This is a genomic window from Microcoleus sp. S13_C5, assembly GCF_036700845.1.
GTDB lineage: Bacteria > Cyanobacteriota > Cyanobacteriia > Cyanobacteriales > Microcoleaceae > Microcoleus.
This window is the reverse complement of sequence record NZ_JAUBPR010000019.1, coordinates 1-57671: the sequence shown is the minus strand read 5'-3', so window position 1 is coordinate 57671 and position 57671 is coordinate 1. Positions and strand designations below refer to the sequence as shown.

Here is a 57671-nt window from a genome sequence, read left to right as displayed (position 1 = left end):
ATTCAGAAGCATTTATCAAAGCTTTAAGTGTTGAAGTGTGAGGAAACAAAAAGTAAATAGTTCAAGCATTGAAATGAATCCCGCCATCTAAGTAAAGAATCAAATCTCATAAATAGCCGATAAACTGACAACTTTACAGGAGATAAAAACATGACAGAAGTGAAAGACTCTCTAGCCAAAAACTCAGCACTAAATACTCACAATTATTTAGACACTCAAAACTCAAACTTCACAACTCAAAACTTTCTTCAACCACCCGAACTAGAGGTGGTTAACATGACTAAGCGGTTTGGCACGATGACTGCCCTTGATAACTTCTCGATGACACTAAAACCAGGGACGTTTCATGCTTTGCTGGGCGAGAACGGAGCAGGCAAAAGTACCATTGTTAAATGTGTGATGGGTTTCTATACTCCTACTTCAGGCAAAGTGTTGATTGATGGGCAGGAAAGTGCGATCGCAAGTCCTCGCGATGCTCATAAGTACGGCATTGGCATGGTTTACCAGCACTTCACCTCTGTGCCTGCCATGACTGTAGCCGAAAATCTGGTTTTGTCCCGCTTCGATAGCCCCAATTTGATTAACTGGAAAGCCGAGTATGAGCGGTTAAAGGCTTTTATGAAAACTGCTCCTTTCCGAGTTCCTCTAGATACCCCAATCTTTCAGTTAGCTGCCGGGGAAAAACAAAAGCTAGAAATTCTTAAACAGATATATCTTCAAAGTCGGATCTTGATTCTGGACGAACCTACTTCGGTGCTTACTCCGCAGGAAGCCGATGAGGTTTTAGGTTTACTGCGCGCAGAAGTTACTGCCGGAAGATTAAGCGTGTTAATTATCAGCCACAAATTCCGGGAAGTGATGGCGTTTTGCGATAGCATCACGGTGCTGCGTAAAGGAAAGTTTGCAGGTCAGGGTTTGGTAAAGGATCTGACTGTCTCGGATATGTCTGAAATGATGATGGGTGAAAGGCGTGAGCCAACACGAGTTGAAAAGACAGCCCCCCCAACGACTATTCCTATTCTCGGAGTTAAAGACCTTCACGCCAATAAAGACAACGGTATGGAGGTATTGACAGGAGTAAACCTCACAGTTCACAGCGGCGAAATTGTTGGGATTGCAGGTATCTCTGGCAATGGTCAGCGGGAACTGGTGGAGGTGTTGGCAGGTCAGCGTTCTGCTACAGGTGGAGATGTGCTGGTCAATGGCGAAGTTTATACAGCAACACGAGCCGAAATGTTTAAACATCAGGTCTTCGCGCTACCAGAAGAACCCCTTCATAATGCTTGCGTACCACACATGAGTGTGGCAGAAAATTTAGCCCTGCGGACGTTTGACCGCCCCCCTCAAGCTAAAGCAAGTATTTTACTCATCCTGAAAGAAATTAGGCAGGCGGCTAAGAGCTTAATTAATACTTTTAAAATAAAAACGCCTTCGCCAGATACCCCTATAGGTAATCTGTCGGGGGGAAATGTACAGCGCACAGTGTTAGCGCGGGAACTCTCTTCCGAACATATTAGGTTACTAATTGCAGCGAATCCTTGCTTTGGTCTTGATTTTGCTGCTGTGGAGTACATTCACGGTCAGATTATTGAGGCTCGCAACCGAGGTGTAGCTGTGTTATTGGTGAGCGAAGATTTAGATGAACTGCTGAAATTGTCCGATCGGGTTTTGGTAATTAGTGGCGGGAATTTTACTTATGAAAGTGCGATCGCAGATGCAGATTTTGTTCAGATCGGTAAGAGTATGGCAGGACACTAATCAATTTTGGATTTTGGATTGGTTGACGAAGAGGACGCGGCGACCATCCATAGTTTCTTGCCATTCTCCGCGCCCTCCGGTCTCCGTGTATCTTTCCTTCGAGCCATACCTATGAATGAATTACTGAAGCAAACTTTGCTCCTTAAGGATTTACCTAATATCGCGACGTGGCAGAATAAGTTGCCTTGGCAACCATTTCGTGATGGGGTTGAAATCCACCGACTTTATGGTGACAACGAAAGTGGATCGGCTGCTGCTCTATTGCGGTATCAGCCGGGAGCAAGTGTCCCAAAGCACACCCATACTGGTTTTGAACATATTTATGTACTAACTGGATCGCAAACTGACCAGAATGGCGAACACCAAGCCGGAACCTTTGTCATTAACCCCCCTAACAGTAACCACAGTGTTGTCAGCCAAGTTGGCTGCATAGTCCTAGTAATTTGGGAAAAACCTATATCGCTATGGTCTTAATATCTGCCCAACCTTATGATTATGAACTGCCAGTCTCTGGCGGTGTGGCTTTGGTTATCATCGATATGCAGCGAGATTTTTTGGAGGTTGGGGGATTTGGTGAAGCTTTAGGCAATGATGTCAGCCAACTACAGGCAATTGTGCCAACGGTAAAGCAGTTGTTAGAGGCATTTCGCGATCGTCATCTCCCTATTGTTCACACTATTGAAGGTCATCAACCTGACCTTTCTGATTGTCCTCCATCTAAGCAAAAGCGGGGTCAAAGTAAACTTAAAATTGGCGATCGAGGCCCAATGGGACGAATTTTAATTTTGGGTGAACCTGGCAATTCAATTATCTCAGAATTGACACCTATGCCTGATGAAATAGTAATTAATAAACCAGGCAAGGGCGCTTTTTATCACACTGATTTGGAATTAATACTTCGTGAAAAAGCGATTACTCACCTAATTTTTACTGGAGTCACGACTGAGGTTTGCGTTCAAACAACTATACGTGAGGCTAACGATCGGGGGTTTGAATGTTTACTCGTTGAGGATGCTACAGCCAGCTACTTTCCACAGTTTAAACAGAGTGCGATCGATATGATTCGTGCCCAAGGCGGTATTATTGGTTGGACTGCGAGGGCTGAAGTGGTAATACAAGCTTTGGAAAAATCGCAGCCTTAAATTTGAAAACTGTCGGCTATCCCGGATGTTTGGGGTAAAAAGCAGTGGCTGATACATTTTTTCGTAACAGGCTTTCCGGCCTGTTCCACAAAGAAGAGACCTCTGGGTTTGGGGCGGCTTGTCACCCCTCCAGATGTGGAACATCTGATGAAAAACGCGCAAAAATAATGAAAAACCCGGTTTCTTTAAGAAGCCGAGTTTTTACGTATTCTATTGTTTATTTAAACTACTTAACTTCAGCCGAGCGCCGACTGTTAGGTGATTCGTAGTAAACTCCAGAACCTGTATCGGAGACAAAATGACAATCCCAGTAAGAGCGAATAAAGCTCTTCCAAATTGGCTCAGTTGACTTGCGATAATAATCGCCCAACACTGGCTTGATGGCTTCCGTTGCTTCCTTCAAGTGATAGTGCGGCATTGTCGAGAAAATGTGGTGGGCTACGTGGGTGCCGATATCGTGATGGATGGAATTGATGATTCCGTAGTCGCGATCGATCGTAGACAATGCACCTTTCAAGAAATACCAATCTTTACCGCGATACCAAGGAATGTCGGCTTCTGTGTGGTGCAGGAATGTTACCAAATCCAGCCACATCACGAACACTACATAGGGAACCAAGTAGAACTTGAGTAAAAACAGCCAACCAAACTGATAGGTTAGCGCGCCTAAAAAGCCTACCATCAGTACCAAGGATGCGGAACTCGTCAACACATCCCATTTTTCGGAGGGACGGAAAATCGGGCTACCGGGCATGAAGTGAGAACCAGTTCGATCGGGCGATCGCCGAAATAGATAAATTGGGTAGGCAAATAACATCAAATAAAAGCGTCCCAGCTTTTCGTACCAAGGCATTTGATTGTATTTGCTTTCCGATACCGGATACCAGCTTTCATCGTTATCTAAGCTGCCTGTATTTGCGTGGTGGGTTCTGTGACTAATCCGCCAACCGTGGAAGGGCACCAGAATTGGAGCGTGGGAGAGGTGTCCGATCAGGTTGTTGAGCCATTTGCTCTTAGAAAATGAACCGTGTCCGCAGTCGTGGCCCACTACAAACAATGCCCAAAACATGGTTCCCTGCATCAACCAAAAGATTGGGTAAAAGAGCCAGGAATCCACGGTGTAGGCGATCGCATACAAACCTGCGATGATGCCAATATCTAAAAAGAAATAAGCCAGAGATTTCCATGCCGAGGGTTCAAAACAGTGGGCTGGAATGGCTGCCTTGATATCTTGAAGAGTAAAAGGTAACTCTGTTGTACGAGAGGATGAGTCTTGATTGCTCGGGGGATTGAGAACAGTATTTGATTGCACGAAGTTTCCGATTTAAGCTGACTTGAGAAACCGCATTCCGCCTTGTAACAGTCAATCGATTTTAGATTTTAGATTTTAGATTTTAGATTCACTCCACAGATGAATCTGGGGGCTTAAACTAATATCTAATTTTTTTGGCTCTCCCCGACATGAGTCGGGGGGTTCTATCCCTATACAGGTGAGGTAACATTCAACCTGCAAGGAGCCATATTTTTACTCTGCAAGGGTTTCTAAAGTTCTTTAGTTCGCATGAACAGCCCGTCCGCGATTCTCAAGCAAGTTGGCTTGTGGAATACTTGTGTGGGAAAAATTAGTGCGATCGACCCTGTTATCTGAAAAAATCTCATGTGCCCGTTGTAGGTGCGAAATGCGACTTCAATCTGAGAGTGGACATCTGGAGGAAATACCTCCAGTCTCGAAGTAGCATACAGCGCTTCGAGCAGGAATTGTGAACGAGGGTGTAGGGAAGAGCCCATCGATGTGAGATTGAAGGACAAATCTCCAATCTAAAATCTCCAATCGGAGTGTTGGGTTTCACGCAAGTTCTACCCAACTGACTGTTCACTACACTTCACAAATTCTGCAATTATTGCTACAGCTAAGCTAATGTAACATTTCTACACACATTCTGGCAATGACTTACCAGAAAATTTTGAAAGTTCATAAATTGCCGAAAGTGACGGACGATCGCTTTTTCGCTTTGGGATTTTCTAGGTTCCAGCCTTTTCTAATATGAGCTTAGACCGTTTTACCACTTCTGGAACGTCGATCGGATAATCACCGGTGAAACACGCCGAACAAAAACTCATCGGGTCTTCGTTAGTCGCCCTCAGCATTCCATCCCAACTCAAGAAAGCCAAAGAATCAACCCCTATTTGGGCGCCGATTTCTGCGACTGACTTAGTAGCAGCAATCAACTGATCTTGATTGTCGGTGTCGATCCCGTAGAAACACGGATGAGTCACCGGCGGCGAGGAAATTCTCATGTGAACTGCGGTTGCGCCAGCATCCCGCAAGGCTTTGACGATTTTGCGACTGGTAGTGCCACGCACGATCGAATCATCGATAATAATTACTCGCTTCCCTTCCAACACATCTTTGAGAGGGTTGAGTTTCATGCGGATTCCTGACTCCCGCATTGTCTGAGTCGGTTGAATAAAAGTGCGCCCGACGTAGCGGTTTTTAATCAATCCTTCGGCGTAAGGAATGCCGGAAGCTTGAGAAAAGCCGATCGCGGCCGGGATTCCAGAATCGGGAACGCCGATGACTATATCCGCATCAGCCGGAGATTCTGCTGCTAACAAACGCCCGATCCGCAGGCGGTAGCTGTACAAACTTTCACCTTCCATTTGGCTATCGGGGCGAGCAAAATAGATCATTTCAAAGATGCAAAGTTTGCGCTTTTGTTGCTGACTCCAGTGGAAGGAAGCCATACCTTCATCTGTAATCCAAACTAATTCCCCCGGTTCTACGTCCCGCAAAAATTCAGCACCGATAATATCCAAGCCACAAGTTTCCGATGCTAAAACGTATCGTACCGGAGTTGTGGGGAGGATGCCAATTACCAGGGGGCGGACGCCGTGCGGGTCCCGGACTCCCATCACGCCTTTGGGGGTGGCGATCGTCAAACTAAAGGCTCCTTGGCACATAGCAAACGCACTGATCGCTGCTTCCAACCAGTCTTTGCCCTTGTCTACCTCGGAACCGATCGCCACTGCGATCGCCTCTGAATCCGTCGTGCTGACAAACTCGCACTTCCGAGACAGCAATTCTTCCCGCAATTCTTTGGTATTGACAAGATTCCCGTTATGTGCCAATGCCAGACTTCCCAAACGAGTTTCGACAACCACAGGCTGAGCGTTGACCACGCGGGACGAGCCGGTAGTAGAGTAGCGAGTGTGGCCTACAGCTAAGTTACCGGGCAAGTGACCTAAACTCGATTCGTTGAAGACTTGGGAAACCAGTCCCATATCTTTGTGCAGGTGTACTTTGTCACCGTCAAAGGTGGCAATTCCTGCGGATTCCTGACCCCGGTGCTGCAAGGCATACAAACCGAAGTACGTCAATTTGGCGACATCTTCACCCGGTGCGTAGATACCGAAAACGCCGCAAGCTTCCTCGGGCTTGTCGGGTTTGCTAGAATGCTCGTCAGCCTCGAAGGAATGGTTGGGAATCATAGATGGGTGGGTTCCTAATGGGGAAGGTGGGTTAGGGGGACAGTTTCAGCGGGAAATCTTGTTTGCGAAAGCGTCGCATAACTTAACATTCCCTTAATCTTGCCACGGATCTGTCATTATTTCCAAATCGTGTAGCATTTCAGACAGAAGCGATGCGGCGTTTAATGGCATTGTAGTATCGATCGCCCCCTGATCCTATATTAACCTTGATTAATTGTGGGCGAGGGATTCGGTGAGCGATTCGGCGATTGAAAGAGACTGTTGAATAATTCGCCGAGGGTGTTACCCCTCACATCTGGAATGCAGCGTTTGGGTTCGCTATTGGTAGTTAATAGCTATATGGTTAATTAAATACTTAGTCCCGAGACACTATTTTTAGGGGTGAGGGGTGAAACCATTTTTAAATTCGCCCACAGTCTCTTGAAATCGCTTCTTGTCAAACTCTCGTCCCAGCAGAGGGGAACTAAGAAATAGGCGATCGTGCAATGAAAAATAAATTAGAAACTTGCTTGATGGGCTTTTTCAAATATTAGGATTTAAAGCCCATATATCTTGACTTTTCCATAAAATTGATCTAGTATATCATCAGGGGAATCTGTGCGACCATGTAATGTCCTTTTGGGCGCAATCGAGTATTAAGTAATGTCCACACGAGTGAACCGTGGGAGGGAGATTTTGCCGCCTGAAAACTTTCCCTAATCTACAAAGTCAATCAGCTTCATCTCCTGACAAAACTTCCTCTAAATCTCTCGCTGCGTGCAGAATTCTCACTACCTCAATATAGTTATCAAAAGACAAATAGAAAATCAGATAATTTTCAAAACCCCTAACTGACAATCTTCGCAAACCCTCCAACCGTGGATTTTGAACCGGATACAGGCGGCCCATTCCCGACATTTGAGCCAATCTCGCAAATGTCTGACGTGCTGCATCAAAAAAACGCAATGCAGCATCAAGATTATTTTGAGCAATATAAGCAAAATTTTCGTCTAAATCTTGACTTGCTCTTGGTGTAATGACAATCCGTTTAGTCATTGCTGCTGTCGGTCAAGTTTCTGCACCAACTGAGCGCGTTTTTGCTCCCACCAATCATCGGTAATCTCTATAGAATTCCCACTATCCAAACCAGCCAACAATAACGACTCAATCCGCGCAGCTCTTGCTTGTTCTTGGCGAATTAGGTGCAAGATGTATTCCGCTGCATTACTGTAGCCTCCGATTGCCACTTGTTCGTTAATAAAATTTTGAATTGAATCGGGAAGAGGAAGATTGAGGGTCATATTTTTTATCCTTCCTGATGTGCGACCTTGGCATATTTTAATTATTATAAATCAGGTTCGATCAATTTCCGTTTTTGTAGGGTGCGTCGCTGTGAGATTTTTGAGGAAATTTGCAGATTTGAGATGGCGACGCACCTGACTGACTCTCGCGGTGTGTCGCTGCGAGATTGTCGATTTGATTTGCAGATTGTTCAATGCGACGCACCCTACCGCTACTACGCGGAAACTAGGACGAGGAAGAAACCGAAGCTACCGCCACGCGAAAACCGAGGTGCCTGCTGCGATGGACCGCCCAATTCCTGCCACGATAGGCACTACGGCAATAGACCGTATTGCAGTTCCAGGCAGCACCACGCAGCACTCGGTTATTATCTGTTCCAGTTTCCCAAGAACTTCCATCAGTCGGTGCGCCGTTATAATTACCATGCCATTTATCGCTGCACCATTCCCAAACATTCCCGTGCATATCATACAAACCAAACGGATTCGGCGGAAAACTCCCCACATCAGTTGTTTGTTTGCGGTAAAGTCCTTTCGGCGCAGCACCGTAGGGATAATTGCCATCATAATTAACTAAATCCGGGGTAATTGTGTCGCCAAAATAGAAAGGCGTTGTAGTTCCGGCGCGAGAAGCATATTCCCATTCGGCTTCCGAAGGTAAGCGATAAATCTTGCCGGTTTTTTGAGAAATTTTCTGGCAGAATTCCAGAGCATTATTCCAGCTTACTTGTTCTACAGGACGTTTCAAACCTTTGATCTCAGAAGGGTTATTCCCCATCACTACTTCCCACTGTTCTTGAGTAATGGGATATTTACCCATAAAAAAAGGAGAGATATTAACAGTACGCTGCGGCCCTTCATTGTTACTTCGCCCTGCTTCCGTATTGGGGGAACCCATCACGAAACGGCCGCCAGGAATTGCTACCATGTCTAAGATTGCACCGCTACCTAAATTTTCACTAAAAAATTGTGTTTCACGGCGTTGACGGCTACTTATATTACCCCGCACATCAACTGTCACCGTGTCAAAGTCAAACCTTTTTAAAGTCTGTATAAAATTTGGTGTTGACTGACGTTGAAAATCTCTTAAAACTTGCTCTGCTGATTGATAGCGCTGCTGGATATCTTTGGCTAACAACTTAGATAAAACCAATGCTAGTCCCTTGTCTATGGGACTTTTCAAATGTTGCTGCCAATTTCCAGTCCAGCTATAACCGTGTTCCGTCCACAAACCATCAGGATGTACTCCTGTCAGTAGATGAAAAGCCGTTGCCCCCAAGCTAAACAAATCGCTGGCTGGATAAGCTTCACCTCCTTGCATTTGTTCAAGCGGTACATAACCAGGCGTACCAATTTGTGTTCCCAGTCTCGACATCACTGTTCCCGACAACTGTTTGGAAACTCCGAAGTCAATGAGGACTAACAAACCGTCGCTGCGACGGCGCATAATATTCTCTGGCTTGATATCTCGGTGAATAATTTTTTGTTCGTGAATAAACTTGAGAACAGGTAAAAGTTCGAGTAATAGTTGCTTAACTTGGCTTTCTTGCCAAATTCCCTGATTTTGCAAAAGCTTTAACAAATTATCTCCATCGACAAACTGCTGTACGAGATACAAATAGTTTTCTTCTTCAAAACAGGCATCTAGTGATGGAATTTGGGGATGTTGTCCTAGCTGTTGCAGTTGTCTGGCTTCTTGCTGAAATAATTCTACCGCTTTGTTAATTGCCCAAGTTCCCTGAACATTTGTTGGTGCTAATTGTTTAACGACACAGCGTTGATTTAATTTATCAATATCTTCTGCTAAATAAGTTCTGCCGAAGCCACCTTGACCGAGGAATTTGATCATGCGGAAACGATTTCGCAGGATGGGTACGAGTTCAAAGCCACAACTGATGCAATATGTTTGTCCGTCCTGGTTTTCAGGTTTTTGACAGTCGGGATTGATACAGCAAATCATTTATTTTATGAATGATATTGTTCATATTATATAAAGGAATTGGGTGAGTGACACGGCGATTGATTGGGGGATTGACACGGAAATTGAAACGGCGTTTGAAATCGCTTCTGCACAAACAAAGTCCGCCTTCGCGGACTCAAGAAATGCAAGCCGCGCCGGCGGGTTTCGTCTGTGTAGAGGCGGTTTCAACCGCCCTTTGTATGGAAGGCGATTAGACAGATGCAATCCGACGCTCGATCGCATTATAGAACCGATCGCCCATATCACCCATCCCAACCTCAATTAACACTTGATTATCAGCACTCACAACCCGCAAAGGTGATTCAGCACAGCAAACTAAACCAATTTTTTGCCACATTTTGGTCAAATGTTCTTGCAGGTAAGACTCCCAAATCCCTTGATTTTTCGGCGCGACTGAAACTACAATGCAGTTGCCCATTTCACCAAACAAAATTTTATCCCAGCGGTCGACATTTTTTGAATTGAAACTGAGATGGATTTCTGCACCCATTTTAGCAGAAATACAGGATTCCGCGAGGGCGATCGCAATTCCACCTTCCGCACAATCATGGGCAGAACCTACCCAACCTTGCCGAATTCCATCGCGACAAACCGATTGCACTTTTCTTTCTAACTCAAAATCTATCCTTGGCGGTTTTCCAGCGACAATCCCGTGAATTGCCGCTAAATATTCCGAACCTCCGAGAGTAGGAGAAGTTTCGATTTTTGAGCTTTCAGATGGAAGTTCTGAGTTTTGGGATGATTCACCAATTCCCAGCACATAAATTAAATCACCTTTCTTTAGCCAAGCTTGGCCGCCAATCTTCTTCAAATCGGGAATTAACCCCACCATTCCGATTACCGGAGTCGGATAAATTGGTTGAGGATTTCCCTCAGCATCAACAGTTTCATTGTAAAGAGAAACATTGCCGCCAGTAACAGGCGTTCCCAACTCCCGACAAGCATCAGCAATCCCGCGACAAGCTGAGGCTAACTGCCAATATCCGATCGGCTTTTCGGGACTGCCAAAATTCAAATTATCCGTAACTGCCAGAGGTTCAGCACCCACACAGCTTAAGTTTCTCGCTGCTTCTGCTACGACTGCTTTTGCACCTTCATAAGGATCGAGATAAACATAACGAGAATTGCAATCAACCGTTGCAGCAACTCCGGGAATAACCCCTTGCTGCGGCACTTCCTTCTTGCTAAGGGGGGGAGAAACTTTTGGAGTTTCCCTACCTTGTGCCTTTTTAAATAGAGGAATTACCTCTTCTTCCTGTTTGCTTTCGGAAGCTAGAGAAACACCATTTTCTCTCTGTAAATCTCCCGTAGTAAGGGGGTGTTCTTCTAGCCCTTTAGCAAGGGAAGAGTGGCAGGGTTCTAGCGGACGCAATCTGACAACCGCAGCATCAGCACCTCCCGGTAAAACAACAGTATTGTTTTGCACTTGATGGTCGTATTGGCGATAAACCCAGCGTTTAGAAGCGATGGTGGGAGTATCTAAAAGCGTCAGCAAAATCTGATTCCAAGTTTGGAAATTCCCGTTAATTTCGATACCTTTAACTGTGGATTGTGGCAGCGAATCCGCCGTCCATTCCCATGCTTTTTTAGCATATTCGGGCGGCTCTGTCAACAGTTCTCGGTGATAAATTGGCGTGTTATCTGCCAAAGCAGTTGCGGTAATTTCGGCAGCGATTTCGCCTTTAAATAGAATTCGGACGATCGGCTCTTCGATGACTGTCCCCGCGACTACGGCGTGCAATCCCCAGCGGTGGAAAATATCGATTAATTCCTGTTCCCGTCCTTTTTGGGCAACAAATAACATCCGTTCTTGGGATTCCGAAAGCAGGTATTCGTAGGGAACCATACCGCTTTCTCGAACGGGAACTTTGTCTAAATCGAATTCAATGCCGACGCCGCCTTTAGCTGCCATTTCTGATGTCGAACAGGTGATTCCGGCCGCGCCCATGTCTTGGGCGGCGACAACGGCACCAGTTTTGAACGCTTCTAAACAAGCTTCAATTAAGGATTTTTCTAAAAATGGATCACCTACTTGGACTGCGGGGCGATCGTCCATTGATTTGTCTGTCAATTCTGCACTCGCAAAACTTGCTCCTCCCATGCCATCTCGCCCGGTAGTTGAACCGACGTAAAGCACGGGATTTCCGATGCCGGATGCGCCGGATTTGACGATTTCTTGAGTTTCCATTAAACCCAAGGCCATGACGTTAACTAATGGGTTGCCGGAATAAGCAGGATCGAAGTAAACTTCGCCACCAACTGTGGGTACTCCGATGCAATTTCCATAGTGACTTATTCCTGATACTACGCCTTTGAACAATCTCTGAGTTTTAGCATCGTCTAAGTTGCCAAAACGCAGGGAATTCAAAAGTGCGATCGGGCGAGCACCCATTGTGAAGATATCGCGGAGAATTCCGCCGACACCGGTTGCTGCACCTTGGAAAGGTTCGACTGCTGACGGGTGGTTGTGGGATTCAATTTTGAAGGCGAGTTGCAAGCCGTCTCCCAAGTCTACGACGCCGGCATTTTCTCCGGGCCCGACTAGAATTCGATCGCCCTCTGTGGGAAACTGTTTTAATAGTGGCCGCGAATTTTTGTAACAGCAGTGTTCGCTCCACATAACGCCAAACATTCCCAATTCAGCTTTATTGGGATGGCGACCTAGGCGCTGAACGATTTCTTCATATTCTTCTGGTTTGAGTCTTTCAGCGGCAATTTGTTCGGGGGAAAATGGGGATTCGGAGATGGGAGACATGGAAACTCGTTATAAACCACAGGCTTTATTCTAAATGCCCTGTGGTTGGTTAATCTAAAATCTATAATCTAAAATCTATAATCCTAGGTCTTTGGGTTGTGAATCTAAAATCTAAAATCTAAAATCTAAAATCGCATGACTCAACCTCAAAATCTCAATTTTGCTAACCAAAACTTGCGGAACCGTTCTTTTAAAGGGCTTGACTTGTCAGGGGCGAATTTCAGCGGTTGCGACATTCGAGGCTGCAATTTCACCGGGGCGATTTTGAGGGGGGCAAATTTTCAGGGTGTCAGAACCGGACAAAGCCGAAGGCGGGTAAGAAATTTGATTGCTAGGGCTGGCGTAACGGCGGTGACAGTCACGACGGCTGGGGCTTTGACTGGACTGATTGCCGGGGCGGATGCGGGGGCTGTGGCTGTGGCCGGAACGGCTGCTACGGCGATTGCTGCGACTCGCGGTGAGGCTGGGATTGTGGCAGGGGCTGTTGCTGGGGCTGCTGCTGCGATCGGCGCTAGCGGTATTGTGACATTTTTTGGCGGAGATACTATCAGGGGAATTGTCTTATTTTTGGTTTCTGGGGTAATTCTTGGGTTAACTGCGATCGGCTTTTTTATCGCTGTTGAAGAAATAGAAAAATTGTCGGTAACGTCGTTTAGAAAAGCTGATTTGACTGATGCTGTATTCGATCCGGGGGCGGTTCTAGATGCAGATTTTTCCGATGCGCGAGGCTTGCCGTGGTAGACTACACAATTACTGATTTTTTACCCATTCCCGGAATTCTCGCACTGCTGCGGTTGCGCCTGTAGTTTGAGTGCGATCGATAAATTCGTCAACTTTTACAGTCGGTAGCATCGGGAAAGCCCGGGAAAAATTGCATTCGGCATATTCGCCATTTTGCAATTGATAAAACTTGATGCTTCGTCCGTCGTACCGCCAAATTTCTGGTACGCCTAAATCGGCATATAAATCGAATTGATTTAAGGAACTGCTGGTAATATCAATTTCTAGTGCTAAATCGGGCGGCGGATCTTGAGCAAAGTCTAATTCGGTTCTCCCTCTAACCAGTGCTTCATTCTGGATATAATAGCATGAATCTGGTTCTTTCCCCGCTGCTTTTTTGCGTTTTTTAATAGTCATCGATCCAAAGGGGTTGTACTCCAGATTGAGTTCTTCTATGAGAGTTACAATTAAGCGATCGATCAGCCTGTTGCGATTTTCATGTTCCGGTAGTGGCACCATAATTTCTAATTGACCTTGATGATAAGCAATTCTGGTGGAACGTTTGTTGCCCAGTTCCCCTAGCAGGCTTTCATATAACTGCCAACTGATATTGGGGAGTAAAACTCGCTGTTCGGGGGGCGTTGATATTGTTAGCATTTTACTTGGTTTTAGAGCTTGATAATATTTTAGTTTATCCTTTTTTTTGCGAACCGCACAAAAAGTATCTGCCGACAGCTACGGTCATGCGCTACTCTAGTTAATAATAGACTGTGGTCATTAGTCCTTGTGGTATGAAGCTGCGATCGTTCTTTTCTTTCCTCATTGCTGGCGTCTTGGCACTCTTAGGCTTGAGTGCCGGTGGTTTTTACTGGCTGACAACTCAAACTCCCCTCAATTTACTCAACGGCGGGCCGACAACTACCCCGGCTGCGGCTGTGTTTGTCTCGAAACAAGCACCTTTGTTAGCTTCAATGCTGGTAAATCCCGATCGCCTCGAAGCATTGCGACAAGTTTTTGCCACTCCCGAAGAAAGAAGTCGATCGCACGCAGAATTTGAGCAAATCAAAAAAAGTTTCCTCGCCAATACAGGCTTGGATTACAGTCGAGATATCCAACCTTGGATAGGTGACGAAATTACCCTCGCCGTCACAACGCCCGATTTGGATGGCGACAGCAGCAACGGCAAAGAAACCGGGTTTTTGCTGGCAGTTTCCTCCCAAAATGTCGATCGCAGCCAACAATTTCTCGACTCCTACTGGCGAAAACAATCTCGAACTGAGAAAACAGTGCAGTCGGAACTCTATAAAGGCGTCCAACTAAATTACCAAAAATCACTTACAGCTAACAAAAAATCCGCTGCAACTTCGCCTTTCAACTCCTTTTCCCTGCCGAAGTCAACTTTGCCGCGTAGTTTCGCCACAGCGGCAATCGGCGGCAGTTCAAATTCGGGAAATAACCCCAGTTTTGTTTTATTTGCCAACAGTCCGACGGTGATTCGAGATGCAATTAATAACGTTGAAGCAGACAATCTAAATCTCAACAATACCCCGGAATATCAAAAAGCTTTGCAGCAACTAACTCAAGGCAGAATCGCTTTAGCATTTGTCAATCTCCCGCAATCAGCAACCGAGCAAAATCCCCACGTTTCTCTTAATTCTCTCGCAGTTGCTGTCGGAGTCAACCGACGAGGATTGGTGGCTCAAACTGCTTTAGTGACATCGCGAGAAAACACAGCTTCTCCCATACTCTCGGAACCTGTGCAAGCCTTGCAGTACATTCCCTCAGCGAGTCCTTTCGCGGTCGCCAGCACCGATTTAAGGAATTTTTGGGCGGATTTGTCATCGGCGGTGTCCACTAATGCAGAAGTCTCAAAATTAGTCGATCGAACTCTCGCAGATATTCAGCAAGTTTGGGGCGTCAACCTGCAGCAGGATATATTTGACTGGGTACAAGGAGAATATGCTTTAGCAGTGCTTCCGAATTTGTCAAATAGTGCTGACTGGATTTTTGTCGCCGAAAACTCTGCTGATTCCCAAAAGGCGATCGACAAACTCGATGAAATTGCCCGCAGCAAAGAATACAGCATCGGCAGCTTCACTCTCAGAAACCAGAAAATTACCGCTTGGACGCAGTTGACAACGAACCCAAATTATGGGAGACAAAATAAGAGAAAAAGTGCGATCGAAACCGAGGCAAAAGGAGTTCGAGCCACCGTCGGCAAATACGAAATTTTCACCACTTCAGTAGAAGCAATGGACGCAGCACTAGAAGCAGCAGAAACAGGCTCTTTAGTTGCCAATCAAGATTTTCAAACCAGCATTGAACCGCTACCGCCATCTAACGACGGCTATTTTTATTTAGACTGGCCCTCCAGCAGGTCAATTTGGGAAAAACAAATCCCGCTGTTGAGGTTAATTGAACTTTCGGCAAGACCATTGTTCGACCACTTGCGATCGCTCACCGTCACCAGTACGGGAGAGATCACAGGCATTCGCAAAGCTACTATATTTATGCGGCTCAATTAGTCAGAAGGAAGAAGGAAGAAGGAAGAAGGAAGAAGGAAGAAGGAAGAAGGAAGAAGGAAGAAGGAAGAAGGAAGAAGGAAACTATGGCCAATGCCCAATTCCCAATTCCCAATTCCCAATTCCCAATGCCCAATTCCCAATTCCCAATTCCCAATAACTAAGGACTAATAACTACTGACTCCTTCCCCTTTTTCGGTTGCCCAAAATAAGCTTGAAACACCTCTTTGGCGACCGGGGCCGCGGCAACAGAACCAAAACCGCCATTTTCCACAACCACGGCGATCGCAATTTCCGGCTTGTCAGCAGGCCCGAACCCCACATACAAAGAGTGATCGTTGTGTCCGATGACCTCCGAAGTCCCAGTTTTGCCCGCCGTCATCGGAATCGTACCGTCATTCATCCCCTGTCCCGTACCCTCGGCAACCACGGCGATCAGTCCTTCCTTAATCACCTGAATTGTCGAAGGTTTCATCCCAATCTTTACCCGTTGAGTCTCCGGTGTGCCGGTCATAGAAGTCAAAAGATGAGGCTTCACCCGATAGCCCCCATTAGCGATCGAACTCACCATCACCGCCGCCTCCAAAGGAGTCACCAAGACCAACCCCTGACCGATCGACATCGTTACCGTATCACCCGCATACCAAGGTTCTTTATAAATTTTCTCCTTCTCCTCCGGCGTCGGGATTTGACCGTGATCGCCGCCGCCTAGCCCCAAAAGATTCAAATCCGTATCCTTGCCAATTCCCAAGCGGTGTCCCCACTTAGAAATTTGCTCCGGCCCCGTACTCATCCCCACTTGATAAAAAAACGTATTGCTGCTGAAAGCCAAAGCCTCTCGAAAGCCTATATCGCCGTAACCGCCGCTGTGTTCGTTAAAATCAATTCCCCCCACAGTAATGTAAGACGAAGTACCGAGAATTGAGTCCGGCGAAAATTTGCCCGACTCCAAGCCCGCGACGGAAGTCACAATTTTAAACGTGCTGCCGGGGGGATAGCCTTGCATGGCCCGATTCAAAAATGGATTTTCCTGGTCTTGAAGAGTTTGCCACTCATCCTTAGTGATTTTTCGCGTAAACAGATTAGGGTCAAAAGTCGGGTGGCTGGCCAGAACTAATACCGCCCCGGTTTTGACATCCAGCGCCACTACTGCTCCCCGGCGGTTCCCCAGGGCTTTTTCGGCTGCTTTTTGCATGGACAAGTCTATGGTTAGCTGCACCGCCTCACCGGGTTTGGGCGGTGTCTCTCCCATCAGCCGCAATTCTTGATTTTGGGCATTGACCTCGATCAGCCGATCGCCCCAAACTCCCGCAATCTTCTTGTTAGAACTCGCTTCTATGCCCATTTGACCGACAATCATCCCCATCGGATATTCAGGATGAGCTTCCAAATCTGCTGCGGTAGCTTCGCCAATATATCCGAGAACGTGAGCCGCCAAACTGCCTTCGGGATAATAGCGGTTAGCTTCGGGCCGCACTTCCACTCCCCGGATTTGTCCCACCTGTTCTGCTAGTGGCACAAACACCTCTGGCGGCATCGCTTGCTTGATCCGCACCGGTCTGTAGGATAGAGGATCGACCTCTTTTATTTTTTGTAAAATTTCTTTTGCCGGGATTTTAACCAGCGGACTCAACTTTTCTGCTGTCGCTTTCCACTCTTCGGGCGTTTGTTCTTTCGGCCACAAATATACCGATCGAGCTAAATTGTTTGCAGCTAGCAACTTGCCTTTGCGATCGATAATGTGTCCGCGATTCGCCGGCATTGGCACTAGGCGAACGCGATTATTTTCGGCTCGTTCTCGGTTTTGCTTTCCTTGTATCAGTTGTAATTGCACCAGCCGACTAGCGTGCAGGCCCAGCAAACCTGTTGCCACCAGCATTAACATGATCGCCCGGTGTATCGGACGATCCTGTTTCTTAGGAGTTTCCCTCAGGGTTTTGTCAGAAGAGTGAAATGCTGAGATTGAATAAACTTGTCGTTGCATCATTCTATAGGTAGATGTCAAATCCTAGATTTTAGATTCCTGATTGTCAATTGTGAAGTATACATCATCAAACCGGGGACAATCGGGCCTTTACTCTTGGGGGAAGTGGAATAATTGATCATTAACTTTTGACTAATCACTAATAACTCATGACTGCTGACTAATCCCCCAAGCACCAAGAAATAGCCAGCAAAATCAAGGCTAGGCTCAGCCAATTAGGGAGGTGGAGCCAGCCGGATAGACCGATAGGTAACAATACCAAGGCCTGTGTCAATAGGGAACCGATCGCCAACAGCAAGGCTAGGAGTATCAAATTTATCATCTTGACACCGTACAATTTCGGATATGAGTCGATCGCCTGTGGCAGAAATCCGAGTGGCACAAGCGAGCGCGATCGTACAGGGATTGTCCTGATAGACATAAGGAAGAGAAGCCAGGAAGTTTTGAACTAATTTTAAAAAAATTATTCTTCCTCCAGAGTTAGGATGATAGGGGCTGCGATGGGTAAATTCTGAGTTGTGAATTTAAGTTGTGACCGAGGAGTATTGCCATGTTGTTTAATCAGCGAACCAATTTCAAAAACGGTGTGCTCTTGGCTGCGATCGCCGCGATCGTCGCCCTACCAGTTTTAGCAGACACAGCCAATTTCGGCACTTTAACTTTATCGCGAGGTTTTGCAGCCCCAACAGCAGTTTTGAGAGGTTCCACAGGCGGATCGTACTCTCTATCTGCCATAGCCAACGCCGATCGCCACAAAAACAAATGTTTGGGTTTTGCCACCCCAACTCCCGACCACATCATAGTCTTACAGGAAAACTTTTCAAAACTCACACTCCAAGTCAACAGCGGAGGCAAGGACACGACCTTACTCGTACAAGGCCCCGGTAATGCGGTGCGCTGCGGAGACGATATAGGTCAGAATAAAGATGCTGCCATACTTGATTCAGACTGGCAAGCAGGCTCTTACAGGATTTGGGTAGGTACTCTCGAACCCGGAGTCAAGTCTAACTATACAATCTCAGCACAGGAATAGAACGCAGCGGTGCTGTTGGATGGAGACAATAAAATATCATCAAATTCTCCCCCAATCTCGGACTTTCCCACGGTTTCACTCCGTAATATCCCCCAATCTCCCGATCGACCGCTCACTTCCCCCATCCAGTAAAATGTAAAATCGAAAGTGGCGTGTTTAACCAAAATAGGTAACTCCGAAAGTGCTAAAGACTCTTAGAGCTGACTTCAGTATAATTTTCGATCGCGACCCTGCCGCTCGCAACTGGCTGGAAGTTTTGTTTTGCTACCCCGGTCTTCAGGCCCTAGTGCTGCACCGCCTCGCACACTGGCTTTATGTGTTGGGACTTCCCTTCATCCCCCGCTTGATTTCCCACATTGCTCGCTTTTTGACCGGAATAGAAATCCACCCAGGGGCAACCATCGGCAAAAGCGTATTCATCGACCACGGTATGGGGGTTGTGATCGGCGAAACAGCGATTATCGGCGATTTTGCCCTAATTTACCAAGGTGTCACCCTCGGCGGCACAGGCAAACAAAGCGGCAAGCGTCACCCTACCGTCGGGGAAAACGTAGTTGTCGGTGCCGGCGCCAAGGTACTCGGCAATCTTCAAATTGGCAACAACGTTCGTATCGGCGCAGGTTCCGTCGTGCTTCGGGATGTACCATCTGACTGTACAGTGGTAGGGATTCCCGGCCGCATCGTCTATAGATCCGGAGTGCGCGTCAATCCCCTAGAACACGGCAGTTTGCCGGATTCGGAAGCTGTGGTAATTCGCTCTTTGCTCGATCGTATCGAATCCCTCGAACAGCAAGTAAAAAGTTTGCTTCCTCAAGCATCTGTCTCCTTAACTTCTGATCCTAATTCCCACAATTTCCACTCAGTATCAGAAGCTTTAAACCAAGCCAGCAATGTAGCCTTAGCCGAAAAAACACAGCTAGTTACAACCCCTAGCTGCAAGTTAAAAGATAAAGCAATTCAAGAATTTTTCGACGGCAGCGGCATCTAAAAAGAGTTTTGAGTGTTGAGTTTTTCCGTGGGAATTTTTCAAATTAAAACTTTCCTACTGACAACAGTCAACAGTCAACAGTTAACACTCAACTGACTTCAAGGATTAACCGATCGCACAGACCAATTTCCCTCACCGTCGCGCCGATAAAGCGATCGGTTTTGCGGTTCCCCCCGCAACTCCAACAAATCCACTGTTTCCGGTTCCAACAACAGCAAGCAAAAATTAGGCAGCGGCTCGATCGCATTTGGGGAAGCAGAATCAAAAGCACTAGCCTCGGCTTTGTCATCCCCCGGATGCGGCCAAGCAAACTGTGATCTAGCCGCCTCAGAAAGCTCCTGCCAAGTTGTGCACCGCGATGAGCACAACTGGGCCTCTGGATAATCTGCCCCTACCAAAACTAGCTTTCCAGCAATCCGAAATTGTTCGCGAGTTTTGGGGAAATACCAGCAAATTTCCCCCCAAGGATAGAGATTAATCTCCTCTGCCTTTTGGCTACGAATATCTGTAATAAACTTTAACTGATTAGTATCTGCTAAAAAGCCTCGAAACACCACAGTGCGGTTGGCCGGACGCCCGGTAGCCCGAACAGTTGCTAGTTGCAAGTAGCGGGCAAAAGCAAGACTGCGGTTGCGGTGGAGCGCGCGAGCTAAGGGCGATCGCCAAAGTGCTAAAGACATAAAGGAAGGAAGAAGGAAGAAGGAAGAAGGAAGAAACAGTTATTCGTGAATTCTCTGTCATGCTATTGGTAATTTTATGTCAAATTCACTCTCAAAACTCAAAACTATTGAAACTCCCCACAGTGGCTACCACTGGGACGGCAGTTCCCGCCGCTTTTTTGAAGGCTGGTACTACCGAATAACATTACCGATTCACGGACAATCCTTTGCATTCATGTATTCCATCGAAGACCCCAGAGGCGGTCAACCTTACAGTGGCGGTGCAGCTCAAATTCTCGGCCCGAAAGATAGCTATTTGTGCCGCACCTTGCCCGATGTAAATAAGTTTTGGGCGCACCGAGAAGGCTTGGCTTTCGGACATTGGGGCAGAACAGATTTACAAATTAAACCCCAATATTTAGAGCCGCAAGTATTCGACAGCCGCGTCGAAGAAGGCTATCAAGCTACTGCTACTTTGAATCAAGGTTATTTGCACGATCCAGGAAGCGGCAGCCACTGTTTTTGGCAATACGAAATTCAACCTGTTTACGGCTGGGGCAACTCTGAGGAAATCCAGAAATCCACGGCGGGAATGGTATCTTTTCTACCCATATTTGAACCGGGATGGCAAATTTTAATGGCTCACGGTTTAGCCACGGGCTGGATCGATTGGAATGACCAACGCTACGAATTTAAAGATGCTCCCGCTTACAGCGAAAAAAACTGGGGCGGTGCTTTTCCGCAAAAGTGGTTTTGGGTTAATTGCAATTGTTTTCAAGGCGAAAGCGATTTAGCTTTAACTGCTGGCGGCGGCAAGCGGGGCGTGCTGTGGTGGATGGAATCTGTAGCAATGATTTGTCTGCATTACCGAGGCAAATTTTACGAATTTGTGCCTTGGAATTCACAAGTTAGTTGGACTATTGAACCTTGGGGAAGCTGGAAAATGCAGGCGAGAAACAGTCAGTTTGAAGTTGAGTTAATTGCCACTACAAACAGTCCTGGTACTTATCTGCGAGCTCCTACAGAAAAAGGTCTGGCTTTTTGCTGCCGGGATACGACGCACGGCGAATTGCGCTTGCAACTGCGAGAGTTGTTGGGGGGAAATGTGGAAAAAAATGGCAAGCAGCGTTCGAGAATTATCTTAGAGGCTCAAAGTTCTTTATCGGGTTTGGAAGTTGGAGGCGGGCCTTGGGATGAAGTTTGGCGATCGAATTAAGTCATTAGTCATTAGTCATTAGTCAGTAGTCAGTAGTCATTAGTCAGTTAATAGTTAACAGTAGTCAGACCAGCCACGATCAATTTACTCGGTTTGCAATTAGGCAAATTCTACCGCAGCCAGCGGTTACAAAAAACTTTCAAGGTGATTTTGGGAGTAATTTTATGTTTGAGTACAATCTTGATGCCGACGGCAATTGCTAGTGCTGCCGGTGATTTGTCTCGGCAACCTGTCACCGAAATTACTGTTAGTTTAGGTAACGAAGCTGGGGAACTCAAATTCTTTCCCAATCTGCTAGAATTTGAGTCGGGAAAGCGCTATAAATTAGTGCTAAAAAATCCCAGTTCGCAGAAACATTATTTTACTGCTAAAAACTTTGCTGATGCGAGTTGGACTCAAAAAGTTGAAGCGGGTAAGGTGGAAATTAAAGGAGCGATCCACGAATTGGAACTTAAACCGGGCGCTATGGCAGAATGGGTGTTTGTGCCGATGAAATCGGGAACCTACAACCTGCGCTGTACGGTAGCTGGACATACGGAAGCGGGGATGATTGGCAAAATTACGATCGCCTCTTAAATCCCAATCTCCGTTGCCTCGCCGGACATCCTATCAATTTCAGATTAATTACCGAAAATCGATCGAACTTTCGGCCCTCTAGACACTTTTCAAGTAGACTCTAGCGGAGCCATTGTCAGTCCAGCACGGCTCAATTGCATATGATAAAGTTCTGCTTGCTCTTGCGGACCAACCCAGACGGTGGCCTGGCCTTCGTGGTGGATTTGGTTGGCGAGTTTCCAAGCTTGATCGCTCGTCATCCCTGGAATGTATTTGGTCAAACATTCCACAACGTGCTGGAATGTGTTGAAATCGTCGTTGAGGACTATTACCCGATAGTTGGGATAAGGTTTGCGGGTAACTTGACTCGATCGAACGGGTGCTATGGTTGGTGAAGAGGTCATCGCGCGAACAGCCACTAAAACTACAAAATTCGTAAAATAGTTACCTCTAAAATTATAACACAATTTCAGATTTTTTTAACCCCTACTTGGTATTTTGATCCGCGTCGGGGTTTATTTTCACCACCGGGCCCGGCGTTAGACTTCTCCAGAAAGTCTTGTGGGGAGTAGGGGTTAGGCATCCTGCCCCCATTGACAGGCTTTTGAGGAGAAATCTCTTGCACCGCGCCGATTAAACTACAGTTAACACTCGATCGACCTCCGAAGTGTCGCCACCGTGAGAGTAGGCTTGCACCAGAAGTTGCTTTAAATCTTCAATCAGCGGATAGCGGGGGTTCGCTCCGGTACACTGATCGTCAAAAGCGTGATCGGCCATTTCCTCAACGCGAGCAAAAAAGAAATCATCACTCATTCCCTGACTGGCGATCGCCTCCTGAATCGTGCTAGGAATATCTACCTGACGCTTCAGATCTTCCACCGCTGCGATCAACTTCTCAACTTTTTCATCTTCTGTATCGCCACCCAAATTTAGATAGTCCGCAATTCGAGCATAACGCCACTTGCTGTTAGGATACTTGTTTTGAGAAAAAATCGCTTGTTTGAACGGAACATCCGTTGCATTGTAGCGAATTACGTGGGAAATCATCAGCGCATTTGCTAAACCGTGAGGGACGTGGCAAGTTGAACCTAATTGGTGAGCCATTGAGTGACAAACCCCCAGAAAAGAGTTAGCAAATGCCATCCCGGCCATCGTAGCAGCATAATGTACTTTCTCCCGCGCTTTCGGATCGTTAGCACCATTTTTGTAAGCGCTGGGCAGGTATTTAAACAGCAAACGAATCGCTTCTAAAGCCAAACCATTTGTATACTCAGAAGCCAACACAGAAACATAAGCTTCTAAAGCGTGGGTTAGCGCATCAATGCCACCGTAAGCAGTCAGTTTCCGGGGCATATTCAGTGTAAGTTCTGGATCGACGATCGCCATACTCGGAGTCAGAGCATAATCTGCAAGCGGATACTTAATCCCCGATCTTTCATCCGTAACAACCGCAAAAGGCGTGACTTCCGAACCCGTTCCCGAAGTAGTTGGAATTGCCACCATAATTGCCTTTGAGCCCAAAGGCGGCAGTTCGTATACCCGCTTGCGGATATCCATAAACCGCATCGCCAATCCTTCAAACTCAATTTCTGGATGCTCGTACATCAGCCACATTACTTTAGCAGCATCCATCGGCGAGCCACCACCAAAAGCAATAATCGCATCTGGATGGAAACTATTGCAGATTTCTAAACCTTTGCGAACAGTAGCAAGCGAAGGATCCGGTTCCACATCGTAAAATGTGTAGTGATCGATGCCGATTTCTTCCAAACTATCTGTGACTTCCTTCGTCAATCCCAATTCAAACAAAGGTTTATCCGTCACGATCAAAGCACGTTTCTTACCTGCAAGATCCCTCAAAGCTACAGGAAGACAACCCGACTTAAAATAAATCTTGGGAGGAATGCGGAACCACAGCATATTCTCGCGGCGTTCTGCTACGGTTTTGATATTGAGTAGATGATGGGGTGTCACGTTGACAGAAATGGAATTATCGCCCCAGCTACCGCAACCGAGGGTAAGAGAGGGATCGAGGCGGAAATTGTACAAATCGCCGATCGCACCTTGAGAAGAAGGCGTATTAATCAGCACCCGCGAAGTCTCTAGTTTGCTTTCAAAATAACGAATGTGGTTCTGATTGTGCGGAGCGGTGTAGAGTACAGAAGTATGTCCGTGCCCGCCAAAAATTATCAGCGCTTCGGCTTTTTCTACTGCTTCAGTAAAGTCCTTGGCGCGGTACATGGCGAGAATCGGCGAAAGTTTTTCACAAGCAAAGGGTTCTTCTTTACCTATCGCATCCACTTCTCCAATCAAAACCCTGATGTTTGACGGCACTACAAAATCCGCAATCTCCGCCACTTTTTGCACCGATTGTCCGACAATTTCGGCATTCAATCGACCATCAATTAAGATTACCTGCCGCACTTTTTCCCGTTCTTCTGCATTGAGGAAATAAGCACCGCGCTTGATAAATTCCAGTTGCACTGCATCGTACACCGCATCCACAACAACCACGGATTGTTCCGAAGCACAAATCGTGCCGTTGTCGAAAGTTTTGCTCAGCAAAATTGAGCTGACAGCCATTTGGATGTGGGCGGTTTCATCGATGATGGCGGGAGTATTTCCCGCGCCGACACCGAGGGAGGGATGTCCTGAAGAGTAGGCAGCTTTTACCATTCCCGGCCCGCCAGTTGCCAAAATTAGTTTGATATCGGGGTGCTGCATCAAAGCTTGGGAAAGCGGCACAGTTGGCTCGTCAATCCACCCAATAATATCCGGTGGTGCTCCTGCTGCTACAGCAGCATCGAGGATGATTTTTGCCGCCGCAGCCGTGCAGGATTTTGCCCGGGGATGGGGCGAAAATATAATGCCATTTCTCGTCTTGAGCACGATTAAAGACTTAAAGATGGTGGTGGAAGTCGGGTTAGTTACAGGAACGATTCCCGCCAGCAGTCCCACGGGTTCGGCAATGCGTTCGTAGCCAAAATGTCGATCGGACTCGATGATACCGCAAGTCTTGTCGTTTTTGTATTTGTTGTAAATCATTTCCGAGGCAAAATGATTTTTGATTGCTTTATCTTCGATGACTCCCATTCCCGATTCTTTGACTGCTGCTTTGGCTAAGGGAATGCGGGCGGCATTAGCGGCTAAAGCTGCTTGCTTGAATATGCGATCGACCTGTTCTTGAGTGTAGGTAGCAAATTCAGCTTGGGCTGCTTTCACTTTTTGAATGAGCACTTCTAATTCATCTACATTGGTAACTTTCATGTTTTTTCTCCTCGGGTGTTTTTCTAGATTTATTGCCTAAGTTTGTGAGGGGTATGGGAACCGCAGATTAACCGCAGATTAACGCAGATTGACGCAGATAATTTCAATATTGTTTGTGATTTTTGCACGAGGTATTTTAATTAATTATATACCGCTTGCTCCGATCGCATTTACCCCGCGACTGCGAAAAATATCAACTGTTTGTTGCACGAGCTCCGGTGAAGCTGGAGGTGTATCTTTGAGTTCGTAATCCAGTTTTAATTGTTCCCATTTGTATTCTCCCATTTTATAAAAGGGTAATACTTCGACTTTTTCCACATTGTTCAGATTGGCAATAAACTCGGCTAATTTTTCTACGTTTTCGAGGTCATCGGTGAGGTGAGGAACTAGAACGAATCGAATCCACGTCGGCTTATGAATTTCGCTGAGATATTTGGCCATTGCTAAAGTAGGCTCGATGGAAACGTTCGTGACTTTGTAATACAGTTCGGGAATGTAGGATTTGATGTCCAATAAAACCAGATCGGTCATTTCCAGAACCGGTTTAGCAACTTCTAAAAGACAGAACCCTGATGTGTCTAGGGCTGTATGCAAGCCCATTTGATGACAGCGGGTAAAGATTTCTCTGACAAAATCCGGTTGCATCAACGGTTCGCCGCCGCTGACGGTAACGCCTCCTTTCCGCAGGTATGATTTACATTTTGTAATTTGATCGATTAAATAATCGACGGTTACTTCTTTACCATCGTGGGAATTGCGACAGTCGGGATTGTGACAGTACAGACAGCGTAACGGACAGCCTTGGGTGAAGACGATAAACCGGATTCCTGGGCCGTCTACGGTGCCAAAGGTTTCGATTGAATGAATGCGACCAATTCCAGACATTTAATTTGCTGTTTGTTGGTTGGGATTTTGAGAGTATGGATGAGCGGGAGGGCGGTGTTAAGAATAGCCAGTAAGCTTTCAGATCTATCTTTTAGAGCCTCGGCTCGCTCCCCCTGGCATCCCCCTTAAGAAGGGGAAATTTGAGAGTTCCCGGTTCTCCCTTTCTTAAGGCTAGGGGGATGGAGCTTATTTGTTTAACAGCTTCTTCAGTCCCCCTCTGTTCGGATGAAAGTTTGACTCTTGAGCGGTTTCAACCGCCGAGTTTTTTCTGCTGGGATTTAGACACGTTCGTGGAAAGTCCGTTTAATCACATCTAATTGTTGTTCGCGGGTAAGTTTGATGAAATTAACCGCATAACCGGAGACGCGAATTGTTAGCTGGGGATAGTTTTCTGGATGTTCCATCGCATCTAGTAATGTTTGCCGATCGAGCGCGTTAACATTGATGTGATGGCCGCCATCGTGGAAGTAACCGTCTATAAGACTAACTAGGTTATTAGTCCGATCGCTCTCCATTCTGCCCAAGGCCTGCGGTAGAATCGAAAAAGTATTCGATATGCCATCTTGACAATCGCTGTAAGGCAGTTTCGCTACAGAAGATAAGGATGCGATCGCCCCGCAGGAATCTCGGCCGTGCATCGGATTAGCACCGGGCGCAAAGGGTTCGCCTGCTTTACGTCCGTCGGGAGTGCTACCAGTTTTTTTGCCGTACACTACGTTAGAGGTAATCGTGAGTACCGATTGAGTCGCTACAGCGCCGCGGTAGGTTTTGTGCTGGCGAATTTCGTTCATGAAGCTTTGCACGAGTTCGATGGCTAGACTGTCTACGCGATCGTCATTATTGCCGTATTTGGGATATTCTCCTTCGATCGAGTAATCTACGGCCAAACCTTCCTCGTTGCGAATCACCTTAACTTTCGCGTGTTTAATCGCCGATAGCGAGTCCGCCACCACTGACAATCCGGCAATCCCGCAGGCCATGGTCCGGTAAACATCGCGATCGTGCAATGCCATTTCCAGCCGTTCGTAGCAGTATTTGTCGTGCATATAGTGAATGACATTCAGCGTATTGATATACGTTTTTGCCAACCACGCCATCATTTCTTGGAACCGCGCTCTTACCTCGTCATAATCGAGATATTCGGTAGTAATCGGTGGGAACTGCGGCGCGATTTGGTCGCCGGACTTCTCATCTTTACCGCCGTTAATCGCATAGAGCAAAGTCTTAGCCAAGTTAACTCGCGCGCCGAAAAACTGCATTTGCTTGCCAATTCGCATCGCGGAGACACAACAGGCGATCGCGTAATCATCGCCGTATTGAGGACGCATCAAGTCGTCGTTTTCGTACTGAATCGAACTCGTCTCGCTGGATACCTTCGCACAGAATTGTTTGAAGTTTTCCGGCAAGTTTTCCGACCACAACACGGTGAGATTTGGTTCTGGTGCAGTACCGAGGTTTGAGAGAGTGTGCAAGAACCGGAAACTGTTACGAGTTACCAATGTTCTACCGTCATTGCTTGTACCGCCGATCGCCTCTGTTACCCAAGTTGGATCGCCAGAAAACAGAGCGTTATAGTCGGGAGTTCGCAAAAACCGCACCATGCGGAGTTTCATTACAAAATGGTCGATCAGTTCTTGCAATTCTTGTTCTGAACTCGCGCCACTTTGCAAATCGCGCTCGCAATAAATGTCTAAGAAGGTCGATACGCGGCCGAGAGACATCGCTGCCCCGTTTTGTTCTTTCACTGCTCCCAAGTAGCCAAAATACAGCCACTGGACAGCTTCTCCTGCGTTTGCCGCCGGACGGCTAATATCAAAGCCGTAGCTAGCAGCCATTTCTTTTAACTCAAACAATGCCCGAATTTGCTCAGATAACTCTTCGCGTAAACGAATTGTTCCCTCGTCCATCGCCTCTAGTTCGAGTGATTCTTGCTGTGTTTTTTTATCATCAATTAGGCGATCGACACCGTACAAAGCAACGCGGCGATAGTCACCGATGATCCGCCCGCGTCCATAGGCATCTGGCAAACCTGTGATGATACCAGAACGTCTCGCCAGACGCATCGAGCGCGTGTAAACATCGAATACACCATCGTTATGAGTTTTGCGATATTTCGTAAATATTTCTTCAGTTTGCCGATCGAGCTGATAGCCGTAAGCTTCTAAACCGGCCTTGACCACGCGAATTCCACCCAAGGGCATAATCGCGCGTTTCAAAGGTTTATCTGTTTGCAAACCTACTATTTGTTCTAAGTCGCGATCGATGTATCCTGCTGCATGAGCCGTAATGGATGTGGGAACTTTTGTATCAACATCCAATACACCTTTTTCGCGCTCTTGCTTCATTAGTTCCAGGACTTTGTGCCAAAGCTGCTGGGTTTTTTCTGTTGGTGCTGTGAGAAATTCTGCATTCCCTTCGTAGGGGGTGTAATTCTTTTGGATGAAGTCTCTAACGTTGACTTCCTTTGTCCAGTTGCCTTCAGTAAAGCCGTGCCATTGTACTAACATAGCTTGCTTTCACCTCAATCTTTTGTTAGCGATCGATCTTTTCTTCTTCGACCACTACATCTACTATATATTTAATTTCAATATTTTAACTACCCGGTTCGCTATTCGTTACAAAAATTGACTTGCTAATTCCCTGGAAAGAATTAAGATAGATAGTAGGCAGAACATCCTCGTGAATTGTTGAGGAAGCTCTGACCAAATGGGTTCCCGAACTAACACTTTGACAACCGAAATGTTGTTTAATGGCGGGTGGGTCGGAAACGCGCAATGAGATTTTTTTTCCGAAACCGCGAACACCCGAAGAAGATGAAGAAAAAGCAGAAAAAAAGTAGAAAAAGAGTTCGGATTGGATGCGGTAATTGTTATCGAAAGCAGAGCAATATTAATTGCTGATTAATAGAAGTAGGGTATTATGCAGATAAATGCACGAAATCAAAGCACTGCGAGCGATCCGGCTCACGATATTTGGAAAGAACAGCGTCATCCGCTCGATCGGATTTTTCGGCCTCGGTCCGTGGCTGTAATCGGCGCAACAGAGAGAGAAGGAAGCGTCGGACGTACTCTCCTGTGGAACTTGATTCGGAATCCGTTTGGCGGAACAGTTTTTCCAGTGAATCCGCAGCGCCGCAGCGTCTTGGGGCTCAAGTCTTATCCTGACATTGCTAGCGTCCCGGAAGTAGTGGATCTGGCGGTGATTGCTACGCCTGCTGCTGGGGTGCCGCAAGTGATCCGCGAATGTATCGCTGCTGGGGTGAAAGGGGCAATTATTGTTTCTGCTGGCTTTAAAGAGATTGGTGCGGCTGGGGAGGCTTTAGAACAGCAAGTTATCGCCCAAGCGCGTCTGGGCGGAATGCGGATTATCGGCCCAAATTGCCTCGGCGTGATGAATCCTGTGCTTGGGCTCAATGCTACTTTTGCAAGTACGATCGCCCGTCCGGGTAATGTCGCCTTCATCAGTCAAAGCGGCGCCCTCTGTACTTCGATTCTCGACTGGAGTTTGGGGGAAAATGTCGGTTTTAGCGCCTTTGTGTCGATCGGCTCTATGCTCGATGTCGGTTGGGGCGATCTGATCGAGTATTTCGGGGACGATCCCCATACTCACAGTATCGTTTTGTACATGGAATCTATGGGTGATGCTCGTTCGTTCCTGTCCGCCGCCCGCCCAGTGGCGATCGACAAACCGATCATCATTCTCAAGGTAGGACGTACCGCCGCCGCCGCCCAAGCCGCCGCTTCCCATACGGGAGCTTTGACCGGCAGCGATGACGTGCTTAACGCTGCTTTCCGCCGCTGTGGCGCGTTGCGGGTACATACGATTTCCGATTTGTTCGACATGGCAGAAATTCTGGCCAAGCAACCGCGACCGCAGGGCAACCGCCTGTCGATCGTCACCAATGCAGGAGGCCCGGGGGCGATCGCCACTGATGCCTTAATTAGCGACGGCGGTGCCCTGGCAGATTTGGCACCGGAGACGGTGCAGCAGCTTGATGAGTTTTTGCCGCCTCAGTGGAGTCATCACAACCCGATCGATATTTTGGGCGATGCTAGTAGCGATCGTTACGCCAAAACCCTAGAAGTGGTCGCTCCCGATCCCAATAGTGACGGATTGCTGGTCATCCTGACGCCACAAGCGATGACAAATCCCACCCAAACCGCAGAAAAACTCAAGTCTTACAGCAAACTCGGAAAGCCCTTATTAGCAAGCTGGATGGGCGGTGTGGAAGTGTCAGCGGGAACGCAAATTCTCAATCAGGCAAATATTCCGACTTTCCCCTATCCCGATACCGCCGTCAGGTTATTCAACTATATGTGGCGGTACACGTACAACCTGCGCGCTATCTACGAAACGCCTTCTCTCCCCGCTGATTGCGAAATCGAGACTTCCGGGTGTGCGACTGCTGCGAAGATTTTGACTGCAGCCCGCCAAAACAATCGCACTCTATTAACAGAGTACGAATCAAAACAGTTGCTGGCAGCTTACGGCATTCCCACCGTAGCGACAGAAATTGCAGCGAGTGCGGCCGAAGCTGTGGAAATTGCCGATCGCCTCGGTTATCCAGTGGTGCTAAAACTCCATTCTGAGACGATTACTCACAAAACCGATGTGGGGGGCGTAAAACTAAATTTAGGCGATGCTAAGGCTGTAATTAGTGCCTTTGAGGCGATCGCCCAGCGGGTACGGGCGATCGATCCGGCAGCGTTTCTCGGCGTGACAGTGCAGCCGATGGTGCATTTGGAAGGCTATGAACTAATTTTGGGTAGCAGTATCGACCCACAATTTGGGCCGGTGATGCTGTTTGGTTCCGGCGGACAATTAGTGGAAGTCTTTCAAGATCGATCGCTAGCACTTCCGCCTTTAAATACCACCCTAGCGCGGCGGATGATGGAGCAAACGCGCATCTATAAAGCTTTGCAAGGAGTGCGCGGTCGATCGGCAATTGACCTGGTACAACTCGAACAGTTATTAGTTCGTTTCAGTCAACTGATTGTAGAGCAACCTCAAATTGCCGAGATTGATATTAATCCGCTGCTGGTTTCTCCTGAAGGTGCGATCGCTCTTGATGCCCGCGTTCTTCTCCAAACAACGGAAAACTCAATTTCTCCCGCGATTCGCCCCTATCCTACGCAATACGTTCAAACATGGTCAACGGAGGGCGATCGTCCCATCATGATCCGTCCGATTCGCCCAGAAGATGAGCCGCTGATGGTGCTGTTCCACCAAGAACTTTCCGAAGAGAGCGTGTATTTGCGCTACGCTCACATGGTAAAGTTAAAGCACCGCATCGCTCACGAACGTTTGACCCGGATTTGTTTTATTGACTACGATCGGGAAATGGTTTTAGTAGCCGATGGTCAAGACCCGGAAACCTCAGAACACCGGATTTTGGGAGTAGCGCGTCTGAGCAAACTCCACGGCACAAACCAAGCCGAATTTGCCCTGATCGTTAGCGATAGCTATCAGCAGCGCGGTTTGGGAACAGAATTATTGAGGCGGATGCTGCAAATTGGTCAAGAAGAGAAATTAGAGGCGATCGTTGGCTACATTCTCAATAGCAACTACAAGATGCAGAGCCTCTGTAAAAAACTAGGATTTGAACTCCAACCAGACCGAGGCGAAGGAATGTTGAAAGCTGTTTTTGTCTGCTAATAGCAAGTTTTGTTAAATAATTCTCATTCATCACAACTTTAGTCCTCACTACAAACCTATAAAGTTTGTAGTGAGGACTAAAGTCCTCAAACTCAGATGCTACTAAGCCGCAGCCAAATTTGCTGCTGCGAAATCCCAGTTAGCTAAATTATCCAAGAAATTAGTAATGTAGTCGGGACGGCGGTTTTGGAAATCCAAATAATAAGCGTGTTCCCACACATCCAAAGTCAGCAACGGAGTTTGGCCGTGTGCTACCGGGGTGTCAGCGTTAGCTGTTTTGGTGACTTTCAAAGTGCCGTTGTCCACAACCAGCCAAGCCCAGCCACTACCGAACTGAGTTGTCGCAGCAGTCTTGAATTCTTCTTTAAATTTGTCGAAGCTGCCGAAGTCGGCGTTAATTTTGTCAGCTAAAGCTCCTGTCGGAGTGCCGCCGCCGCCCGGTTTGAGGGAATTCCAGAAAAAATTGTGGTTCCAAACTTGACCTGCATTGTTAAAAATGCCTGCTTTGGATGGGTCTTTAGCAGATTCCTTGACAATTTCTTCAAGGGATTTGCTCGCCATTTCAGTTCCTTCAATCAGTTTATTCAGATTGGTGACGTAAGCAGCGTGGTGCTTGTCGTGGTGGAACGAAAACGTGTTGGCCGACATATGAGCTGGTTCTAGGGCGTCAGCGGCGAAGGGTAATGGTGCGAGTTCAAATGCCATTGTGTTCAATCCTCTCTGGATTACTTTTGGTTTTTGGGCTAACTTTCCGGCTTTTGTATGATTAAAGCCGAGAGTCACTAGCTTGAGTTTATCAAGCTGTGGTAAATAATTCTTTACAATTTTCCTATTTTATAGCAGTTGCAGCATTTCAGCATTCAGACTTCTATTTTTTAGATATCAAAGCTACTTATTGCAGGCTTCCGCTAGCATAAACTCTCACTAAATGTCAAGCCACCTAGGAGGCAAATAAAAGTGTGTGTGAAATTGTCAACCGATCAAAATTTTATGAGACTGATAAATAGATTAAACCTGTAAATTGTCAAAGATTAACCTAAGTTCAATTAAGCTGTAAGAAAGTCAAACAAGTTGCAGGAGCTGTCAATGGAAAAGCGTTTAAACAACTCGTCCAGTAACCCCGCTCAATGGTTGAATCTGCAATTAATCGTCACCGCTCTGGAAACAGTCCAAGACTTAATTGTAATTTCCCTATGTATTGGTTTGTTTTGTTTCATGGTGCTAGAACTGCGAGAAATGTTCTTCTCGCTGCTACCTCCTTTGAATTTCCAGCAAGTCACTGCCGATATTTTATTTCTATTAGTTTTAGTGGAATTATTTCGGTTGCTAATTATTTACTTGCAAGAACAAAGAGTTTCGATCGGCGTAGCTGTGGAAGTTTGTATTGTATCAGTTTTGCGAGAAGTGATAGTGCGGGGAGTGCTGGAAACTCCCTGGGTTCAAATATTATCAACAGGCGCATTTTTGCTGGTTTTGGGAGTGTTGTTGGTAGTCCGAGTTTGGTTGCCGCCAACCTTCGAGGGAATTGACCCGGAACGCCGCATGGCTAGCAGAAAGAGAAATCTATCAGAGCCTGAATCTTCTTCCGAGCCTGTTGCAGTCAATAGCAAGTTTAATTCTCACTGAGATTTAAGATTTTAGATAAAACTCGGCGCTAGGAACCGCTCCTACACAAACTTTCGTCCTAGCTCTTAGAAACTAAAGAATAAAGAGGGTATTAAAGGGGGATTGGGTATTACCAGGCATCTTCGTAAAATAACCCAGATAACGTTTGTAGTGAGTACGACCGTCCTCACTACAAACCTATTTGATTGAGGTTATGCGATCGCACATCTTACCCGTTAGCCTGCAATTCCCCCAAACGAGCCAACACTTCTTTTGAGTGAATCGCCGGATTAATCTTCACAAAAGTTTCCCGCAAAATTCCTTCAGGGTCAATAATGAAACTGTGCCGCGCCGAGATAAAACTCATCCAAGAACCGTAAGCTTTACTCACTTTACCGTCGGTATCAGCTAACAGCGGAAATTTCAAACCTTCTGAATCGCAAAATTCCGCGTGAGAGTTGACATCATCAGCGCTAATACCGATAATTTGAGTATTCTTTGCCAAGTATTTCGGCAAGTCTTGCTGAAATCGACGTGCTTCGATCGTACAACCCGATGTAAAGTCTTTCGGATAAAAATAGACTACCAGCCACTTACCGCGATAATCGGACAGGGACACTTGTCCGTCGCCGCTGTTTGTTGGCAAACTAAAATCAGGTGCGGCTTCATTCAGCGCCGGAAGCTTGCCACCGAGGGCAAATGCAGGTGTGGCAAAATTGAAACTTAGAAAAACTAGACAAATTGCCAATAAAGTGCTAAAAAAATTGCGGCGAGACATCATAAATTTAGAAGTAGAACTGTACTTAACACAAGTTTACAGTTTTCTGATTAAATGGGTAGGGGCAATTCGCGGATTGCTTCTAAAACCGCAATATCACTCACTCAAATAGCAATTTATCCATGAGCGCTCCACTCCCATTAACAGGCAAAGCTATAGTAGTCCAGGTAATTAACGGTCAACCCGTTACGATCGAAGTCGATGGCACTAATGCCCCTATTACCGCTGGCAATTTTGTTGACTTAGTTGAACGCGGCATTTACGACGGGGTGATGTTTCACCGAGTTGTGCGCCAGCCAGATCCTTTTGTGGTGCAAGGAGGCGATCCGCGCAGCAAAGATCCTACAATTCCAGCAAGTCAATTGGGAACGGGTAATTTTATTGACCCGGATACCAATCAGGCGCGTTTTATTCCTTTGGAAATTAAGCCGCAAGGGGCCGCGCAACCTGTTTACAACCAAGTTGTAACCCAGACGCCGCAGTTGCAGCATACTCGCGGGGCTGTGGCCATGGCTCGTTCTAATGCTTTGAATTCTGCTTCTTCGCAGTTTTATTTTGCTTTGGATGATTTGCCCTTTTTGGATGGTAATTATGCTGTTTTTGGCAACGTTATTCAAGGTTTTGAAACGGTTAATGCCGTGCAACAGGGCGATCGCATTTCGACTGCAAAAGTCGTTCAAGGAATCGTCCCCAGTCGGGTTTCTAGCATCATTACCGATGTTAATGTACTCAACGATTTAATTAATAGTACCAATTTCGTAAATCTATCTTTGGGAGCCCTCAGACTGTCAAACACCCCCAACAACTATCAAGTCACTTCCCAAGACTCTCAGCAAAATCCCAGCGGTGTAGTGGGAGGTAGCGCAAACGATCGCATCGTCGGTTCACCGACTGATGATGCAATTAATGGCAGCCAAGGCAACGATACCCTCACGGGCGAAGCGGGTGACGACTTTCTCAGAGGCGGCAAAGGTAACGACTTCATTAGCGGCGGTGTTGGCAACGATATTCTGATTGGCAATTTCGGTGACGATACTCTCAATGGCGATGCTGGTAACGACTTTTTGCGAGGCGGTCAAGGGAATGATATCTTAATCGGTGGCGATGGTAATGATATTTTGATTGGAGATACAGGCAACAATACTCTCACAGGAGGTAGTGGTGCAGATACTTTTGTTTTGCTCGGAGTAGATCCTGCTTCTCTTCCTTTTATTACCCTACCCCCTACAAGTCATACAATAGTTGATTTTCGACCAGAGGAAGGCGATCGCATTGCTTTGACAGGAAAATTATCCGATACTACATTCACTCAATCGGGCAGCAATACTGTCATTAACTTGGCAGGGGCTTCTACTGTCGTACAAAATTCTACTGTCGCCTCTGTTCAAAATGCAGCCTTTGCAATTCCTTTATCTACGATTCTTCGTCCTAACGATCTACCAACTGGCGATGCAGCCTTGAGAATTGGCTAACTTTAAATATAGGTGTAGGGTGCTTATGGCGCACCTTACAAATTCCCTAATTCCGCCTTCCCAATTCCCCAATTCTCCAATTTCCAATTCCCAATTGCCAAATTCAACTAACACCATAGCTTTGTAATTTGAGAAACTGCCTCTTGATAAGAATCCATTCTCCCCTGTAGCTTAAAAAGCCCTGCCGCCTTCTGAAAATCCTCAAATGCTCCATGAACTTCTCTCAATTTATATCTAGTCAATCCTCGGTTAAAGTAAGCTTTAGCAAAATCGCGATCGAGGCGAATTGCTGACTCAAAATCAGCTAGTGCTGCCAGGGAATTCTCCATTTGCAGGCGGATAGCACCTCGGTTAAAGTAAGCTTGGGCTAAATTTGGGTTGAGCAGCAGTGCCGAGTTGTAATCTGCGATCGCCGCAGTATAATCTTTTAAACGAGTCAGCATAAACCCCCGATTGCTGTAATACTTGGCTCGGTAAGGATTGAGTTCTATGGCTGTAGTTAAATCTTCGATCGCCGATTGCTTGTAGCCTAATTTGTAGCGAGCCACACCGCGATCATTGTAAGCTGACGCGAATTGCGGATTAATGTTAATTGTGGCAGTAAAATTTTTAATAGCGCCGTGCAAGTCTTGTTGTTCGAGATTTTTTAAACCCTGAGTGTAAAACTTTTTGGTACTAACTTTTAAATTTGCCTCTTGTCGGGATTCAGCTTGCTCACCCGAAAATACGCCGGCAATATTAGTGAATCCCAAAGATTCGATCGAATTGAAAATAGTTGTGACAACTAATTGGGTTGGGAGAAGGGGGATAGTAGGCATGGGAGGAGTGGTGTTCAACGGTATGCTCTTATTTTCCTCCATACTTCAGCTACTGACAGTGATATCCGTAGTGTCAGGAACGTGATAAGTTTGATGAGATTGGGTGATGCTGCAGCTTGAGTTGTGTGAGGAGGGTTAGCCTTAGTTAGTGATGCCGATCGCAATTCAGAAAAAAGGCGTCTACAACCCTTTAAAAATAAGGTTTTCAGGCGAGCTGGGCGGTTTCTTTCTTCCCATATTGAGCAGTTCCTACCCGGATTGTTTGCAGATATGCCGCTGGAGGAGCGAGCGCAACTGCCCACCGCAAGTATTACTTTGTAGCGATATTCTGTCGGTAAATCGCGATCGAACTTGCGGTTATCTTATACCAGGTTTTTAGGAAAACAATTAGTTTGGCAGCGAGGCATTTGTGAATCAACCGGGTTTCTAGCTCAAAGCGCGTCTAACACAACCTGAGTTAAGTTTGTGCCTGCACCAACCCTGATTAACCTTTCACTACACTAATATTTTTGAGTAATCTTGCTGAGGAAAGTTGCAGATTATTTGCTATGCTTTGATTAGAGATCAATAATTTATGACGCAAATTAGTGTCAATGAAAAGAGTTATGAGGTTGAAAACTTTCTTCGCCGCAGTGTTGGCGATCGTCCTGTTCACTCTCTACTTAACTCCTCCTGTGATGGCCGCGAATGGGGAGGATTTGAGTCACCTATTAAAAGATAATTGGTGCGTCAGCTTTCTGTGGAAGCAATGCGATTTGAGCGCTGTCGATTTGCGGGGCGCTAATCTCCAAGAAGCCAATTTGTCCGGCGCTAATTTGTCCGGCGCTAATTTGTCCGGTGCTAACTTAAAAAATGCTGATCTTTCAGACGCAGACCTCACGGGCGCTAATTTAGCAAATGCTGATATTTTAGGCACGGATCTCAGTCGAGCCAATTTGACCGAAGCTAATTTCAACGGCACGAAGTTGTGGGATGCTAATCTGACTTTGGCAAATCTGAGCCGCGCCAATTTACAAGATGCTAATGTCTTAGATTCTCGACTTTGGGGAAGCAATCTCACGGAAGCTAATTTAACGGAGGCGACGCTGCACGGTGCTGACTTGCAATATGCTAATTTGGCCGACAGTAATTTGACAGGTGCTGATTTGCATAGCTTCTTTTTCCGAGGTTCCAAACAAATAACCAATTTGAGCAATGCTAATTTAGAAGGCGCTATTTTAACTGGCGCAAATCTCAGAGGTGCGGTGCTGGCAGGGGCAATAATGCCAGACGGCTCTATTAATGAAGAAATTGGCTTTAATTTAAAGTAAAGTTAAATTAAAGTCTGTTTGAATAATTTCCACAACAGGCTTTCGAACCGATTTCGCAGTCAATGAATTATCTGGTGCAATAGGATGCGCCCGTTGCCAACCGCTTGTTGAGGATGCTGTCAAGATATCAATTTAAACCAGGGTGCGATCGACCTTTTAACTCCCAAGCTGCGCCCGTTGCCAACAGCTTGTTGAGGATGCTGTCAAGATATTAATTTAAACCAGGGTGCGATCAACCTTTTAACTCCCAACCAGTAAATATCGATAAAATTTTAAATCTCAAACCGAACCTGCGCGCATCTGTTACAATTTTCAACAAAGCCAGAACAGCCCCGAACCTGAAGTCGCCTGCCTAGGGATACCAGCCCCCGACAGGAGTCGTGAAGAGCAAAAATATTAGATATTTAGTTTAAACTCCCAGATTCATCTGTAGAGTCCATCTAAAATCTAAAATCGATGAGCTGTGGAGTCAATCTAAAATCTAATAATCTAAAATCTAAAATCTAAAATCGATGGGCTGTGAGTCAATCTAAAATCTAAAATCTAAAATCTAAAATCGACTGATGGAAACCTTGCAAACCCAACTTTACGAACTCGCACAATTTGCTAATAATTTAGTAAATACTCAACTGACAAACCTCAGTTTAGTCAGCGTCGGAGTCATCTTTCTGGCAGGGTTGCTAACGAGCTTAACGCCCTGTATGCTTTCAATGTTGCCGATCACGATCGGCTACATCGGTGGATACGAAGCAAAAAGTCGCCTGCAAGCTGCCGCCCAGTCTGCGTGGTTTTCCCTCGGATTAGCCACCACCCTTGCGGGTTTAGGTATTGTAGCATCATTTGCCGGACAAGTTTACGGCAAAATTGGCCTGGGTTTGCCGATTCTTGTCAGCATTATTGCTATTCTAATGGGGCTGAATTTACTCGAAGCTTTACCCTTACAAATGCCGTCTTTCGACGCTGTTGGGTGGGTGCCGAAAGATTTGCCGGCGGGCGTGCGATCGTACTTATTGGGCTTAACTTTTGGTTTAGTAGCCTCTCCCTGCAGCACTCCGGTTTTAGCTACCCTCTTAGCTTGGGTTTCCAAAACGGGAGATACAGTTTTAGGTGGTGTGTTGCTGCTGTTTTACGCTGCTGGCTACGTCGCTCCGCTGATTATAGCAGGTACTTTTACTGCTAGCATTAAAAAGTTGTTAGAATTGCGTCGGTGGTCGAGTTGGATTACGCCTGCTAGTGGCGTTTTGCTAGTAGGATTTGGAGTTTTCTCTCTGCTTTCCCGCATCCTTCCCGCTTAAGTTTAGTAGTAAGGACTTCCGTCTTTATTTAAAGATATAGCAATCTCTACTGCATGGGTAAATTAAGTTTTTTTTAACCAACCGCGAAGACGCGAATAACACCAAGGAACAAAGAAAAGAGAAAGAATTCAAAATTGATTGAGACTTGATCGATAAAAATAATAATATTTTATTCATTTTGGGTTTTTCCCTCCTCTTTCTTCTTTCTCCCTTCTTCCATCCGTTACATCCGTTAGAAAATCCGTTGCCGAACTTCCTCCATAATTACCAATGACATCAAAAGAAGTATTTCTATCAAAACTCTCAAACTGGGCGACTGCCCCTCAAAGGTTTTTCAAGCGAGAAATCTTGCCGATGCTCGCAGATTTGCGGCTGGCAATTATCTTGCTGCTGACGATCGCATTTTTCAGCATTTCCGGCACCGTCATCGAACAAGGCCAATCAGTACCCTTTTACCAATCTAACTATCCAGAACACCCCGCTTTGTTCGGCTTCCTAACTTGGAAAGTTGTGCTAATTGCAGGACTTGACCACGTATACCGCACTTGGTGGTTTTTGTCAATCCTAATTTTGTTCGGCAGCAGCTTAACAGCTTGTACATTTACCCGACAATTTCCAGCATTAAAAGCCGCCCGCCGCTGGAAATTTTATGAAGAACCAAAGCAGTTTGAAAAATTAGCTCTCAGTGCGGAATTAGAAACAGTCGCTTTAAGTTCCTTAGAACCACTTTTGCAGCAAAAAAACTACCGCATATTTCGAGAAAGCGAAAAAGTTTATGCTCGCAAGGGAATAATTGGCAAAATCGGGCCGATTATTGTTCACGCCAGTATGCTAATTATTTTAGCTGGGTCGATATGGGGCGCAATGACGGGATTTCTCGGTCAAGAAATTGTTCCCAGCGGCGAAACATTTCAGGTGCAGAATATCCTGGATGCGGGGCCTTGGGCTGGGCCGCAAATACCGAAGGATTGGTCGATGCGAGTTAATCGGTTCTGGATTGATTATACTCCCGAGGGCGGAATCGACCAATTTTACTCTGACCTGTCAGTTTTGGACAAAACAGGCCAAGAGGTCGAGCGCAAAACCATTCACGTTAACGAGCCCCTCAGATACCGGGGAGTCACATTTTATCAAGCAGATTGGGCAATAGCCGCCGTGCGAGTTCGCCTCAACAAAAGCCCCGTTTTACAATTGCCAATGGCTCAGTTAGACACCCAAGGCAAAGGCCGAATTTGGGGAGCTTGGATTCCGACAAAACCCGATTTGAGTGCAGGAGTTTCTCTGCTAGCAAAAGACTTGCAAGGAACGATGTTAGTGTACGGTACGGATGGCAAATTGTTAACTACAGTTCGCGCAGGCACGGCGGTAGAAGTTAACGGAGTTATGCTGACAATTGACGAAGTTGTAGGCAGTACGGGATTGCAAATTAAGGCCGATCCGGGTATTCCGATCGTTTATACTGGCTTCGGGTTGCTGATGCTCAGTGTGCTGATGAGCTATCTGTCTCACTCGCAGATTTGGGCTTTGGAAACCAACGGCAAACTCTACGTCGGCGGGCGCACTAATCGCGCTCAGGTGAGTTTTGAAAGAGAAGTTGTAGAGATTTTGGACAAGTTGGCAGAATCGAAAACAGCAGAAGAAAAAAGTGCGATTGCCCCGACTTCTGTTGCAAGTCAAAGCTAACCGTAGGGTGCGCTAGCCGCACCTTACGCCAAGGATAAATATCAAAAAGATTAGTTGAGTTTGTAGCGTGCGCGTTGCCAAATATGTCGAGGTGGTTAATGTGAAGCTGAGAAAAACCATACAACCGCTATTTCACGTTCAGATTTTTCAAATTTCAAGTAATGAAAATTGCTATACGGAGGTTTTCGTTTCAAAATCAAAAACCTGAAACGCCAGTCAACAGGTACTCTCCGGTGGGCGACAAACTCAACCGATTCCCAGTGTACACCCTACAAACTACGAGATTTTAAGCGTGTGAACGACTTTTTGACTGTCTTGAGAGGGCTGCCCTGACGCACCCTACAATTAGTTACTAATTTTATTAACAATCCTATTTCTTAAAACTATTGTGGGGTGCGCTTCGACGCCGCCCCACAATTAAATCTCACTGCCACAACAGCTTAATACCTACCCTACTTCTGGTGCGACACCTCAATCACTGTGTGGACGTTCCCCCGTGGCGAAAAATCGCCCTTAATCGTCGCTTCCAGGGGCGCGCAAGCCGCCACAAAATCGTCTAAAATTTGATTTATCGATTCTTCGTGAGATATGTAGCGATCGCGATAACTGTTAACGTACAGTTTCAGCGCCTTTAACTCTACCACCCGCTCGTCTGGCACGTAAGTAACGTGAATTGTCGCAAAATCGGGATAGCCAGAAAACGGACACTTGCAAGTAAACTCCGGCAACGTAATGTTAATCGAGTAGCGCCGCCCGACTCGCGGATTCGGGAAAGTAATTAACTCCCCTTCCAAAATCTGGCGTTCGCCGTATTTCATTTCCTCGGTGCTTGACTTTTGCGACATAGTTTGTTCCGGTGCGTAGTTGTTCATAGCGATTGAGTAAAAACTTGTAACATTAAATTAAATTTACGTTCAATATCTGTAACAAATATCTTGACGAATTGTGTTGCGATCGATCTAATTGCAAATACTCTCAGGCTAAACTAAAACAAGCTCACCCTCGCCATCTACAATTATGCAAAATACTACCTTATCTGACAATACTTCCCCTGAAAACTCAAATAGTTACTCTCCATCGGTACCGATTTCCCTCTATCGAGAAGTCACGGCAGAGCTGCAAGCAGCCCAAGCGATGGTGGACTCCCTCAAAACCCACAATCAGCAATTAGTCCAACAAAATCAACAACTGCGGCGAGAAGTAGAAACAGTAGTTCAGGTATCCCAACAGTTACAGCAAATAGTCAACTCGGCTCAGAGTATCACCCAGACAGGGATGCCTCAAATGCCGTCAGTCAAATTCAATTTCAGCGTTCAACCTCCGCCCCCACCACCTGCAACCTCGCAGACTAACTCTGGCATACCTCAACCACCTCAGACAGTGGCTTTCCCCTTCCCCCTACCGGAACCGGACCCAACAGCCGCCTCTATGCCGCAGCCATTTCCCGAAAAATTATTTACAGAGGTGCCGGAAACTCCTTACCGTGTGCGATCTCAAATCAAAAAAACCTCAGACTTAAGCGGATTGTGGTTGGCGATCGCGATTTTTCTGATTGTGATTGCAGCTTTCGGTGCAGGTTATTTAGTTGTCCGCCCTTTATTAATGAAAAAGTAAATTCCAACAAGAATCCCACGGTTCGATCCGTGGGATTTTAAACAAAACCTAGCATAAATTGTTCAAAGTTACGCTAATTGGCCATCATCCTCTGGCGGCACTCGTTTCTACTGAACGAGGGGCATACTGCTCTTCACAAGCAGAACCTACGATGCCCACTCCTGGCTCGAAACCGCGCGTGAACTCAGTGAGTTTTACCTGTTTAGCTTCCAAAGCTGTCTGTAGCACCTTCATGGCTCGGTGAGGGTCGCCGGCTCCGCAGAAAAATAAGTCTGCAGCAAAATAACCGTGTTCAGGCCAAGTATGGATTGCTATATGAGACTCTGCCAAAGTAGCAGTAGCTGTCACTCCGTGAGGACTAAACTGGTGTACGCACAAATCGATGAGAGTAGCTCCTCCGGCTTCGATCGCATCGAGAATAGCGCGGCGGATACGTTCAGGATCGTTGAGCAAGTCTCCAGGAGACTGCCAAGCATCAGCGACCAGATGGGTTCCCAATTGTTTCATTCTGCGGGGTTTTACCTCTATTGATGTTAAGTCTCAAACCTTTTAACGTTAGCACGATGTCAAAAATTTTGCAAGTATGTTTCACAAATAAAAATAAAGATTAGGAGAAATACTCACCACGAAGCGCTGGCTGTATGGTGGGGTCAAACTGTCTCACAGGCAGATGCCACTAATGGAATTCGTATTATTTCAGTGCTGCCTTGTTCTTCTCAAACCACCTTTTTTGATTAAAGCGATCTCTGGTTTCCATGGGCTAAAAAAACCAAAGCTCGATCGTTCCGGCTGCGGCGGAATTTATATGATATCCAAATGCCACAGATGGACGGCTATGCTCTCATGCGTAAAATTCGCCAGATCCTAGACGATCGCCCGGCGGGCCGATTCCAGCGCTCGCTCTGGCACCCTATGCTGGAGAAGTTGACCAGCAACCGGCGCCGCTGGGTTTCTGGCGTCACCTACCTAAACCCGCTCGGTCAGCAGAGATAATGAAGATCGTTTCCCGTTTCTGTGGGCTCAATGGAAAGACAACCGCATGATCGAGCAGTATCAACTCGTTGAACAGATTTTTGCAGGAAATAGCGAGATGGCGATGCTGATGCGATCGCACGACTGGTCGCTTTCCGCCCTTGGTGCCGTTGAAACCTGGCCGCAAAGCTTGAAAACCGCGATTCGGATCGTCTTAGGCTCTCGCTACCCCATGTTCGTTTGGTGGGGACAGCAGATGACCAAGTTTTATAACGATGCTTACATTCCTATTCTCGGCAAACGACATCCGCAAGCACTAGGTCAGCCTGCCTCACGGGTATGGGCTGAAATCTGGGACACCCTAGGGCCGCAAGCAGAAGCGGTTTTGAACCAGGGACAATCGACGTGGAATCAAGAATTGCTTCTGGTAATGGACCGCAACGGGTATACAGAGGAAACCTACTTTACCTTTTCCTACAGTCCGGTGGCGAATGATGATGGCCCAGTGGGGGGCATTTTCTGCGCCTGTAGCGAGGACACTCAGCGCGTGTTGAGCGATCGCCGCTTGGCAACGCTGCGCGAATTAGCAGCAGAAACAGTCACTGCCAAGACGCAAAAAGCAGCTTGCGAGATTTCCGCCACCGTATTGACCAATAACGCCTATGACATCCCGTTTGCGCTGTTTTATCTACTCGATGGCGAAAGCGAGATCGCACGACTCGCCGCTACAACAAGGTTAGCAGCCGGAACCCTTGCCTCTTGTGAGGCGATCGAGCTTACATCCGCCCAAAAGTGCCAGTGGCAATTGAAGCAAGTCATCGAGACGGGCGAAAGCAGAATCATTGAAAATTTGGAGGCGCAATTTGGACTTTTACCGGGCGGCGCGTGGTCCCAATCTCCTCATCAAGCGGTAGTTCTACCACTAGCTCGATCGGGAGAAACGTTCGGGTTCCTGATTGCTGGAGTGAGTCCGCTTAGAACGTTTGATGATGATTACAAAGGTTTTTTTGACTTGATGGCAGGGCAGGTGACAACAGCGATCGCCAACGCCCAAGCCTATGAAGCAGAACGCAAACGCGCCGAAGCACTGGCAGAACTCGATCGCGCCAAAACCACCTTTTTTAGCAATGTGTCTCACGAATTCCGCACGCCGCTGACCTTAATGCTGTCGCCGTTGGAAGAAACGATCGCGAATTTGAATGGAACAATTCCACCTCAAGAACGTGAACAATTACTACTGGTGCAGCGCAATGGAATGCGACTGCTCAAACTCGTCAATAGCTTGCTCGATTTCTCACGCATCGAAGCAGGTCGAGTCCAAGCATCTTATGAACCTGTAGATTTGGCAACCTATACGGCGGAACTTGCCAGCACGTTTCGATCGCTGATTGAACGGGTGGGAATGTCGCTGATTGTTGACTGTCCACCCTTGCCAGAAGCGATTTATATCGATCGCGAAATGTGGGAAAAAATAGTTCTCAATCTATTATCAAATGCTTTTAAGTTTACCTTAGCGGGAACAATTACTGTTCGATTGCAGTGCGTAGAAAATTGTGTTGAATTATCAGTTGCAGATACAGGAGTCGGTATTCCCTCCGAAGAACTACCGCATTTATTTGAGCGATTTCATCGAATTAAAAACTCGCAAGGACGGAGTTTTGAAGGCTCCGGCATTGGGCTATCGCTAGTGCAAGAACTCGTCAAACTACATGGGGGAGCGATCAATGTCACCAGCACTTTTGGGCAGGGAAGTTGCTTTACAGTGACGATTCCCACCGGAACAGCTCATCTGCCGCCGGAGCGCATTGGCGCCAGTCGCACGTTAGCATCAACGGCGTTAGGGTCGATGCCCTATGTCGAAGAAGCTCAACGGTGGTTGCCTGAGAATGGCGATTTTAGATTAGAAGAATGGAGCATGGCTCCATCCACTCATGAACTCGTCAATCAACCCGCTCAATCTAAAATCCAAAATCTCAAATCTCAAATTCTCCTGGCCGATGATAACGCTGATATGCGCGATTATATTCGACGACTCCTGACCGGTTCTTATATTGTTCAAACCGTCGCCGATGGCTTTGCCGCTTTGACTGCCATTGAGAAGAATCCACCCGATTTGGTATTGACAGATGTGATGATGCCGGGGATGGATGGGTTTGAGTTGTTGCGATCGCTGCGTTCTAATCCCGCAACCCAAGACATTCCCATCATTCTGTTATCAGCCCGCGCCGGCGAAGAAGCGCGTATTGAAGGACTCGCAGCCGGAGCCGACGACTATCTGATTAAACCGTTCTCGGCGCGCGAACTGCTGGCAAGGGTAGAAGCAAGTTTGAAGCTGGCACGGCTGCGACAAGAAGCAACAGTGCGAGAGCGAACCATTCTGGGGCGCGTAACCGATGCGTTTATGGCAATGGATCTCGACTTTCGTTTTACCTACGCTAATGAAGCCGCACAACGAGTGTCGCGAACTCCTTTAGAAGCAATTCTGGGCAAAACGATGTGGGAAGCCTTCCCAGGCACGATCGGCAATCAGTTTGAATTCCAGTATCGCCGATCGCTCTTGCAGCAAATCGCGGTGGATTTTGAGGAATATTATGCTCCGTTTGATTTGTGGGTTGAGGTTCACGTTTATCCTTCACCGACTGGGCTGTCTCTTTTCTTCCGGGATATCAACGATCGCAAAAAAATTGAGCAGGAACGGGAACGGTTTCTTGCCGTCGGTTCCGATTTGCAAGTGATTACGGGCATAAACGGCTATTTCCACTGGGTCAGCCCAACCTTTGAACGAACCCTCGGCTGGACATCGGACGAAATGACATCCCGCCCCTGGACTGAGTTTGTCCACCCGGACGACCTAGGCACCTCCATTGCAGAAGCCGACAGTCTGTTCTCCGGTAACGAAACCTTTACCTTTGAAAACCGTTATCGGCACAAAGACGGTTCCTACCGCTGGTTTCTCTGGAATGCCCAGCCTTACCCAGAAGAACAAGTGATTTACGGCGCTGCCGTTGACATCACCGATCGCGTGCGCGTCGAAAACGATCGCCAACGGGCGGAAGCAGCCTTGCGTGAAAGCGAGGAGCAGAGTCGGAATATTCTGGAGAGTATTGCTGAAGCATTCTTTGCCCTGGATGAGAACTGGCGGTTCACCTATGTCAATCAATCTGCCGAAAAACTGCTTGATCGCATTCCGGGTGATTTGATTGGCAAGAATTTATGGGAAGAATACCCAGGACTGATTGGCAACGAGTTGGAGCCGATCTATAGGAGCGCCATGCGCGATCGCGTGGCTGGGTCACTGACGGGGTTTTATCCCGACCACGATCGTTGGTACGAAGTCCGCACCTACCCTGCGACAAATGGAATCACCGTTTATTTCAAGAATGTCACCGATCGAATTCAAGCCGAAGCAGTCCTGCGCCAAACGTCCGCCGAACTCGAACGGCAACTGCAAAAGTTCAACGCCTTTAAGTCTTCGGTGCCGGACTTTATTTATACATTCGATTTGTCCGGGCGGTTCATTGATATCAACAAGCCGTTGCTCGACCTTTGGCAAAAATCCTTCGCTGAAGCCATTGGCAAAACCTTTTTTGAATTAGATTACCCAGTGGATTTAGCTGTCAAACTGCACCATCAGATTCAGAAAGTGATTCAGACGCGCCAACCGCTTAAGGATGAAACGCCATACACCAGCGCGTTCGGTACAAGAGCTTACGAGTATATTTTTGTGCCCGTTTTTGATGCAGAGGGTGCTGTGGAAATGGTAGCGGGTGTAACGCGCGACATCACCGATCGCAAGCAAGCCGAAGCTGAACGCGAGAAGCTTCTGCAACAAGAGCAAACCGCACGAGAAGCCGCCGAAACCGCCAACCGCATCAAAGATGAGTTTTTGGCAGTGTTGTCCCATGAGTTGCGATCGCCGCTCAATCCGATTCTCGGCTGGTCGAAGCTGTTGCAGCAAAACAAACTGGGCGCTGCAAAAACGGCTAGCGCCCTTGCCTCGATCGAACGCAACGCCCAACTCCAGTTACAACTGATTGATGACCTGCTCGACATCTCCCGCATTCTGAGCGGCAAACTGAGTCTGAATGCGATGTCCGTTGACTTAAATATGGTCATCTCAGCCGCCTTGGAAACCGTTCGATTAGCAGCCGAAGCCAAGTCACTGGAAATTCAAACAACCTTTTCACCGGGCATCGGAATGGTAATGGGCGATTCCGGGCGCTTGCAGCAAGTAATCTGGAATATTTTATCCAATGCCGTGAAATTCACCCCTCAAGGCGGGCAAATTAGCGTTAGGTTAACCCAAACTGGAACTTATGCCCAGATTCTGGTCACCGATACAGGAAAAGGCATCAATCCTGAGTTTCTGCCTTATGTGTTTGAGCATTTTCGGCAAGAGGATGGAGCCATAACTCGTAAATTTGGGGGTTTGGGATTGGGGCTGGCGATCGCGCGTCAAATTGTGGAACTGCACGGCGGCAAAATTTGGGTTGAGAGTACGGGTGAAGGACAGGGAGCCACCTTCACCGTTGAACTTCCCCTTTTGCATACTGCGAATCTGGTTGAAGAAGGTGCCGATACAACTGAAGCTCGATCAAACGATCTTCACCTGGCCTCTCTGCGCGTGTTGGTTGTGGATGATGAACAGGATTCACGCGATTTTGTGGCATTTGTAGCAGAACAAGCCGGAGCCAAAGTGACTGCCGTTGGGTCTGCGATCGAGGCGTTGCAACTGCTCTCAACCACACCCTTCGATATCCTGCTGTGCGACATCGGAATGCCAGATATGGATGGCTATATGCTAGTGCGACAAGTGAGAGATCTACCACCAGAGCAGGGCGGGCAAATTCCGGCGATCGCCCTGACTGCTTATGCTGGAGACTTTAATCAGAAGCAAGCTCTTGCTGCTGGGTTTCAACGTCATGTTGCAAAACCTGTCGAAGCGAATGAGTTAGTCAAAACAATGCTGAAATTGCCTCTGAGACTGCATCGCTGAGTCCGAATTTTAATAGATTGTCGATCGCAGACAATCTATTAAACTCACCCCCTATAACCGATAACTGAATTCTGACTCCTGAATTCTTTATGGTTAAAAGTTTTGAGTTTTGAATTAAAGATTATTTAACTTAAAACTCAAAACTATTTTCTCTTAATCAACCCATCAATCCCGGCTGTGAGTAGCTCCATTAGGCAAAATCGCTCCGCCCAAAGCTGCTTCGTTCAAATTATCAACATTCAAGCTCGCCCCAATCAAATTAGCCTCGGACAAATTAGTTCCAGTCAAATTCGCCCCTGTCAGAGAACTCAGCAGTAAACCCGCTCCCGACAAATTGGCGTGACTCAAATTTGCCCCCCGCAAATCCGCTTCCAGCAAGCTAGCACCTGCCAAATTCGCACCGCTCAAGTTAGCTCCCCGCAAAGAAGCTTTGTTCAAATTCGCAGCCCTCAAATCAGCATTGTGCAGAATCAAACCATTTAAATTAGCTTTACTCAAATTAGCTCCCTGCAAGTCGGCACCGCTCAAATTAGAGCCATTTAGATTGGCGGATTGCAAGTCAGCACCGCTCAAGTCAGCACCGCTCAAATTAGCAGCGCAAATAGAGGCCTCCCGCAGACTTGCTTCGCTCAAAGTAGCCCCAACTAAATTGACGCCGCTGAGATTTCCGCGATTGAGATAAGCCCGAGTTAAAGTTGCTCCGCTCAGGTTCGCCCCGTTCAAATCTACCTCGCTGAGAATCGCTCTAGTCAGATTTGCTCTGCTTAAATCTACCCCGCTCATAATTGCTCGGCTCAGCGTCGCCCCGCTCAAATTAGCCTCCGTTAGTTTCGAGCCGCTTAGCAAACAAGCTCCTACTAAACTCGCTCCAGTCATAACGGCTTTGCTCAAGTCAGCCTGAGACAATATTGCTCCGCTGAGATTTGCCCCGCTAAAATCTGCGGCTATCGCCACAGTTCCAGTTAAACTAGAACTCCCCAGGTTAGCTTCAATTAATTTCGCCTTAGACAAATTAGCCCCGCTCAAGTCGGCGCCGTTTAAATTAGCTCCAATCAGTTTGCTTCTAATTAAGTTAGCACCTTTCAAATTAGCGCTGCTCAAATTTGTTCGACTAAGATTAGCTTCACTCAAATGAGCTGCAATGAGGTTAGCCCCCCGAAAATCTCGTTCCCCGTTTCTATGTCTAATTAAAAGTTCATCGGCACTTAAAAGTTCAGTGAAATTCATAAAAAAATTGAGTGAGTTTCCTTAATTTCTCGATGTTCTATGTTGTCGGAAAATTTGTACTATCGTGTTTGGCAATAAGTTTTTTAAACCAATACTGCCACAGTAACAATTGTCAAAAATGCTTGATTCCTAACATCACCCTGCTAACCTAGTTATAACTTACGAAAAGAAACCGGGTTAGGGTAAAATCTGAGGTTTGCCAGCGCGGAAGGGATGAAGAAACCGAGTTTCTCGCCGCGTGTAAGCCCTGTAAGTCTTATTTGGCTAGTAATTAGTTGGCGGTTGATGTTAGGTGTTAATTGTTAGTTGTATTTATACTAACTGCTAATCACTAACTATTAACTGCTAACCATTTACCCAAATACCGAGAAGTTGTCGATAGATCTTGTAAAGATAGATCAAATATTTGGGGTATTGCTGGCGGCATCCGCGCCGCACTCTGACCGGAAAAATTGCTGGTACAGACGATCGAATTTATTAGTGCAATCAAGAAACAAGATATCGGAGCTTCAACCCCAAATGCCTTCTACATAAGTGCCTTCTATCTTGGATCGCCCATGAAAGCAGAGCCCGGTCAGCTCAGCTAGTTTCACCTCCCCCCACTGTGCTGCGCGCCAGTGAAATCCAACAAGAAGGCTGTTTCCCTCGGAGTGCTGAGCGAGTCGCAGGCAAAGCAAACAATACGCTGCCCTGAGCCTGAGATTTCGCGAAAAAAGGCGCCGCGAGCCATTGTGCTCCCGCGCTGCTGTGCTTGCTGTCAATCTTTACTCGATCCATGAGCGCTTGCGGTTCTAATTAACAGAACACCCGACACCTGACGCGCTCCCGGACATAAAAGCTGTTCCTGGGCTTCTCAAATGTTTCGCTGAGGCATTCCCAGAAAAACTGTATTCCTGTAGCAGGTCTTGCCAACGGCAATTCGGCTGCTACAGCCAACTAATGACCAGCCTAAGTGTTGCCCGAAGGCTCCGACAATATTATTATTCTAATATTTGCCGACCACCGCAGGCATTTCTGGGCGCGCGGGGCTGGCTACTTCACCTGTATAAGTTGGTGAAATTAACCACCCCATAATTAAAGATAGTCGCTCTTTGACTAACTGGGCAATATCTGCTGTAATTTATGTCATCAAATTTGATAATACTGCGGGGTTTGCAATCGAGCTGTAGTGAGTGCTACAGAGTAAAAAAACACTGCGGATTTAGGGTATAAAAATTAAGGGAGCAGATCGAGTCGCCCCCGCAAAGCCCAGCTCGCGGCCGGAGCTACCCATCAAAATTCAACTGGTGACAGGTCGCTTTTTTTAAAGTTTCCAGAACAAAAGCCGACTTTCAGAGAAAAAGCCGACTTTTGAGGTAATTTTACCGACGAAGCGTAAAACCGCTAGCTCGTCGGTGTTGGTTGGATCACTTTCCACAATCCGAGTGCGCGAATGCGACTACCCTGCTGAAAGTAGAAACAATACCCAAACAAACTCTGAAGTATTAAATCAGAGGGCGGCCGGTAGTGCCATGAGTGGGATCGTAAATACCAGCGGTAGTATCAACGCCCGGAGTGCCGGGAGCGCCATAATCAGCCCGAGCACTATCGACGCTGGGATTATAGTCGTAGGTCTTCCAATGCTGAATGCCTCCGCGGCTCAGAATGCTTTCGGCTTGAGCGACTTCTGCTTCGCTGCCGTCAACCAGTACCAAGTAATCTCCTCTGGCCACGCGATCGTTGTATGCTCTAGCTTCCTCTTCGGGAATTCCCATACCCACTAAAGCTCCGATCAAGCCGCCTGCTGCCGCACCCAAAGCCGTACCGGCGAGTGTAGTGGCGATCGCCGTAGCTGAGGCTCCTGCCAGCATAATCGGCCCGATTCCCGGAATTGCCACTAGGCCCAGACCTACCAACAAGCCTGTCAAACCGCCCAAAGTACCACCTGTGAGTGCGCCCTTTGTGGCCCCTTCGTCCGATTTGTTGTCCGCGCTGTCGTGCACGTCAATGCCTGCAATGTCCCCTTTAGACTCAGCATCCTTAGCGATGACAGAAACCCGATTCATGTCGAAACCGGCAGTTCTCAGTTCTCCCAGTGCGTGTTCCGTCTCGCGGCGAGTTGAAAATACTCCCACGGCGCGCTTATGGCGACCCGAAGCTCTGCGGCCGGTGTCTGCGGGCACATCGTAAATGCCCCAATCCTGAATGCCCCGCACGCTCATAATTCCTTCGGCTGTGGCAAGTTCGGCATCTGTTCCTTCTACGAATACCAAATATTCTCCCCGCGAGACGCGATCGCTATAAACTTTAGCTTTTGCTTCGGGAACTCCCAAACCGACCAAACCGCCGACCAAACCGCCTGCTGCTGCGCCAATCGCGCCTCCGACTACAGTATCTGCCAGCAGAGTTGCGATCGCGCCCCCCGCCATCACCGGGCCAACTCCCGGAATCGCTAGCGCTCCAATGCTTCCGAGTAACCCAATCAAACCGCCCGTTACTGCTCCGGCTGTCGCGCCTGCTTTGGCGCCGCCGCCCACTTTGTCGTCGGTACCCTTACCAGTACCAGTGCTAGCGCCCGCAATTTCGCTGCGATCTAGATTTTCCCCAACTACCGAAACTTTATTCATCGGAAACCCGGTACTTTGCAGCTCCATCAGGGCTAGTTCCGTATCTCGGTAATTTGAAAATGCTCCTACAGCTCGCTTGTGTTGACCTAAAGCCATTTTTTTGTCCTCGAAAATATACTACTTTTACACAACCACAGAATTTATGCTCTGCCATCAATCACATTTAGTCATTTTTTCCCAACAATTTTCATCGGTCGCTGGGAATAACTTTCCGCTCTATCTTCAGGTTGGTTTCCCATTAATTATCCGGTCGGAAAACTCGGAAATTGGGAAGGGGAAGTTGCAGGTATTGCGCGATTTTTGAGTGCGTTAATTTTAAATTCAATTTACACTCTTTAAGTTAAAACCCCGCTCTGCCTAGAGAGTCACCTAAGCGTTGCGATCCGCTTCCCAAGCCATCTTACAATGCCAAACTTTACCCTCTTCCCTCAGACTTCTCTCCTAGATCACTAAATCCTTCTTCCTTGTTTCCCTCAAACTTCTTCCTTATAATTTATTGCTTGCTGCTAGGCGATGCGGATGCAGCGGGAGCGACAACAGCCGTAACATTCACCTGTTTTACACCCTTAATCTGTTTAGCTAGTGGCTCAATTTTAGCTAAATCTGTTTGATTGGGAACTGTGCCACCTACCGTGACCACCCCGTCTTTTGCATCAACAGTTAGCTGACCTTTAGTGATGTTCACTTCTAACTTGGAGCGCACTTCACTTGCGAGGTCGCCCTCGGCTCTTTTTGCATCACCGCCCGTCACATTGTTGCGCTGTTCTCTAGCCCTGATATCAGAATTTGCTTGGTTTTTGCGAATATCGCTAGTGGCGTCATCCTGAGTTTTTTTAACTGTATCGGCTGCGGGCGGGCTACTAGTGTTTTCTGTGGGAGAATTAGGAGCATCAGCGCTAGTTTTAGCCCCGTCGCTGCAAGCAGCAGCTCCAAATAATAGGAGGCCGCTGAGGAGAATTGGTGTTAGTTTGTTCATAATAGGTTAATACCCTCCGGGTAAGCTTTCGATGAGGCTGACTTCGTTGAGCCAGATTTAGGAGCCAGATTAAGCAAGACAGAATCTTTGTTTATGTCTTTGTTTGTGCTTTCTGCGTTGGTTTTTTTATTGGATTTAAAAATCCTTATATCAAATATATAAACTTGAGCAAGTCTCTACATCGCTCCACGGGTGTAAAAGTTATCTATGTCGTTAGATAGAGTACAAAAAACAAAATAGGGTCTTAGAGCTAATTCAACTTAATTAGTCGGGAACGCACTATTCCTCAGAAACCCGGTTGATTCCGAAATTTTTAGTTACTAAAGCTCAGATTTTCCTATAAACCCAGTTTAAAAACGTAAGTTTTATTAATAAATTTGATGGCTACTCCTAACTAATTTTTCCATCTTCCCGGTTCACTCAATATCCATCCCTGAAATTCGTTAAATCCCGTAGACTACTCATTGTAAAACTTCCTGCTTCAAAATAAACGAAAAGAGTCGAGAAATTTTTGAGCATTTTCTGGTTTGGGGGTAGTGGCAACCAGGCCGTAAACGCGCGTTTCCACCAAAAAAACTTGACCTACACCTACAGGTTCAGTGGGGGAAAGTGGCTGAAACTCAAATTCTTTTCCCGGATAGCCTCCGAGGGAAATATCCCGCACTTGCAAGACTTTAGCATTCGCTGCCACGACGAAAAAATCAACGGCATTATTTAAAGTAATTCTGATATTATTGATATTATTGTTCCTCATGCGAAAATCTAGGTCAAAGTATTGAAGCAAATAAGTTTCTTTGTTTTTTAAGTTCGATCGGTATGTATGAGCAATAATTTGATTTGAAAAAATTTCGGAATTAATTTTGGGATTTCCCGGCATATCGATCGCAAACTGACCCATCGCCGAGCAAAAGGGCTGCCACTCTGGCGTCTGAATTTCTGCCCGCAGCGGGGCTGGTTGAGATGCAACGGGACGGGCAAACTTGACAGGGTATGAAAGTAATGTAGCAGTAACTAGAAGTAAATATAGAAATTTCATTTTGGTAAAAATTATATATGCCAGATCGATCTGCGCTAGCCTAGGAATATATCTGCAAAGGGGCGATTTATGCTGAATATTATATTTACTCAACGGCTAGGCAACTCTCAAGGACGATCTAAAATCACTAAAACCAGTAAAACCAATATACTCGCTGCTGTAAATACTTGGCTGGCTGTGTGTCTGCTGGCTGCTGTCACAGCTTGTGCAAACAGCCCCAACAGCAAGGCCCTCGAAGAATCTTTAGCCGCCGATCCAAAATTAAAACAAAACCCAGTAGTTTTCTCTTCCCCGCCACCAGCTACAGCAATTGACACAAACTCTACCGCCAAACTTCCTCCCGATTTCCCGACAGAGATTCCACTATATCCTAATGCTGAGTTAATCGAAGTTAGTGGGCAAACAGATCCGTCGCCAAAAAATGTGCGGCTGCGCTGGCAGAGTACAGATCCGGTTAATTCGGTTCAGAACTTTTACTCCACAGAGTTTGGGCGTCGCAACTGGGAAATAGTCAGCCGCCCCACCGCCGAGGGACAAGGTTCTTTGGTAGCAACGCGAGATAATTTACGGGTAACAGTGTCGCTTTCTCCTACTCAGAAAGTAGGGGGTTCTACAGAATTTGCGATCGACTACAGCAAAGAAAGCCCCGAAATTGCCACCAGTCCCCAACCTAATAACTCCGAGTCTAGCGCATCTCCAACTGCTTCACCAACTCCATCTAATTCCGAGAAAACTACTCCAACGCCCTCCGCCTCGTCAAAATCAGCAAAAGTTAGCGAACAAGAAAGCCAAATTCCTCAACAGTTGCGGCAGTATGTGGCAGATTTAAGTCAGTTGGAAGTGCTGAAAGTGCGATCGACAGAAAGTGCTAATTTAGAAACAGCCAGCACTTTGCCCAAACCCAACAAAATTGTCACTCGCCGCGAATACGCCCGCTGGTTAGTCGCAGCTAACAATCAGATTTATGCTAGCCGTCAAGCCAAACAAATTAGATTAGCAGTAGACTCTAGCGAACCAGCCTTTTCTGACGTACCCAAAACTGACCCGGATTTTTCAGCAATTCAAGGTTTAGCAGAAGCCGGTGTAATTCCGAGTTCGCTTTCAGGAGAAACTAAAGATGTGAAATTTCGCCCGGATGCACCTTTAACTCGCGAAACAATGATTCTCTGGAAAGTGCCTTTAGATAGTCGTCAAGTTTTGCCGACAGCTAACATTGAAGGAGTGAAAGAAAAGTGGGGTTTTCAAGATGCTTCTAAGATTGATTCCCAGGCATCGCGGGCAGTTTTAGCTGATTTTAACAATGGAGATTTGGCGAATATTCGCCGCGTTTTTGGTTTTACTACTCTGTTTCAGCCGAAGAAATCAGTGACTCGCGCCGAAGCTGCTGCTAGTTTGTGGTATTTTGGCGTTCAAGATCAGGGATTGTCTGCTAAAGATGCCCTGGAAGCAAAGTCTCAACCAGCTCAATAGAGTTGTTTGAGGTGGTTAAAAGTTGTGAACACAGCATCTACTTACCAATACCTCAAAAACCGGGTTTTTTCTCTGTAACAAAACCCGGTTTCTGCGTCCAAGACTGACGAAATTGTACCAATTTTTGATAAATCGGCGTGCGATCGCCCGCCACAAAAATTGCAGCTTGAGTTTCTAGGATTTCTGTGAATATGGCTTACCCAGAAACCAACTTTTATCTATGAAAATGCCCTGTAAAACGCGAGGCATACCTGTGAAAAGCCCCGTTTCTTTAATTCCTATGGGCTAGTTATAGTAAAAAACCTTTTAATAAATTATACATTTATACATCGGCTTTTCTGTCCTTGTGCTCTACCCTAGGGGATAGATTTTTTTGGCTTCAATCTTATTTTCTGTATCCTGCTATACAACCGCTGCATTTGGCGGGCAAATTTTATACATATTTTAACTAACACTTTGTTCAAAACTCTCAGTAGGATTCCGGATGCCGTAGCGACCTTAACGATAAATGAACAAGAGTGTTTGAGCTCTTGGAGAGCATTTTTTAATGTACGATATTACCTTATTTACCCCGCAAGACATGGCTAAATGCAGCTTAGTCCTGCGCCACTTAGGTAGAAATACTGCTAGTATGGAAGCCACCAGCCAGAAGATTGTTAACTATATTTACCGACATTTTTGCGATTCGCAAACTGGAGAAAATACCTGTGGCTTAGTGCGTTTGTTCAAAACTCATCCCTACGGGGAATTAGAAGACTCATTGCAACAATCCGCCCGCCGCTTGATGAAGGGCAATTCCCCCGCCGCCGACATGAAATGTTGGACTCTGCTAGCAGCCGCAGGCACACAAGCGCAGTGGAATTCTCGACACACAGCAGCAGAAAATACAGCTATTCCATTAGTTAGCACAAAATTAGTCGCTCAAATGCCGGCAATTTCGGAAATAATCCGGCAGTTCGGTTTAGACATTCCTACATTCCTCGGAATTGAGCGAGAAAGGTTCCTGCAATTAGAGCCCGTAGTATTAAATATTTTTCACGTATCAGAGGCAAAAGGCAGTCCCTTTATTCCTGAGCAAAATTCCTTAGTTATCCCCTACCAAGTCAAGTCTGTCTTGGGATTTGGGGGACTTATGCAGTCAGGAAGTGTGTTTGCGGTAGTGATGTTCCTGAAAGTTAAAATTCCCCACAGCACGGCTGAAATGTTTAAAGATTTGGCACTTAGTGTCAAAACAGCATTGTCCATGCCCGACAAACCAAGTGTTTTTGACTATTCGGAAAATCCTACAAGCTTTATTACAAATAACAATATTTACGAAACCCAATTACTGGAATATCACGTTGCCACTCTGATGCAATTGCTGGATTTATCAGAACAAGAAATGCTCAGACAAGCCACTCGCTTTCAACAAACTATTGACAATTTACAGCGCGAACTTACCGAACACAAAAATAAGGAACAAGCTTTGAAAGTCAGCCAAAGTTCGTTTACAGGAATCCTCAATATTCCCAAAAATGGTATTGTACGCGTAGAGGAAAATAAAGGAATTCAGCGTTTTAATCAAGGGGAAGAACAGATTTAAACCAAGCTCTGTGTTTAGCAACCCGGTTGATCCAAGAAAGCGGGTTGTTGCTGTGTTTGTTCAGTTAATTTTACTTTTATAGAAAGGAGTGCGAGCATCCGGCTCTCTGTATATATAGTCATTTCAAATAGGTATGAGACTATTTAAAAATGAGTTAAAATGAATAAAAATAGTGAAGTCGCTAGGAAAATCTCTTACAGTATTGATTTGAGAAAAAAAGTAGTGGATTATGTAGAAAATGACGGTCGTATCGCTCAAGCGGCCGCAATACGGTTTACTTAAGGTCGAACAAGTGATAAACTATATATGATATACAAAAAGTAAATCAAGTATAGTGCCGTA

The 57671-nt window shown here is 46.6% G+C and carries 43 protein-coding genes and 1 pseudogene (1 of these 44 running past the window's edge); 21 read left to right on the top strand and 23 right to left on the bottom strand.

Going from position 1 to position 57671, the window contains the following annotated elements; translation table 11 throughout:
- The 4 genes from biuH to QUA04_RS07985 form a co-directional block, all read left to right on the top strand.
- A protein-coding gene (biuH, locus tag QUA04_RS08000) for a biuret amidohydrolase (RefSeq protein ID WP_333255486.1) crosses the window boundary here: on the top strand, positions 1 to 41 show its 3' end. Its footprint begins 649 nt before the window's first position; the window shows 41 of its 690 coding nt (coding positions 650–690); its start codon lies off the left edge, out of view; it ends in the stop codon at positions 39 to 41.
- A 109-nt stretch (positions 42 to 150) separates the two neighbouring features.
- On the top strand, positions 151 to 1758 hold the full coding sequence (locus QUA04_RS07995; protein WP_333255484.1) for an ABC transporter ATP-binding protein: 1608 nt from the start codon (positions 151 to 153) through the stop codon (positions 1756 to 1758).
- 111 nt (positions 1759 to 1869) lie between these two features.
- Entirely contained in the window at positions 1870 to 2232 is a 363-nt protein-coding gene (locus QUA04_RS07990; RefSeq protein ID WP_333255482.1) for a cupin domain-containing protein, read from the top strand.
- Positions 2223 to 2900 carry a cysteine hydrolase gene (locus QUA04_RS07985; RefSeq protein WP_333255480.1) on the top strand — a complete coding sequence of 226 codons (678 nt, stop codon included), beginning with the start codon at positions 2223 to 2225 and terminating at the stop codon, positions 2898 to 2900. The genes QUA04_RS07990 and QUA04_RS07985 overlap by 10 nt, the downstream gene beginning before the upstream one ends.
- A 226-nt stretch (positions 2901 to 3126) precedes the next feature.
- On the opposite strand, the gene QUA04_RS07980 is transcribed toward QUA04_RS07985, so the two are convergent.
- The 6 genes from QUA04_RS07980 to purL form a co-directional block, all read right to left on the bottom strand.
- Positions 3127 to 4212, bottom strand: a complete 1086-nt coding sequence (locus QUA04_RS07980) for a DUF3474 domain-containing protein (RefSeq protein ID WP_333255478.1) — start codon at positions 4210 to 4212, stop codon at positions 3127 to 3129.
- A gap of 710 nt (positions 4213 to 4922) precedes the next feature.
- Positions 4923 to 6389: an amidophosphoribosyltransferase gene (purF, locus tag QUA04_RS07975; protein ID WP_333255476.1), complete on the bottom strand. Its 1467-nt coding sequence runs from the start codon at positions 6387 to 6389 to the stop codon at positions 4923 to 4925.
- A 708-nt stretch (positions 6390 to 7097) separates the two neighbouring features.
- On the bottom strand, positions 7098 to 7424 hold the full coding sequence (locus tag QUA04_RS07970) for a type II toxin-antitoxin system RelE/ParE family toxin (RefSeq protein ID WP_333176490.1): 327 nt from the start codon (positions 7422 to 7424) through the stop codon (positions 7098 to 7100).
- Positions 7421 to 7669: a type II toxin-antitoxin system ParD family antitoxin gene (locus QUA04_RS07965; protein WP_333255474.1), complete on the bottom strand. Its 249-nt coding sequence runs from the start codon at positions 7667 to 7669 to the stop codon at positions 7421 to 7423. The genes QUA04_RS07970 and QUA04_RS07965 overlap by 4 nt, the downstream gene beginning before the upstream one ends.
- Before the next feature lie 226 nt (positions 7670 to 7895).
- Positions 7896 to 9629 carry a bifunctional serine/threonine-protein kinase/formylglycine-generating enzyme family protein gene (locus QUA04_RS07960; protein WP_333255473.1) on the bottom strand — a complete coding sequence of 578 codons (1734 nt, stop codon included), beginning with the start codon at positions 9627 to 9629 and terminating at the stop codon, positions 7896 to 7898.
- A gap of 211 nt (positions 9630 to 9840) precedes the next feature.
- The gene (purL, locus tag QUA04_RS07955; protein ID WP_333255470.1) at positions 9841 to 12405 is read right to left on the bottom strand and encodes a phosphoribosylformylglycinamidine synthase subunit PurL; all 2565 of its coding nucleotides are present in this window, start codon (positions 12403 to 12405) and stop codon (positions 9841 to 9843) included.
- 135 nt (positions 12406 to 12540) lie between these two features.
- Here purL and QUA04_RS07950 point away from each other — a divergent pair, with 135 nt between their 5' ends.
- Complete coding sequence (locus tag QUA04_RS07950; RefSeq protein ID WP_333255468.1) at positions 12541 to 13146, top strand: pentapeptide repeat-containing protein; 606 nt, start codon at positions 12541 to 12543, stop codon at positions 13144 to 13146.
- A 9-nt stretch (positions 13147 to 13155) separates the two neighbouring features.
- Here the strand turns inward: QUA04_RS07950 and QUA04_RS07945 are convergent, their stop codons facing one another.
- A complete protein-coding gene (locus QUA04_RS07945) occupies positions 13156 to 13782 on the bottom strand; it encodes a Uma2 family endonuclease (RefSeq protein WP_333255467.1) in 627 nt (208 codons plus the stop codon).
- 113 nt (positions 13783 to 13895) lie between these two features.
- Here QUA04_RS07945 and QUA04_RS07940 point away from each other — a divergent pair, with 113 nt between their 5' ends.
- Positions 13896 to 15650 (top strand): DUF3352 domain-containing protein, encoded by a 1755-nt coding sequence (locus QUA04_RS07940; protein ID WP_333255465.1) that lies wholly within the window; start codon positions 13896 to 13898, stop codon positions 15648 to 15650.
- Between the two features lie 157 nt (positions 15651 to 15807).
- Here the strand turns inward: QUA04_RS07940 and mrdA are convergent, their stop codons facing one another.
- Together mrdA and QUA04_RS07930 are read right to left on the bottom strand one after the other, a co-directional pair.
- On the bottom strand, positions 15808 to 17634 hold the full coding sequence (mrdA, locus tag QUA04_RS07935) for a penicillin-binding protein 2 (RefSeq protein WP_333255463.1): 1827 nt from the start codon (positions 17632 to 17634) through the stop codon (positions 15808 to 15810).
- A 157-nt stretch (positions 17635 to 17791) separates the two neighbouring features.
- Positions 17792 to 18052: a hypothetical protein gene (locus QUA04_RS07930; protein WP_333181111.1), complete on the bottom strand. Its 261-nt coding sequence runs from the start codon at positions 18050 to 18052 to the stop codon at positions 17792 to 17794.
- A 129-nt stretch (positions 18053 to 18181) separates the two neighbouring features.
- Here QUA04_RS07930 and QUA04_RS07925 point away from each other — a divergent pair, with 129 nt between their 5' ends.
- Positions 18182 to 18664, top strand: a complete 483-nt coding sequence (locus QUA04_RS07925; protein ID WP_333255461.1) for a hypothetical protein — start codon at positions 18182 to 18184, stop codon at positions 18662 to 18664.
- Between the two features lie 181 nt (positions 18665 to 18845).
- A complete protein-coding gene (gene cysE / locus QUA04_RS07920) occupies positions 18846 to 19652 on the top strand; it encodes a serine O-acetyltransferase (RefSeq protein ID WP_333255459.1) in 807 nt (268 codons plus the stop codon).
- A 98-nt stretch (positions 19653 to 19750) separates the two neighbouring features.
- Here the strand turns inward: cysE and QUA04_RS07915 are convergent, their stop codons facing one another.
- Positions 19751 to 20332, bottom strand: a complete 582-nt coding sequence (locus QUA04_RS07915) for an Npun_F5749 family FMN-dependent PPOX-type flavoprotein (protein WP_333255457.1) — start codon at positions 20330 to 20332, stop codon at positions 19751 to 19753.
- A 76-nt stretch (positions 20333 to 20408) separates the two neighbouring features.
- On the opposite strand from QUA04_RS07915, the gene QUA04_RS07910 reads away from it, so the two are divergent.
- Both QUA04_RS07910 and QUA04_RS07905 read left to right on the top strand, forming a co-directional pair.
- On the top strand, positions 20409 to 21527 hold the full coding sequence (locus QUA04_RS07910) for a tocopherol cyclase family protein (RefSeq protein WP_333255455.1): 1119 nt from the start codon (positions 20409 to 20411) through the stop codon (positions 21525 to 21527).
- A gap of 93 nt (positions 21528 to 21620) precedes the next feature.
- Entirely contained in the window at positions 21621 to 22103 is a 483-nt protein-coding gene (locus QUA04_RS07905) for a plastocyanin/azurin family copper-binding protein (RefSeq protein ID WP_445242301.1), read from the top strand.
- 89 nt (positions 22104 to 22192) lie between these two features.
- Here QUA04_RS07905 and clpS read toward each other — a convergent pair whose 3' ends face one another.
- From clpS to pflB, 4 genes are all read right to left on the bottom strand, one after another.
- Positions 22193 to 22486 carry an ATP-dependent Clp protease adapter ClpS gene (gene clpS / locus QUA04_RS07900; RefSeq protein ID WP_006633998.1) on the bottom strand — a complete coding sequence of 98 codons (294 nt, stop codon included), beginning with the start codon at positions 22484 to 22486 and terminating at the stop codon, positions 22193 to 22195.
- Between the two features lie 229 nt (positions 22487 to 22715).
- Positions 22716 to 25349, bottom strand: a complete 2634-nt coding sequence (adhE, locus tag QUA04_RS07895; RefSeq protein WP_333255453.1) for a bifunctional acetaldehyde-CoA/alcohol dehydrogenase — start codon at positions 25347 to 25349, stop codon at positions 22716 to 22718.
- A gap of 144 nt (positions 25350 to 25493) precedes the next feature.
- Positions 25494 to 26234: a pyruvate formate-lyase-activating protein gene (gene pflA, locus QUA04_RS07890; RefSeq protein WP_333255451.1), complete on the bottom strand. Its 741-nt coding sequence runs from the start codon at positions 26232 to 26234 to the stop codon at positions 25494 to 25496.
- Positions 26235 to 26512: 278 nt separating this feature from the next.
- Complete coding sequence (gene pflB, locus QUA04_RS07885) at positions 26513 to 28741, bottom strand: formate C-acetyltransferase (RefSeq protein ID WP_333255449.1); 2229 nt, start codon at positions 28739 to 28741, stop codon at positions 26513 to 26515.
- Between the two features lie 412 nt (positions 28742 to 29153).
- On the opposite strand from pflB, the gene QUA04_RS07880 reads away from it, so the two are divergent.
- Positions 29154 to 31889, top strand: a complete 2736-nt coding sequence (locus QUA04_RS07880; protein WP_333255447.1) for a bifunctional acetate--CoA ligase family protein/GNAT family N-acetyltransferase — start codon at positions 29154 to 29156, stop codon at positions 31887 to 31889.
- A gap of 102 nt (positions 31890 to 31991) precedes the next feature.
- Here QUA04_RS07880 and QUA04_RS07875 read toward each other — a convergent pair whose 3' ends face one another.
- On the bottom strand, positions 31992 to 32594 hold the full coding sequence (locus tag QUA04_RS07875) for a superoxide dismutase (RefSeq protein WP_333063623.1): 603 nt from the start codon (positions 32592 to 32594) through the stop codon (positions 31992 to 31994).
- 381 nt (positions 32595 to 32975) lie between these two features.
- Between QUA04_RS07875 and QUA04_RS07870 the strand changes: the two genes are divergently transcribed.
- The gene (locus QUA04_RS07870; protein WP_333255445.1) at positions 32976 to 33515 is read left to right on the top strand and encodes a phosphate-starvation-inducible PsiE family protein; all 540 of its coding nucleotides are present in this window, start codon (positions 32976 to 32978) and stop codon (positions 33513 to 33515) included.
- Positions 33516 to 33723: 208 nt separating this feature from the next.
- Here QUA04_RS07870 and QUA04_RS07865 read toward each other — a convergent pair whose 3' ends face one another.
- Positions 33724 to 34275, bottom strand: a complete 552-nt coding sequence (locus QUA04_RS07865) for a peroxiredoxin (protein ID WP_333255443.1) — start codon at positions 34273 to 34275, stop codon at positions 33724 to 33726.
- A 119-nt stretch (positions 34276 to 34394) separates the two neighbouring features.
- Between QUA04_RS07865 and QUA04_RS07860 the strand changes: the two genes are divergently transcribed.
- Positions 34395 to 35744 (top strand): peptidylprolyl isomerase, encoded by a 1350-nt coding sequence (locus QUA04_RS07860; RefSeq protein ID WP_333255441.1) that lies wholly within the window; start codon positions 34395 to 34397, stop codon positions 35742 to 35744.
- Positions 35745 to 35851: 107 nt separating this feature from the next.
- Here QUA04_RS07860 and QUA04_RS07855 read toward each other — a convergent pair whose 3' ends face one another.
- Positions 35852 to 36604 carry a tetratricopeptide repeat protein gene (locus QUA04_RS07855; RefSeq protein WP_333255439.1) on the bottom strand — a complete coding sequence of 251 codons (753 nt, stop codon included), beginning with the start codon at positions 36602 to 36604 and terminating at the stop codon, positions 35852 to 35854.
- Between the two features lie 563 nt (positions 36605 to 37167).
- On the opposite strand from QUA04_RS07855, the gene QUA04_RS07850 reads away from it, so the two are divergent.
- From QUA04_RS07850 to QUA04_RS07840, 3 genes are all read left to right on the top strand, one after another.
- Entirely contained in the window at positions 37168 to 37872 is a 705-nt protein-coding gene (locus QUA04_RS07850; protein ID WP_445242300.1) for a pentapeptide repeat-containing protein, read from the top strand.
- Between the two features lie 563 nt (positions 37873 to 38435).
- The gene (locus QUA04_RS07845) at positions 38436 to 39167 is read left to right on the top strand and encodes a cytochrome c biogenesis protein CcdA (RefSeq protein WP_445242299.1); all 732 of its coding nucleotides are present in this window, start codon (positions 38436 to 38438) and stop codon (positions 39165 to 39167) included.
- 270 nt (positions 39168 to 39437) lie between these two features.
- Entirely contained in the window at positions 39438 to 40850 is a 1413-nt protein-coding gene (locus QUA04_RS07840; protein ID WP_333255434.1) for a cytochrome c biogenesis protein, read from the top strand.
- A 452-nt stretch (positions 40851 to 41302) separates the two neighbouring features.
- Here QUA04_RS07840 and queF read toward each other — a convergent pair whose 3' ends face one another.
- The gene (queF, locus tag QUA04_RS07835) at positions 41303 to 41722 is read right to left on the bottom strand and encodes a preQ(1) synthase (protein ID WP_006633986.1); all 420 of its coding nucleotides are present in this window, start codon (positions 41720 to 41722) and stop codon (positions 41303 to 41305) included.
- A gap of 145 nt (positions 41723 to 41867) precedes the next feature.
- Here queF and QUA04_RS07830 point away from each other — a divergent pair, with 145 nt between their 5' ends.
- The gene (locus QUA04_RS07830) at positions 41868 to 42464 is read left to right on the top strand and encodes a hypothetical protein (protein WP_333255431.1); all 597 of its coding nucleotides are present in this window, start codon (positions 41868 to 41870) and stop codon (positions 42462 to 42464) included.
- A gap of 84 nt (positions 42465 to 42548) precedes the next feature.
- On the opposite strand, the gene speD is transcribed toward QUA04_RS07830, so the two are convergent.
- Entirely contained in the window at positions 42549 to 42971 is a 423-nt protein-coding gene (gene speD, locus QUA04_RS07825; protein ID WP_006633984.1) for an adenosylmethionine decarboxylase, read from the bottom strand.
- A gap of 532 nt (positions 42972 to 43503) precedes the next feature.
- Between speD and QUA04_RS07820 the strand changes: the two genes are divergently transcribed.
- A complete protein-coding gene (locus QUA04_RS07820) occupies positions 43504 to 48432 on the top strand; it encodes an ATP-binding protein (RefSeq protein WP_333255429.1) in 4929 nt (1642 codons plus the stop codon).
- Between the two features lie 165 nt (positions 48433 to 48597).
- On the opposite strand, the gene QUA04_RS07815 is transcribed toward QUA04_RS07820, so the two are convergent.
- From QUA04_RS07815 to QUA04_RS07800, 4 genes are all read right to left on the bottom strand, one after another.
- Entirely contained in the window at positions 48598 to 49659 is a 1062-nt protein-coding gene (locus tag QUA04_RS07815; RefSeq protein ID WP_333255427.1) for a pentapeptide repeat-containing protein, read from the bottom strand.
- A gap of 1484 nt (positions 49660 to 51143) precedes the next feature.
- Positions 51144 to 52361, bottom strand: coding sequence for a histidine kinase (locus QUA04_RS07810; RefSeq protein ID WP_333255425.1), 1218 nt, complete (start codon positions 52359 to 52361; stop codon positions 51144 to 51146).
- A 397-nt stretch (positions 52362 to 52758) separates the two neighbouring features.
- Positions 52759 to 53241, bottom strand: a complete 483-nt coding sequence (locus QUA04_RS07805) for a BON domain-containing protein (protein WP_333255423.1) — start codon at positions 53239 to 53241, stop codon at positions 52759 to 52761.
- Between the two features lie 481 nt (positions 53242 to 53722).
- Positions 53723 to 54277 (bottom strand): hypothetical protein, encoded by a 555-nt coding sequence (locus QUA04_RS07800; protein WP_333255421.1) that lies wholly within the window; start codon positions 54275 to 54277, stop codon positions 53723 to 53725.
- Positions 54278 to 54346: 69 nt separating this feature from the next.
- Here QUA04_RS07800 and QUA04_RS07795 point away from each other — a divergent pair, with 69 nt between their 5' ends.
- The 3 genes and pseudogenes from QUA04_RS07795 to QUA04_RS07785 form a co-directional block, all read left to right on the top strand.
- Positions 54347 to 55747, top strand: coding sequence for an S-layer homology domain-containing protein (locus QUA04_RS07795; protein ID WP_333255419.1), 1401 nt, complete (start codon positions 54347 to 54349; stop codon positions 55745 to 55747).
- A 547-nt stretch (positions 55748 to 56294) separates the two neighbouring features.
- Positions 56295 to 57329 carry a histidine kinase gene (locus QUA04_RS07790; protein ID WP_333255417.1) on the top strand — a complete coding sequence of 345 codons (1035 nt, stop codon included), beginning with the start codon at positions 56295 to 56297 and terminating at the stop codon, positions 57327 to 57329.
- 189 nt (positions 57330 to 57518) lie between these two features.
- Positions 57519 to 57599 (top strand): annotated as a pseudogene (locus QUA04_RS07785) (IS630 transposase-related protein); the annotation flags it as partial.
- Between the last annotated feature and the right edge of the window lie 72 nt (positions 57600 to 57671).

What these genes read in the sequence shown, in the direction of transcription:
- QUA04_RS07815 (WP_333255427.1), bottom strand. Translation starts at nt 49,659, where the DNA reads ATGAATTTCACTGAACTTTTAAGTGCCGATGAACTTTTAATTAGACAT.
- QUA04_RS07795 (WP_333255419.1), top strand. Translation starts at nt 54,347, where the DNA reads ATGCTGAATATTATATTTACTCAACGGCTAGGCAACTCTCAAGGACGA.
- QUA04_RS07880 (WP_333255447.1), top strand. Translation starts at nt 29,154, where the DNA reads ATGCAGATAAATGCACGAAATCAAAGCACTGCGAGCGATCCGGCTCAC.
- QUA04_RS07805 (WP_333255423.1), bottom strand. Translation starts at nt 53,241, where the DNA reads ATGAACAAACTAACACCAATTCTCCTCAGCGGCCTCCTATTATTTGGA.
- QUA04_RS07855 (WP_333255439.1), bottom strand. Translation starts at nt 36,604, where the DNA reads ATGGAGGAAAATAAGAGCATACCGTTGAACACCACTCCTCCCATGCCT.
- speD (WP_006633984.1), bottom strand. Translation starts at nt 42,971, where the DNA reads ATGAAACAATTGGGAACCCATCTGGTCGCTGATGCTTGGCAGTCTCCT.
- QUA04_RS07950 (WP_333255468.1), top strand. Translation starts at nt 12,541, where the DNA reads ATGACTCAACCTCAAAATCTCAATTTTGCTAACCAAAACTTGCGGAAC.
- QUA04_RS07995 (WP_333255484.1), top strand. Translation starts at nt 151, where the DNA reads ATGACAGAAGTGAAAGACTCTCTAGCCAAAAACTCAGCACTAAATACT.
- QUA04_RS07930 (WP_333181111.1), bottom strand. Translation starts at nt 18,052, where the DNA reads ATGTCTATCAGGACAATCCCTGTACGATCGCGCTCGCTTGTGCCACTC.
- QUA04_RS07850 (WP_445242300.1), top strand. Translation starts at nt 37,168, where the DNA reads ATGAGGTTGAAAACTTTCTTCGCCGCAGTGTTGGCGATCGTCCTGTTC.
- QUA04_RS07910 (WP_333255455.1), top strand. Translation starts at nt 20,409, where the DNA reads ATGTCAAATTCACTCTCAAAACTCAAAACTATTGAAACTCCCCACAGT.
- QUA04_RS07800 (WP_333255421.1), bottom strand. Translation starts at nt 54,277, where the DNA reads ATGAAATTTCTATATTTACTTCTAGTTACTGCTACATTACTTTCATAC.
- purL (WP_333255470.1), bottom strand. Translation starts at nt 12,405, where the DNA reads ATGTCTCCCATCTCCGAATCCCCATTTTCCCCCGAACAAATTGCCGCT.
- queF (WP_006633986.1), bottom strand. Translation starts at nt 41,722, where the DNA reads ATGAACAACTACGCACCGGAACAAACTATGTCGCAAAAGTCAAGCACC.
- QUA04_RS07845 (WP_445242299.1), top strand. Translation starts at nt 38,436, where the DNA reads ATGGAAACCTTGCAAACCCAACTTTACGAACTCGCACAATTTGCTAAT.
- QUA04_RS07790 (WP_333255417.1), top strand. Translation starts at nt 56,295, where the DNA reads ATGTACGATATTACCTTATTTACCCCGCAAGACATGGCTAAATGCAGC.
- QUA04_RS07925 (WP_333255461.1), top strand. Translation starts at nt 18,182, where the DNA reads ATGTTGTTTAATCAGCGAACCAATTTCAAAAACGGTGTGCTCTTGGCT.
- QUA04_RS07970 (WP_333176490.1), bottom strand. Translation starts at nt 7,424, where the DNA reads ATGACTAAACGGATTGTCATTACACCAAGAGCAAGTCAAGATTTAGAC.
- QUA04_RS07985 (WP_333255480.1), top strand. Translation starts at nt 2,223, where the DNA reads ATGGTCTTAATATCTGCCCAACCTTATGATTATGAACTGCCAGTCTCT.
- mrdA (WP_333255463.1), bottom strand. Translation starts at nt 17,634, where the DNA reads ATGATGCAACGACAAGTTTATTCAATCTCAGCATTTCACTCTTCTGAC.
- QUA04_RS07945 (WP_333255467.1), bottom strand. Translation starts at nt 13,782, where the DNA reads ATGCTAACAATATCAACGCCCCCCGAACAGCGAGTTTTACTCCCCAAT.
- QUA04_RS07810 (WP_333255425.1), bottom strand. Translation starts at nt 52,361, where the DNA reads ATGGCTTTAGGTCAACACAAGCGAGCTGTAGGAGCATTTTCAAATTAC.
- QUA04_RS07830 (WP_333255431.1), top strand. Translation starts at nt 41,868, where the DNA reads ATGCAAAATACTACCTTATCTGACAATACTTCCCCTGAAAACTCAAAT.
- QUA04_RS07865 (WP_333255443.1), bottom strand. Translation starts at nt 34,275, where the DNA reads ATGATGTCTCGCCGCAATTTTTTTAGCACTTTATTGGCAATTTGTCTA.
- adhE (WP_333255453.1), bottom strand. Translation starts at nt 25,349, where the DNA reads ATGAAAGTTACCAATGTAGATGAATTAGAAGTGCTCATTCAAAAAGTG.
- QUA04_RS07820 (WP_333255429.1), top strand. Translation starts at nt 43,504, where the DNA reads ATGATCGAGCAGTATCAACTCGTTGAACAGATTTTTGCAGGAAATAGC.
- QUA04_RS07965 (WP_333255474.1), bottom strand. Translation starts at nt 7,669, where the DNA reads ATGACCCTCAATCTTCCTCTTCCCGATTCAATTCAAAATTTTATTAAC.
- QUA04_RS07875 (WP_333063623.1), bottom strand. Translation starts at nt 32,594, where the DNA reads ATGGCATTTGAACTCGCACCATTACCCTTCGCCGCTGACGCCCTAGAA.
- QUA04_RS07860 (WP_333255441.1), top strand. Translation starts at nt 34,395, where the DNA reads ATGAGCGCTCCACTCCCATTAACAGGCAAAGCTATAGTAGTCCAGGTA.
- QUA04_RS07870 (WP_333255445.1), top strand. Translation starts at nt 32,976, where the DNA reads ATGGAAAAGCGTTTAAACAACTCGTCCAGTAACCCCGCTCAATGGTTG.
- QUA04_RS07840 (WP_333255434.1), top strand. Translation starts at nt 39,438, where the DNA reads ATGACATCAAAAGAAGTATTTCTATCAAAACTCTCAAACTGGGCGACT.
- QUA04_RS07960 (WP_333255473.1), bottom strand. Translation starts at nt 9,629, where the DNA reads ATGATTTGCTGTATCAATCCCGACTGTCAAAAACCTGAAAACCAGGAC.
- QUA04_RS07915 (WP_333255457.1), bottom strand. Translation starts at nt 20,332, where the DNA reads ATGTCTTTAGCACTTTGGCGATCGCCCTTAGCTCGCGCGCTCCACCGC.
- pflA (WP_333255451.1), bottom strand. Translation starts at nt 26,234, where the DNA reads ATGTCTGGAATTGGTCGCATTCATTCAATCGAAACCTTTGGCACCGTA.
- pflB (WP_333255449.1), bottom strand. Translation starts at nt 28,741, where the DNA reads ATGTTAGTACAATGGCACGGCTTTACTGAAGGCAACTGGACAAAGGAA.
- QUA04_RS07990 (WP_333255482.1), top strand. Translation starts at nt 1,870, where the DNA reads ATGAATGAATTACTGAAGCAAACTTTGCTCCTTAAGGATTTACCTAAT.
- clpS (WP_006633998.1), bottom strand. Translation starts at nt 22,486, where the DNA reads ATGACCTCTTCACCAACCATAGCACCCGTTCGATCGAGTCAAGTTACC.
- purF (WP_333255476.1), bottom strand. Translation starts at nt 6,389, where the DNA reads ATGATTCCCAACCATTCCTTCGAGGCTGACGAGCATTCTAGCAAACCC.